Here is a 55302-nt window from a genome sequence, read left to right on the forward strand (position 1 = left end):
TCACCGCCAAGGGCCGCGACCTGCTGCCCGTGCTCGTCGCCCTCCGCCAGTGGGGCGACGCGTACGCCGCCGACGAGGTCGGCCCGTCCGTCCTGGTCACCCACCACGACTGCGGGGCGGACGTGCACGCCCGGCTGCGCTGCGACGCCGGGCACGACGTGCCGGCCGACGAGCTGGCCGTGCTGCCCGGTCCGGGCCTGCGGACCTCCTGATCCACCCACCCTGAGCATCCTCGGAGCGAGACATGAAGATCGCTGGAAGCACCGCCCTGGTCACCGGCGCGAACCGCGGCTTCGGCCGACGCCTGGCCGCGGAACTCGTGGCGCGGGGCGCCACGGTCTGGGCCGGCGCGCGCAACCCGGACGGCGTCGACCTGCCCGGCGTCACCCCGCTACGCCTGGACGTCACCGACCCCGCCTCGGTGGCCGCCGCCGCGCAGCGCGCCGGCGACGTGACGCTGCTGGTCAACAACGCCGGCGTGAGCACCGGCGCCGACCTGCTCGACGGCGACCTCGACCAGATCCGGCTGGAGCTGGAGACGCACTACCTCGGCACGCTGTCGGTGGTGCGGGCGTTCGCGCCCCGGATCGCGGCGAACGGCGGCGGGACGATCCTGAACGTCCTGTCGGCCCTGTCCTGGTTCACGTTCCCCGGCGTCGGCGCGTACGGGGCGGCGAAGGCCGCCGAGTGGTCTATGACCAACGCGCTGCGCGTCGAGCTGGCCGGCCGGGGCGTCCGGGTCGCCGGCCTGCACGTCGGCTACATGGACACCGAGATGGCCGCCCGGGTCACCGGGCCCAAGGCCGACCCGGTCGAGGTCGCCCGGATGGCTGCCGACGGCATCGAGTCCGACAGCTACGAGATCCTGGCCGACGACGTCGCCCGCCGGGTCCAGGCCGGACTGTCCGGCGGCGTGGCCGCCCTCTACCCCGCCCTCCCCTGAGCGTCCGGTGTTAAGAAGGGCCCCTTCCTCTGCACGAAGCGATAAGAAGGGGCCCTTCCTTACACCTACAGGCCGCGGGCGAGGCGGTCGGCGAGGATCCGGGTGAAGCGGGCCGGGTCGACGAGGTCGCCGCCCTCGGCCAGCAGCGCCATGCCGTACAGCAGCTCGGCGGTCTCGGTCAGCGCGGCGGTGTCGCCACCCTCGCCGTGCGCCTTGCGCAGCCCGGTGACCAGCGGGTGGGTCGGGTTCAGCTCCAGGATCCGCTTGACCCGGGGCACCTCCTGACCCATCGCCCGATACATCTTCTCCAGCGTCGGCGTCATGTCGTGCGCGTCGCCCACCACGCAGGCCGGCGAGGTGGTCAGCCGGGTGGACAGCCGCACCTCCTTGACGCTGTCGGTGAGCGCGCCGCCGAGGAAGGTGAGCAGGTCGGCGTACTCCTGCCGCTCGGCCTCGGCCTTCTCCTTCTCCTCCTCGGTCTCCAGGTCGACCTGGCCCTTGGCCACCGAGCGCAGCGTCCTCCCGTCGTACGCACCGACCCGCTCGACCCACACCTCGTCCACCGGGTCGGTGAGGATCAGCACCTCGTAACCCTTGGCCCGGAACGCCTCCAGGTGCGGCGAGTTCTCGATGGTGGCCCGGTTCTCGCCGGTGGCGTAGTAGATCTCGGTCTGGCCGTCCTTCATCCGCTCCACGTACGCGCGCAGCGTGGTCGGCTCGGCCGGGTCGTGGGTGCTGGCCGCGCGGACCAGGTCCAGCAGCGCCTCGGTGTTGTCCGGGTCCTCCAGCAGACCCTCCTTGACCACCGGCCCGAACTCGGTCCAGAACGTGCGGTACGACTCGGCGGACATGTCCTTGAGCGTGCCGAGCACCTTCTTGACCAGTCGCCGCCGCACCGCGCGGATCTGCCGGTCCTGCTGCAGGATCTCCCGGGAGATGTTCAGCGACAGGTCGTGCGCGTCCACCACGCCCTTGACGAAGCGCAGGTAGTTGGGGATCAGCGCCTCGCAGTCGTCCATGATGAACACGCGCTTGACGTAGAGCTGCACGCCACGACGGCCCTGCGGGGCGAACAGGTCGAGCGGGGCGTGCGAGGGCAGGAAGAGCAGCGCCTCGTACTCGAACGTGCCCTCGCCGCGCATGTGGATGGTCTCGAGGGGGTCGGCCCAGTCGTGCGCGACGTGCCGGTAGAACTCCTTGTACTCGGCCTCGTCCACCTCGTCGCGCGAGCGCGCCCAGAGCGCCTTCATCGAGTTGAGCGTCTGCTCCTCGCGGGTGGCGGCGCCGTCCTCGCCGGGGACGTCCACGCTCATCCGGATCGGCCAGGCGATGAAGTCGGAGTAGCGCTTGACGATCTCGCGGATGGTCCGCTCGGCGGTGTAGTCGTGCAGGTTGTCGTCGGCGTCGACCGGCTTCAGGTGCAGGGTGACCGAGGTGCCCTGCGGCGCCTCGTCGACCGCCTCCACCGAGTAGGTGCCCTCGCCGGTGGACTCCCAACGGGTGCCGCCGGTCTCCCCGGCCCGCCGGGTCAGCAGCGTCACCCGGTCGGCGACCATGAAGGTGGCGTAGAAGCCGACCCCGAACTGGCCGATCAGGTCCTGGTCGGCGGCGGCGTCCTTGGACTCGCGCAGCGTGCGCAGCAGCTCGGCGGTGCCGGACTTGGCGATCGTGCCGATCAGGCCGACCACCTCGTCGCGGGACATGCCGATGCCGTTGTCCCGCACGGTCAGCGTGCGGGCGTCCCGGTCCACCTCGATCTCGATGTGCAGGTCGGACGCGTCGACCGACAGGTCCTTGTCGACCAGCGACGTCAGCCGCAGCTTGTCCAGCGCGTCGGACGCGTTCGAGATCAGTTCGCGCAGGAAGACGTCCTTGTTCGAGTAGATCGAGTGCACCATCAGCTGCAGCAGCTGACGCGCCTCGGCCTGGAACTCCAGCGTCTCGACCCGGTCGCTCACACCGACTCCCTTCCCGGTTGCGGGGCTACGGCGGAAAGGATACGAGGGGTGACCGGGACGGCACCCACCGGCCGGACCGGTACCGAAACCTGACTGGTCCAACCAGTTGACGGGTTGATGTGTGCGGGGCCACACTGCTGGCCATGGCCTTCGCCCCCGCCCCCCGCGCCTCGGTCTCCGACCACGTCTTCGGCCAGCTCCGCGACGCGATCGTGTCCGGTCGCTACCGCCCGGACGAGACCCTGCCGGGCGAGCGCGAGCTGGCCGCCGCCTTCGCGGTGAACCGGCACGCGGTCCGGGAGGCGTTGCGCCGGCTGCAACAGCTCGGCCTGGTCCGGGTCAGCCAGGGCGGCGCGACCCGGGTGCTGGACTGGCGGGTGCACGCCGGGCTCGACCTGGCGCTGTCGCTGGCCCGCTCCGGTGACGTGCTTCCGGTCGCGACGCTGGTGCGCGACATGCTGGAGATGCGGGCCTGCGTGGGCATCGACGCGGCCCGGCTCTGCGCCGAGCGCGGCGACACGGCGGTCGTCGCCGCCCTGGTCCGGGCCGCCGAGGAGTACGGCTCACTCGCCCCCGACCTGGACCGGATGGCCGAGGCGAACATCGCGATCTGGCGCCTGGTCGTGCGCGGCAGCGGCAACACCGCCTACCAACTGGCCTTCAACAGCCTGGTCGCCGGCACGTTCGCGGTCGGCGACGTCCCCCCGGACACCCGTACCGCCGAACTGCTCGACGTCGCCGGCCACCGCCGCCTCGCCGCCGCGATCGCGTCCGGTCAGGGCGCGGCGGCCGCCCGGCACGCCCGGGCGCTCCTGACCGCCCCGGTCACCACCCCCACCACCCCCACCACCGGAAGGGAAGCGCGCGCATGATCCCCGCCGTGCTGTACGCCGTACCGGCGTTCCTGCTCCTGATCATCATCGAGGCGGTCTCCTACCGCTTCCTGCCCGACGACGAGGAACGCGGCTACGAGCTGCGCGACACCACCACCAGCCTGTCGATGGGGCTGGGCAGTCAGATCATCGGCTTTCCGTGGAAGCTGCTCACGGTCGGTGTCTTCGCGGCCCTGTGGACGGTCGCGCCGGTCCACCTCTCCCCCGGCGACTGGTGGACCTGGGTGATCCTCTTCTTCGCCGACGACCTGGCCTACTACTGGTTCCACCGCTCCCACCACGAGGTGCGCGTGCTCTGGGCGAGCCACGTCGTGCACCACTCCAGCGTCTACTACAACCTCTCCACCGCGCTGCGGCAGAGCTGGACGCCGATGACCTCGCTGCCGTTCTGGCTGGCGCTGGCGCTGCTCGGCATCCCGCCGTGGATGATCTTCCTCCAGCAGTCGGTCAGCCTGCTCTACCAGTTCTTCCTGCACACCGAGCGGATCAACGTACTGCCCCGGCCGATCGAGTGGATCTTCAACACGCCGTCGCACCACCGGGTGCACCACGGCTCGAACACCGAATACCTGGACCGCAACTACGGCGGCATTCTGATCATCTGGGACCGGCTGTTCGGCACCTTCGAGCCGGAGCGGGCCACCGCGCGCTACGGGCTGACCAAGAACATCGGCACCTACAACCCGCTGCGGGTGGCCACCCACGAGTTCGCCGCGATCTGGTCCGACGTGCGCCGGGCCACGTGCTGGCGGCACCGCCTCGGTTACCTGTTCGGCCGACCCGGCTGGCAGCCGGCCCGGTGAGGCGCTCCTGGCTGACCCTGTTCGGGCTGGTGGCCGCGGTCGAGCTGGTCGGCGTCGCGCTCGACTCGACGGCGCTCCAGTGGCTGGCCAAGCCACTGCTGGCGCCGGTGCTGCTGGCATACCTGTGGCAGCGGCGACGGCGGGCGGACGCGGTGGCCCTCGGTCTGGTCGCCGCCACCGCCGGGGACGTGGCCCTGCTCGTGCCGGGCCGGGCCGCGTTCCTGCTCGGCATGGGGTTCTTCCTGGTGGCGCAGCTGGCGTTCCTCACCGGATTCCTGCGGCGCGGACGCCCGCCGGCCCTGGCGTGGGTGGGCTACCTGCTCGCCTGGGCGACCGGCAACGCCCTGCTGTGGAGCGCGTTGGGGCCGCTGCGGCTGCCGGTGCTCGGCTACAGCCTGGCGCTGTGCCTGATGGCCGCCGCCGCGACCGGGGTGTCCGCGCGGACCGGAGCCGGCGGCGCGTTCTTCCTCGCCTCCGACCTGCTGATCGGCGTCGGCGCGGCCGGCGGGGACCTGCCCGGCGCCGGCCTGCTGGTGATGGGCACCTACAGCGCCGCGCTGCTGCTGATCACCACCGGCTGGGCGGCCGACCGCGCCGCCGCCGGCCCGGCCCGCGACCCGGCGCCGGTCCCGGCCTGACCCCGACGCGGGCGGCGGCGCGAGGTCGCGCCGCCGCCCACGGGATCCGTCAGCGCACCCGGACCGGGGTCGAGAGCAGCTGGTTGTCCGCCGGGAGCGCGTCGCGGTGGTCCCGCACCGCGGCCACCGCGCGGAAGGTCACCTTGCCCATCGCCGCGTCCTCCGGCGTCACCGTGTACGTGAACGAGAACGAGGTGCGTCCACCGCCGCCCGTCACCGGGACCGGCTTCGTGGCGGCGTCCACCTGCTCGAATCCCCACGGGTTGCTGCGTTCGAGGCGGACCTCCACGTGCTCGTCGTAGCGGTTGTTGCGCACCTCGACGGTGACGCCGACACGCTGTCCGGCACGGGCGGTCGAGGGGGTGTTCACCTTGACCACCGCCACGTCGTGGGTGCGGACCACGGAGGTGTGGGTGGCCGTGGCGGTGCGCCCGTCGACAGTGCGCGCGGTCAGGCGCACCCGGTGGTCGCCGTCGGACGTGAAGCGGTGCCGGGGATACTGCTCGGTCGACGTGGTGCCGTCGCCGAAGTCCCAGACGAGCGAACCCAGGTCGATGCCGAGGCCGGCCGGGTCGTACAGCCGGGGCCAGAACGCGACCTCGTCGAAGACGCTCCACTCCACGTCGGCCACGTCGAAGTCGACCTCCGGGCCGGGTGCCACGTCCAGCCGGAACGTCGTCTGCTCGGCGTGGTCCGCGCCGATCCGGAGAAGGTACGTCGTGCCGGCCCGTGCCCGGAACGTCACGGGCGTGCCGCCGTAGGTGGGGCGACAGGTGACCTCGGCGAGGGTCCCGAGGGAGTCGCCGGTGTAGACCGCGACCCCGAGGTAGTCCGGTCCGGTGCCGGCGGTGACCAGCTGATCCGCGGCGGGCGTGTACGAGTACCAGACCGTCCGGCCGGCTTCGAAGCAGGACGACGGCTCGCCCTCCTGCACGGTGGCGGCGCTGAGATCCTGGCCGTCGACGAACGGCAGCGCGCCGACCGGCAGCGCGCCGGTCAGGTTGTCGTTGGCCGGCGCGTCGGCCGCGGCGGACGCGCCCGCCGCGTTGACGGCCAGCAGGGCGACCACGCCCGGAACCGCGACGGCGATCCGGGCGAGCTGTCGGTTGACCACTTCTCCTCCTGGGGGCCCCGTATCCCTTGTGGATGCGACCGGGCCACGGTAGGAGCCCGCGTCCCAGGGCCGGGCTAAGAGAAGCTCTCGCCGAGGTTAAGGTCGGCGGGTCGCGCCGGATCCGAGCACCCGGGTCACCACGGTCAGGTCGTCGTCACCGAGGCCCTGGTCCACCGCGTGCCGCCACTCGGCCGCCAGCGCCTCGCCGGCCGGGAAGCTGCCCGGCGGCGCCTCCCGCAGCGCCAGCTCCACGTCCTTGAGCGCCAGCGCGAGCGCGTACTGCGCGCCGTGCTCGTCGCGGACGATCCGGCCCAGCTTCTCGGCCGCCCACGGCGACACCAGCGGGCTGCCGCCCAGCGCCTCCCGCACGGTGTCGCGGTCGAGGCCGAGCGTGTCGCCGAGGGCGACCGCCGCGGCGACGCCCTCGTTGACGAACGCGAGCAGCAGGTTGTTGACGAGTTTGAGCCGCGAGCCGGCGCCGGTCGGCCCGAGCCACAGCGTCCGCTGGCCGACCGCGTCGAAGACCGGCGCGACCCGCTCACGGGCCTGGTCCGGCCCGGAGGCGAGCACCACGAGCCTGCCCTGCTCGGCCGGGCCCCGGCTGCCGGCCACCGGCGCGTCGACCAGCGTGACGTCGGGGCGCTCGGCGGCGACCAGTTCGGCCAGCCGCGCGGTCTCGGCGACCCCGATGGTGCTCATCTGCGCCCAGACCGCCCCGGCCGGCAGCGCGGCGAGCATGCCCTGGTCGACGGCGACGGCGCGCACCGCGGCGGCGTCGGTCACCATGGTCACCGCCACGTCCGCCCGCCGGGCCGCGTCGGCCGGGTCGGCGGCCACCTCGGCGCCCCGGTCCGCGAGCGCGCGGGCCGGCTCCGGGTGCCGGTTCCACACCACCGTGTCCAGGCCGGCGCCGACCAGGTTGGCCGCCATCGGCGTCCCCATGCCGCCGAGGCCGAGCACCGCCACCCGTGTCATCCACCGCTCCCGTCGTCACCCGTCCCGGCCAGCCTAGGCGCGGGACCGGGCGGCGGCGTCCCACACTCCGGATCGGACCGACGGGTCGGTCCGCAGCTCACCGGACCATCGTTCACTTTCGCAAGTTTCCGGAAATCCTTTCTTATCAAGACTGTCCACTTGCAAGCCTTGAAAGATTTTCCAAGCGCTCCTAGCGTGATGGCGTGCTTCGTCGCCTCGCCCTCCCGCTCGCGGTGGTCGTCCTCGCCACCGTCCCCGCGCCGGCCCCGGCGGTCGCCGGGCCCCCGCCGGCCGCTGCGCCCGCGTTCCTGGTGCGACCGGCCGCCGGCCCGGCCGCGCTCACCGACGACCTCGCCGCGGTGGGGCGGGCCGACGGCGTCCGGCTGGCCGTCCGGCGCACGCTCGCCACCGGTGACCTGCTGGTGCGCGCCGACCACGCCCTGCCCGCCCGCGGCGTGGCGGCGCTGCTCGACCGGCTGCGCGCCCGCGCCGACGTGGCCTGGGCCGGCCAGGAGACCCGACTGCGCGCCGACACCGACCCGGTCCCGCCCGTCGCGTGGGACCTGCACGACCCGGTCGGCGGCGTGTACGCGGACGCCGCCTGGGCCACCGGCGCGGACGGCGCCGGCGTGACCGTCGCGGTGCTCGACACCGGTGTCACCCGGCACCACGGCCTGGCCGGGCGGCTGCTCCCCGGCTACGACTTCGTCAGCGCGCCGGACGACGCCCGCGACGGCGACGGACGCGACCCGGACGCCACCGACCAGGGCGACTGGGCCGAGCCGGGCGACTGCGGCGCGGAGTTCCGCCCGAGCAGTTGGCACGGCACCCACGTCGCGGGCACCGTCGCGGCGCGCGACGAGAGTGGGGTGGCCGGGCTCGCCCCCGGTGCGCGGATCCAGCCGGTGCGCGTCCTGGGCCGGTGCGGTGGCACCACCGCCGACCTGGTCGACGCGATCGTCTGGGCCGCCGGCGGACGCGTGCCGGGGGTGCCGGACAACCCCACCCCCGCCCGGGTGCTCAACCTCAGCCTCGGTGCGCCCGGCTCGTGCGACCCGGCCACGCAGGCCGCGATCGACGACGCCGTGGCGCGGGGCGCGACAGTGGTGGTGTCCGCCGGCAACGCCGGCGCCGACGCCGCCCAGCAGACGCCGGCGAGCTGCGCCGGGGTGCTCACGGTCGCGGCCAGCACCGTCGACGGCGAACGGGCCGGCTACTCCAACCGGGGTACGGCGGTCGAGCTGGCCGCCCCCGGCGGCGATCGGGAGCACGGCGTACGGTCCACCGTCGACACCGGACGCACCGTGCCCGAGGGCGACGGCTGGGCGGCGTACGCCGGCACGAGCATGGCCGCGCCGCACGTCAGCGCCGCCGTGGCGCTGCTGCTCGACCGCCGCCCCGACCTGCGTCCCGCCGAGGCGGCGGCGCTGCTCACCGCGACCGCCCGGCCCAGCGCCCGACCCGACGAGTGCCGCTGCGGCGCCGGCGTGCTCGACGTCGACCTGGCGTTGCGCGCCGCCACCGGCCGACCCGGCGCGACCACCCGCCTGCTGGTGCGGGCCGGGGTGCGCCCCGGCGAGCCGACGGTCGAGAACGCCGGGGTACGCCTGGCCGGCACGCTGAGCCGGCTCGGCACCGGCCTGCCGGACTGGGATCCGTCCGGCGTGCCGCTGCGCCCGGTCGACCGGACCGGCCCGTACCGCACGGTGCTCACCGTGCCGGCCGGGACCGAGCTGGCCTACAAGTACACGCTCGGCGACTGGGCGCACGTGGAGCAGACCTGGACCGACAGCGACGCCGGCTGCGGCGACGTCGCCGACCGGACGGTCACCGCCGGCGCGCCCGGCACCGTCCAGGTCGTCGCCGATCTCACCACCGGATTCCGGGGCGTCCCGCCCTGCGACCGCTGACCACCGCACCGCCACCACCACCGCCTCACCCCGTGACCGGAAGGACGACCATGCGACGCACAGTGCGCGCACTGCTCACCACGCTGGCCCTGCTCGCCACCGCGCTCGGCGGACCCGCCGCGGCGCACGCCTCCCCGCCGCCCCCGCAGGAGCTGGGCGGCCTCGACCTCGGCGCGTACTGCCGGTCGCTCGGCGCGGCCGACGCGGTGCTGACCGGTCAGACCGCGTACGACTGGCACTGCCGGGGCGGCGACGGCCGCCTCGGCGACCTGACCTTCGAGGCGGCGTGCCGATGGACGTACCGGACCGACGCGGCGACGGACCGGATCGGCGACTTCTACGATCCGACCTCGGTGCGCTGCTGGCGGGTCCGCGCCGACGTGGTGACGCCGGACCTGACCCGCTGGTGCCAGGTCACCGGCAACTCCACCGCGGAGCTGCGCGGCGGCACGGTCTACGACTGGCGCTGCGTGCGCTACAGCCGGGCCGGCGTGACCTACTCCGACATCGACGTGCTGGCCGCCTGCCGGGAGACCACCCTCGGGTACGCGACCGTCGAGCGCTTCGTCCGCTTCGGCGACCCGTACTCCTGGCAGTGCCGGGTCTGATCCTCCCCACCACGCCCGCCGGCGTCGGCTCCGTGCCGGCGCCGGCGGGTATCCTGCCGGCGTGGCCAGGGAGAACGGGCGCAAGCTGATCGCCTCGAACAAGAAGGCGCGGCACGACTACGACGTGCTCAAGACCTACGAGGCGGGCATCGTGCTGGCCGGCACCGAGGTGAAGTCGTTGCGCGAGGGTCGGGTGTCGCTGGTCGACGCGTTCGCCCAGGAGCACGACGGCGAGATCATGCTGCACGGCCTGCACATCGCCGAGTACGGCTTCGGCACCTGGACCAACCACGCGCCCCGGCGCACCCGCAAGCTGCTGCTGCACCGGGTGGAGATCGCCCGGATCCTGGAACGGCTGCGCGACGGCGGGATCACGCTGGTGCCGCTGTCGATGTACTTCGCGGACGGCTGGGCCAAGGTCGAGCTGGGGCTGGCCCGGGGCCGCCGCTCGTACGACAAGCGCCAGGTGCTCGCCGAGCGCGACGCCAACCGGGAGATCGCCCGGGAGATGGGACGCCGCCTCAAGGGCCGTACGGTCGGCCGCCGCGCCTGATCGATCCGCCACGTGTTGCGGACAGTTCCTGTCCGCTGGCTCCGGCAAGCTGGACGGCGACCGATCACACGCGCCGCCGCCTCGCCGGCGGACCGGACGGAAGGCGAGCTGAGATGGCCCGCGACGTGCAAATCACCTTCGACTGCGCCGACCCGGCGAAGCTGGCGGCGTTCTGGGCCGAGGCGCTCGGCTACCGGGTCCAGGGCCCGCCCGAGGGCTTCGACTCGTGGGAGCAGGCCCTGACCGCGATGGGTGTGCCGCCGGAGCGGCACAACGACGCGTCGGCGGTGGTCGACCCCGAGGGCGCCGGTCCGCGGCTGTTCTTCCAGCGGGTGCCGGAGCCGAAGCGGGCCAAGAACCGGGTGCACCTGGACGTGCGGGCCGCGCCGGGGCTCACCGGCGAGGCCCGGATGGCGGCGCTGGAGGCGGCGGCCGACCGGCTGGTCGCGCTCGGCGCGACCCGGGGGGACCGGCACGAGCCCGCGCCCCCGCTGGCCGCCGGCCACATCGTGATGACCGACCCGGAGGGCAACGAGTTCTGCCTCGACTGATCGAGGCGGCGACATACAACACTCCTTGTACATCACTTCTTGTTGGTCTAGCGTGGCGGCATGGCGGACGATCCGAGCACCGTGCACCTGACCGACGCGCGGGCCATGCGGGCGCTGGCCCATCCCACCCGGCTGCGTCTGCTCGGCGAGCTGCGCCGGCGCGGTGCGCAGACCGTCGGCCTGCTGAGCGAACACACCGGCGAGGCGGTCGGCTCGGTCAGCTACCACCTGGGCAAGCTGGCCGAGCACGGCTTCGTGACGGAGGCGCCCGACCTGGCCCGCGACCGTCGCGAGCGGTGGTGGCAGGCGGCGCACGCCCGCACCCAGTGGGAACCGGTCGAGCTGCTCGACGACCCGGAGCGCCGGCTCGCCTCCGACCTGTTGCGCCGGGCCGCCATGCAGCGCTACGTGGACCGCTACCTGGCATACCTGGAGTCCGAGGCCGACCTCGACCGGGCCTGGGTGCGCGGCACCACCAGCAGCGACACGGTGCTGCACCTGACCCCGGACGAGCTGGTGGAGCTGCGCCGGGAGCTGTCCGAGCTGGGCGCCCGGTGGCAGGCACGCGGCGCGCCCGGGCGGCCGGGCGCGGAGATGGTGACGCTGATCTGGCAGGCCTACCGGGGCCCGCGGTGACGCGCGACCGCCGGCCGCTGGCCGGGCTGCTGATCGGGCACGCCGTCTCGCTGACCGGCAACGTGCTGACGTTGATCGCGCTGCCGCTCTACGTGCTGGCCGAGACCGGCTCGCCGGCGGCCACCGGGCTCGCTGGCGCGTTCGCCACCGCGCCGGTGATCCTCGGCGGCGCGTTCGGCGGCGTGCTGGTCGACCGGATCGGCTACCGCCGGTCCAGCGTCCTGGCCGACGTGGTCTCCGGCGTGACGATCGCCGCCGTACCCCTGTTGCACGCCACCGTCGGCCTGCCGTTCCCGGCATTGCTGGCGCTGGTCTTCGTCAGCGGGCTGCTGGACACCCCGGGCCAGACCGCCCGGACCGCGCTGATGCCGGAGGCCGCGGCCGCCGCCGGGGTGCCGATCGAGCGGGCGATCGGTTGGGAGGAGGCGACCTCGCGCGGTGCCCGCATGATCGGCGCGCCGGTCGCCGGCCTGCTGGTCGGCGTGCTGGGCGCGGTGCCGGTGCTGGCCATCGACGCGGTGACGTTCGCCGTGTCGGCGCTGGTCGTGGCGCTGCTGGTGCCGCGCGGCATGCGCCCGGCCGCCGAGGAGCCGGAGCCCGACCGGCGCGGCTACTGGCCGGAGTTCGCGGCCGGGCTGCGGTTCCTGGTCCGCGAGCCGCTGCTGCGGGCGATGGTCCTGCTGGTGCTGGTGACCAACCTGTTCGACGCGGCCAAGAGCCAGGTGCTGCTGCCGGTGGTCGCCGACCGGGAACTCGGCGGGCCGGCCGCGTTCGGCCTGCTGGTGGGCACCATGGGCGGGGGCGCGCTGGTCGGCTCGCTGGTGTTCAGCGCCATCGGCCACCGGCTGCCCCGCCGGGCCACGTTCGTCACCGCCTTCGCGGTGTGCGGCGCGCCGCCGCTGTGGGCGCTCGCCGCCGCGCCGCCGCTGCCGGTGGTGGTCGCGGTGGTGGCGGTGGCCGGGCTGGCCGCCGGCGCGCTCAACCCGCTGATGGGCGCGGTGGAGGTGGAGCGGGTGCCGCCGGGCATGCGGGCCCGGGTGTTCGGGGTGATCGGCGCCGGCGCGTGGGCGGCCATGCCGGTCGGCGCGGTCGGCGCGGGCCTGGCGGCCGACCGGTTCGGTCCCACGTCCACGCTGGTCACCATCGGCGCCTGCTACCTGCTGGTGGTGCTGACGCCGCTGCTCGGCGGGCCGTGGCGGGAGATGCGCCGACCGCCGTCGGCGCGGGATCGACAGCCGGTGCCGGCCGACGCCGCCTGACGACCGGCACGCATCGACGGGGAGCGCTCTCTTGACAGGGGACGGCTTCGTTCATACCTTCATCGAAGCCTATCTTTATGGTTTGTTTACCGTTCGGCGGGCCCGGCCGCCGGCACGGGAACGACCCACCCCCACCACCGCAGGAGGCACCCCGTGCGCAGCATCCGTAGCGTCGCCGCACTGGCGATGGCGGCGGTCGGCCTCACCGCCGCCCTCACCATCGTTCCGAGCACCCCCGCGGTGGCCGCCCCCGGCGCGGTCACCTGGTCCGACGACTTCAACGGCCCGGCCGGCGCCGCACCCGACGCGAGCAGGTGGCGCTACGACGTCGGCGGCAGCGGTTGGGGCAACAACGAGTTGCAGTACTACACCACCAGCACCCGCAACGCCGCGCTCGACGGCAACGGCAACCTGGTCATCACCGCCCGCAAGGAGAACCCGGCCGGCTACAACTGCTGGTACGGCAGCTGCCAGTACACCTCGGCCCGCCTGCTCACCAACGGCACGTTCGCCCAGGCGTACGGGCGGTTCGAGGCCCGCATCAAGGTCCCGCGCGGGCAGGGCCTGTGGCCGGCGTTCTGGATGCTCGGCAACGACATCGGCACCAACCCGTGGCCCAACAGCGGCGAGATCGACATCATGGAGAACGTCGGCTACGCGCCGTCCACCGTGTGGGGCACCCTGCACGGCCCGGGCTACTCCGGCGGCAACGGCATCGGCGCGTCCACCTCGCTGCCCGGCGGGCAGGCCCTCGCCGACGCGTTCCACACGTTCACCGTGGACTGGGCGCCCGACTCGATCACCTGGTATCTCGACGGCGTCGCGTACTCCCGCAAGACCCCGGCCGACGCGGGCGGCAACCGCTGGGTCTTCGACCACCCGTTCTTCATGATCATGAACGTGGCGGTCGGCGGCAACTGGCCCGGCTCGCCGGACGGCTCCACCACGTTCCCGCAGACCATGACGATCGACTACGTCCGGGTGCAGGCCTGGGACAACGGCGGCGGAGGCACCGGCGGCCAGATCGTCGGCTACGGCGACAAGTGCGTCGACGTGGCCGGCGCCAACACCGCCAACGGCACCGCCGTGCAACTGTGGACCTGCAACGGCACCGCCGCCCAGCGCTGGACCTGGAACGCCGACGGCTCGGTGCGCGCGCTCGGCAAGTGCCTCGACGTCACCTCCGGCTCGACTGCCAACGGCGCCAAGGTGCAACTGTGGGACTGCAACGGCACCGGAGCGCAGAAGTGGGTGTTCAGCTCCGCCGGCGACATCGTCAACCCGCAGGCCAACAAGTGCCTGGACGCCACCGGCCCCAGCTCGGCCGACGGCACCCGGCTGCAGATCTGGGAGTGCGGCGGCACCGCCAACCAGAAGTGGCGGCGCTGACCCGATCCCGGGCCGGGGCGGGCGGCGCTCACCGCCCGCCCCGGCGTCTCACCCAACCGACGAAACGCCGGTAACGGTCGACCGCCTGCCCGCCCCGCGCCGGGGCGGGCAGGTCCGCCTCGGCCTGCGCGTACAGCGTGGCCAGATGGACCAGCAGCGCGGGGCGGGCCTCCCGGTAGGCCGCGAGCAGCCGCAGCTTCGCCGGCGAGCACGGCCAGGCGATCCCGCACGCCCGGCACCGCCAGGTCGGCCGCGACGGGACGTGCTCCCGGCGACCCCGGCTCACCGCAGCCTCAGCGCGACCGCGCGCGCCTCCTCGTCGGTCAACGGCAGGAACCACAGGAACCGCCGCACGATCTGCGGCGATTGCGGCCCACCGGGACGGCCGCGCAGGTCACGGATCGCCCGCCGGGCCAGCCGGACGAACTCCGGCAGCAGCTCCGCCCGCCGCGCCGCGTCCGTGGGCGTCGCCGTCCACGCCGGACACGGCCAGTCCGCGCCGCACGCGTCGCACACCCAGGCCGGGCCGGTCGCCCGGTGCCGGCCCGGCGATCCGTCCCGCTCCCCCTCGGGTACGTCCGGCCCCACCACGCGGGCCCGCTCCTCCGGCATCGACCGTCCCCTCTCGTCGCGGCGACATGCCGTCGACCGGAACCCTGCCGAGCGTTGCGGGACAATCACACTGCGTTGCAGGATGGCTGCGGGATGCCCGGGATGTTCGAGGAGGACGTCAGGATGAACCGCGCCGTGGCGGCCGCGATGGCCGAGGCGGGCCACACCGCCGAAAGCCTCGCCGAGCGGGTCGGCGTCGACCCGAAGACCGCGGCCCGCTGGGCCAGCCAGGGCCGTATCCCGCAGACCAGGCACCGCGCCCAGGTCGCCGAACTGCTCGGCCGGGACGCTGCGGAACTGTGGCCGGACGCGCTCAAGCGCAAGGAACCGGCCTGGTTCCGCCCCTGGGCCGACATCGAACGAGAAGCGACCGCCCTACGCTGGTACGAGTCCAGCGTCCTGCCCGGGCTGCTACAGACGCCGGCCTACGCTCTCGCCGTCCTCCGCAGTGGACCCCTCTTCGCGGACGCGGACGCGCTCCTGGAAGCACGCCTCGGTCGGCAGGCAGCCCTGCTCGATCGGCCGCGTCCGCCACTGATGGTCTTCGTGATCGACGAGTCCGCGCTCCGGCGGGGCGATCCCGAGGTCATGCACCCGCAACTGGACCACCTCGTCGACCTCGCCGGCCGCCGGCACGTGATGGTGCACGTCCTTCCCCTGCGTGCCGGCCTCCATCCCGGTCAGGCCGGGCCGTTCATCATCGCCAGCACACCGGACGGGGAGGACGTCGGTCACCTCGACGACCAGGCCGCCGGGCGGATCACGAATGACGTTGCGGCGCTCTGGGCGGTCTGGGATACCGTGAGGTCCGTTTCGCTCCCGCGAGACCAGACCATCGATTTCCTGAGAGCCCGATCATGGATGAACTGACCGGCGCGCGCTGGCGCACCAGCACTCGGAGCAGTTCCAACGGTGGTGCCTGCGTCGAGGTGGCCGACGGCGTGGCCGGGGTGGTCGGCGTGCGCGACTCGAAGGATCGGAGCGGACCGGTCCTCGTCTTCACGCCGCCGGCCTGGCGGGCGTTCGTCGCCCACCTCGCGCCCCGACGCTGACGCCGATGAGCGGGTTCACCCCCGGGACGATCCACACCGCGCGCCTGCTCCTGCTGCCGTTGTGCGCCGACCACGCCGAGGAGATGGCCGGCGTGCTCGCCGACCCGGCGCTGCACACCTTCATCGGCGGCGCGCCCGCCGCGGCGACGGCGCTGCGGGCCCGCTACGAACGGCTGGTCGCCGGCTCGCCCGACCCGGCCGAGTCGTGGTGCAACTGGGTGATCCGGGTACGCGACTCGGGCCACCTCGCCGGCACCGTGCAGGCCACCGTCACCGAGCCCCACGGGTCGGCACCGGACGGCGCGACGGGCGGCGCGCGGGCGGTCGGCCACCGGCACCTCACCGACGCGGACCCGGCCGCCGCCGGGCCGGTCGCGGAGATCGCCTGGGTGGTGGGCACCCCCTGGCAGGGGCGCGGGATCGCCACCGAGGCCGCCCGCGCGATGGCCGGCTGGCTGGGGCGGGGCGGGGTGCGTACCCTCGTGGCCCACATCCACCCCGACCACCGCGCGTCGGCGGCGGTGGCCACGGCCTGCGGCCTGGCCCCCACCGACGTGTGGCACGACGGCGAGGTCCGCTGGGTCGGCCCGGCATGATCGACACCAGGTCGCCGACGTGGCGGGGTCGAACGCGCCAGGACCCCGCCACCTCGCCGACCCGGAGTGGATCAAGCCCGGACCGTCGCGACCGGGGCCAGCGGGGTCAGAAGGGGGCGTCGATGGCCAGGCGGCGGACCTGGGTGAGGTAGGGGTCGAGTTCGCCGACCTCGAACCGGCAGGTGCCGATGACGTGCCAGAACTGGCCGCCCGGGTCACCGTCCAGCTTGTACCGGCCGTCCGGGCTGACCGCCGCCCAACCGTCCGGCAGGCCGATCAGCGTGGTCCGCAACTGGGCGTGCTCCGGGTCGGCCACGTCCCACAGTCGGATGGTGCCGTCGTCGCCGGCGCTGGCCAGGAGGCTGCTGTCCGGGCTGAAGTGCACCGACCAGACCCGCCGGGTGTGCGCCGCGAGGGTGCCGTGCAGCCGCCCGGTGCCCGGGTCCCAGAGGCGGATCACCAGGTCGTCGCCGGCGGTGGCGAGCAGGTTGCCGTCCGGGCTGAACGCGCAGGACCAGAGCCGACCGGTGTGCTCGGTGAGCACGGTGCGCGCCTCCCCGGTGGCCACGTCCCACACCACCGCGGTGCCGTCGTTGCCGGCGCTGGCCAGCAACGTGCCCTCGCTGTTGAAGCCGACCGAGTAGACCCGGTCGGTGTGGTGCTCCAACGTCATCCGGCAGGTGGCGGTGGCCGCGTCCCACAGCCGTACCGTCTGGTCGTCGCAGCCGGTGGCGATGGTCTCGCCGTCGGGGCTGAACGCCACGGTGCGCACGCGGCCCCGGTGCGGGGTGAGCGTGGCGAAGTGCCGGCCGGTGCGGCGGTACCAGAGGCGGACGGTGTCGTCGTCGTTCGCGGTGGCCAGGGCGTCGCCGTCGGGACTGAACGCGACCGCCCAGACGTGGTCGGTGTCGACGTTGAGTTCCCGTTCGTCCGCGCCGGTGTCGGTGTTCCACAGGTGCACGCCGCCGTCGCCGCTGGGCGTGGCGACCAGCGGCTCCTCCGGGCAGAACACCACCGACAGCAGGCGGTCCGCCGGGCTGGCGAGCTGCCGCAGCAACCGGCCGGTCCGCGGCTCCCAGAGCCGGATCACCCCGTCGTTGCCGCAGGCCGCCAGAACCTCGCCGTCGTCCCGGAACGACAGCGCGGTGACCCGCCGCCCGTGCCCGCGCAAGGTGTGCTGGAGCTGCCCGCTGCGGACGTCCCACAGCCGGGTGGTGCCGTCGTTGCTGCTGGTCGCCACCTGCGCCTGGTCGGGCCGCCAGACCACCGGCCAGACCGAGCCGCGGTGCCGGGTCAGCTCGTGCCGCACCTGACCGTCGTCGGTGTCCCAGATCTGGATCGCGCCATCGCTGGCGGCGGTGGCGAGCAGGCTGCCGTCACCGTTGAAGCGGACACTGTAGATCGCGCCGCGCTGCCGGCCGAGCACCCGGACCGGCCGGCCGGTCTCGGTCTCCCACAGGCGCAGCGCGCCGTGCGTGTCGCCGGTGGCCATCAGCGTGCCGTCAGGGTGGACGTCCAAGGCGTACACGTCGGCCTCGTGGCCGCGCGGCTGGCGCACCGTCGCGCCGTCGGTGGCCCGCCGGACCCACACCCGGCCGTGCTGCCCCACGGCGACCAGCAGCCGGCCGTCCGGTGAGTGCACCACCCGGTAGACCACCTCCGGCTCGCGCACCTCGAACGCCAGCTTGCCGGTGTGGATGTCCCAGCCGCGCACCGCGCCGGCGCTGTCGGCGACCACCACCCGCCGGCCGTCCGGGCTGAACGAGGTGCCCCAGATCGGCGCGGCGTGCCCGGGCCACTCGTGGCGCATCCGTGCGGTACGGGTGTCGAAGAGCCGGACCACGCCGGCCGCGTCGCCGACCACCAGCCGGCCCCGGCGGCCGTCGGTGAGCAGCGGCCACACCCAGCCGGCGAAGACGTCCTCGATGACGTGCCGCACGTCGCCGTGGTCGGCGTCCCACAGCCGGACGGTGAGGTCGGCCGCGCCGGTGACGAGCTGGTGCGAGGCGGCGTCGTAGCGCACCGCGTAGACCCGGGACCGGTGCCCCGGCAACGTGCGCACCGGCAGCCCGGTGGCCGTGTCGCACAGCAGCACACCACCGTCGTCGCTGCCCACGGCGAGCACCGCGCCGTCCGGGCTGTACGCCACCGGCACCGGCAGCCGGCCCACCTCGAAGCCGTACCCGACGCCCACCGCGGGCGGGGCCAGGCCCGGCGCCACCGCACGGCCCGGCGCGACGACGGCGCCCCGCAGTTCCGGGGCCCGCAGCAGCGCCGCGTCCGCGCTGACGTCGATCAGCGCCGTCCGGTGCCACCTGCTGCCGGCGATCCGGGCCCCCCTCAGGTCGGCGCGGAACAGGCGGGCGCCGGCCAGCTCCGCGTCGCGCAGGTCCGCCCCGGCGAGGCGGGTCTGGTCCAGGCGGGCGCCGCGCAGCCGGGCGTGCTCCAGCCGCGCCTCGGTCAGGTTGGTGGCGACCAGCCGGGTGTCGGTCAGGTCGGCGCCGGTCAGGTCCGCCCCGGCCAGCTCCCGGTGGGACAGGTCCTCGCCGCGCAGCACCGCGCCGCGCAGGTCGGCCCGGTCGGGCAGGCGCAGCCGCGCGCTGAGCCGCAGCGCGTTGGCGCGCAGCGTCTCCCCGGCCGTCTCGTCGCCGAGCACCCGCGCCGTCCACGCGGTGCACCGGGCCGGGTCGGCGAGGTCGCCGAGGAACTCCACGGCCAGCGCGGACAACGACCGGACCGCCAGCGCGGCCGGCTCCTCGCCCCGGTTGAGCTGCTCGGCGACGCCCTCGGCGACCAGCCACTCCATCACCGAGGTGTGGATGAACCCGAACAGGCCGTCGTCGGTGCGCACCAGCAGGCTGCCGGCGCCGACCGCGTGCGCGGCCTGCGGCCCGGACAGCCGGGACTCGGCCCGCCCGGCGAGCTGGCCGGTGGCCTCGGTCAGCTCGGACAGCCGCAGGTAGGACTCGCCGCTCTCCCACAGCTGGAACGCCAGCCGGCTCACCGCCTGCCACAGCTCGGGCCGGCGCAGGTTCACCGGCGCCCCCGGGATGCCCTGGGTGCGCCGTTCCTCGAAGTCCAGCCAGGACTCCAGGATCTCCCGGTAGAGGGCGGCGGCGCTGAACGTGCCACCGGCCCCCGCGACGGCGGCCAGCCGGCCCTCGTCGAGGTTGGCGATGAAGCCGAGCATGCGCGGGTTACGGGAGAGGCCGAGCAGGTCCTTCACGCCGGCGAGCAGGTTCAGCCGCTCCCGGGCGGCCTGCTCGTCGCCGCCGTAGCGGTTGCGCAGGAACGCCTCGATCTGGCCGGGCGTGAAGTCCTCCACGGCCAGCACCCGGCGGTGCGGCAGCAGACCGACCCGCTCGCCCAACGCGGTCAGCACCTGCGAGTTGGTCTTGAAATGCTGGGTACGGCTGCTCACCACGATCTTCGCGTTGCCCTCGGCCGCCTGGAGCAGCGTCTCCAGGTGGTCGGCCGCCCGGTCGTAGGTCACCCGGGCCACCAGCTCGTCGAACCCGTCGAAGAGCAGCACGATCCGGCCCTGCCGCAGCATGTAGCGGAACGCCTTGAGGTCGATCACCTGCTCGCCGTGGTTGGCCAGGTGCGCGGCGACCAGGCCGTCGACGGAGTGCGCCTTGTCCAGCGCGCGCAGCTCGACCAGGATCGGGATCAGGTCCGGCGCGGCGGTGGGCAGCCGGCGGGCCACCTCACGCAGCGCGAACGTCTTCCCGCGCCCGAAGTCGCCGAGCACCAGCACGAACCGGCCGTCCGGGGCGGACACGGTCTCCAGCAGCTCGTCCACCACGTCGTCGCGGACCCGCTGGTCGGCGCCGACCAGGTGGCGGTAACGCTGCGGCACGTACTGCCCGGGCGGGTAGAGCCGGTCGGCCTGCAGCCGGGCGGTCTGCGCGGCGACGTAGTCGCGCAGGTCGAGCAGACCCTGGAACTCGGTCAGGTGCAGCAGCCGTACGCCGCGCCGCTGCGCCTCCTCGGCCAGCCCGCGCGGCGCCCGGTCGCCGTCGTAGACCAGCTCGGAGCCGAGGTCCGGGTCGGTGGCGTGGACCCGGCGGGCGAACCGGTCCACGTCGGCCGGCCCGGGGGTGCCCACGTGCGCGCCGACCCGCTGCTGCCGGACGACGCCGTCGGAGCGGTAGCTGACGTACAGGTGCGGCGGGTCGGCGTCGATCCGGCGCACCACCACCCGGTCGTAGCGGGCCTCGCAGACCTCACCGAGGCGGTCGAGCAGCAGGTCCACCGGCGACCGCGGCGTCGCCACCGGGACGGCGGGCTCGCTCTGGGTGGGCCCCTCCACGGCGGCCGGACGGCGCGGGTCGGGCACCTGGGCCGGCCCGGCCGCGCCGAAGGTGGCCTCGGCCCGCGGCCAGCTCACCGCCGTCGACTCGCCGACCTCCAGCCGGTCGTCGCGGCCGAGCACCCACCGGGTCATCCCGTCCGCGCCGAGCCGCAGCACCTGCGCCCGGGCGTCACGGGGCGCGGTGGCCAGGGGCACCACCGGGTCGACCCGGGCGGCCGGCGCGGCGTCGGAGAGCAGCAGGTTGAGCATCGGGCCGACGAGCCGGTTGACCGAGCCCCGGTCGCGCAGCGACACCCCGTCCGGCGGGGCCTCGTCGGCGTACGGGCTGCGCGGGCCCGGGGCGTGCGCCATCGCGCCCAGCCGCAGCCACCCGGACTGCTGGTAGTGGCGCAGCCGCTGGGCGAACCAGCTGGACTGTGCCTCGCCGAGGAAGCCGTACCGGTCCTCCTCGCGGTGGGTGATGGCGATGGTGGAGTTCAGCCCGGCCACCACCACCCGCAGGTCGGGCACGCCGAACAGCGTCCACGGCTGTTCGCTGTCGAAGATCCGGTCGTCGAGACCCTGGTAGAGCTCGTCGAAGAGGCGCGCGTAGTGCCGCCACTTGGGCCAGTACGGCGGCTGCGGGTCGACGTCGTCGGCCTCGCAGGTGGCGAAGTAGGCCCGGCAGGCGGCCATCGTCACGTCCCGCGGGCCGGGCACCACGACGAGGCGGTGCGGCTCCAGCCCGAGCAGCACGCGCAACCCGGTGAGGAAGCTCAACGCGTCGGAGAACTCGCGCGGGCTGCCGGACTCGGTCAGGTTGCCGGCCACCACGAGCAGGTCGGGCCGGGGCACCCCGTCGTTCATCAGCAGCGTCAGGTCACCCATCAGGTGCTCCTGGCGTTCGCCCGGGGTGACCGGGTCACCCGGGGAGATCACCCCCCGGCCGAACCGGGGGCCGGCGACCTGGAGCACGGTGACGGTGTCGCGGGCCGTCGGTGGCGCGACCGCGGCCGGCGGGAACGGCGGCGGGTTGATCGGCGTACGGCGGGCGCGGCGCTGGGCGGGCGCGCCGCCGGCGGGGGCGGCGAGCACGCCGTGCGGGTCGTCGGGGTGGTGCGGGAAGGCCGGCTGCCGCATCGGCTTGGCCCGACCGTCGAGCGCCTCCCGGATCCGGTCCAGCACCCGGGCGCGCGCCTGCGCCGGGTCGTCCACCCCGACCAGGTCGACGTAGGTGATGGTGGCGAGCAGGCCGTCGATGGGGCAGTCCTCCACCCGCACGGTGACCAGCTTGTTGCCGGTGCCGTCCGGGTCGGCGCGCAGCGCCGCCTGCCACTCCAGCTTGCCGTACGTCGAGTGCAGGTAGCGTTCGGACAGCACCGCCACCACCACCTCGGCCTCACGGACCCCCCGGTCCATGAAGTCGATGAAGTTGGTGCCGGCGACGAAGTCCCACGCCTGGAGCAGGGTGCGGTAACCGGCGGCCTCGAACTCCCAGGCCAGCCACGTCGCCCAGCGTTCGTCGGCGGGCGAGTAGCTGATGAAGAAGTCGATGGGGCGGTCGGACCGGGTGGGGTGCGCGCCTACAGCCACGTGGTCATTATGGCCACCGACGGTCAACAGATCGACACCCTCGGCTGCCCGGGCCGTGATCGCGTCGGGTCGGACCGGGCGCGGCCGGGTGTGCGAGGATCATCCCTCGTGGAGACCGTCGGCGATCCGCCGTCCGCCGCGCCGGACCGGCCCCGTCGGCGGCGCCTGCACACGCTGGACTGGATCGCGATCGGGCTGGCCGTGGTCGGTGTGGGCTGCGTGCTCACCGGGCTGCTCCCCCGCGCCGACGCCGAGGCCACCGTGCGGCGGATCGTCCCCATCCTGATCTTCCTCGGCACGGTGGTGGTGCTGGCCGAGCTGACCGCGGTGGCCGGGGTCTTCGACGCGCTCGCCGCCCGGGTGGCGATCACCGCCCGGGGCAGCTTCCGGGCGTTGTTCTGGCTCTGCGTCGCCGTCGCCTCGCTGACCACGATCGCGCTCAACCTGGACACCACGGCGGTGCTGCTGACGCCGGTGATGATCGCCCTGGCCCGCACCCTGAACGTGCCGCCGACCCCGCTGGCGATGACCACGGTGTGGCTGGCCAACACGGCGAGTCTGCTGCTGCCGGTGTCCAACCTGACCAACATCCTGGCCAGCGACCGGATCGGTCTCGACCCGCTGCCCTGGGCGGCCCGGATGTGGTGGCCGCAGCTGGTCGCCATCGCGATCACCATGCTGCTGCTCTGGTGGTGGTACTGGCGACCGGCCCGCGCCGGCGCTGATCCGTTCGTCCCGCCGCCGCCGTACGTGCCGCCGGACCGGACGCTCTACCGGACCGCGCTCGCCGCCTGCCTGCTGTTCGTCGCCGCCGTCCTGGCCGGGATCGAGATCGGGATCGCCTCCGGGGTGGCCGCCGTGATCCTGGTCGCCGGCTTCGCGGTGCGGGCCCGGCACCGGCTACGGCCGGCGCTGGTGCCGTGGCGGCTGCTGGTCTTCGTGACCGGGCTGTTCCTGGTGGTGCAGACCATCGGCCGGCACGGCCTGGACACGGTGATGGGCGCGTTGATCGGCGCCGACCCGGGGGCCGAGGGGGCGCTGCGGGCCGGCGCGGTCGGGGCGCTGTTCAGCAACGTGGTCAACAACCTGCCGGCCTACCTGGCCGGCGAGGCGGTCATCGCCGTCGACCGACACACCCAGTTGCTGGCGTTGCTGGTCGGCACGAACGTCGGCCCGTTGGCCACGCCGTGGGCCTCGCTGGCGACCCTGATCTGGTACGAACGCTGCCGCGCCGCCGGCGTGGCGGTGCCGCTCGGCCGGTTCGTGGCGACCAGCGCCGCGTTGGCCGCGCTCGCCACGGCGGCCACGGTCGCGGCCCTGCTGGTCGGCCCCGGCGCCTGACCCTTCCCGTCCTGCCCGACCCGCCCCGTTTCCATCGTGACGTTCTCCCCTGCCCCGCCCGGCCCGCCAGCCGTCGCCGCAGCTCCCGGACCACCGGCAGCCCGTGCCCGGCGCCCGGTGCCCGCGGCCGGCGCCCGGTGCCCGCGGCCGGCGCCCGGTGCCCGCGGCCGGCGCCCGGTGCCCGCGGCCGGCGCCCGCGGCCGGGGCCGATGACCGGTGACCGTGGCCGGTGGCCGTGGCCGGTGGCCGTGGCCGGTGGCCAGCTGCGGACTCCGACGCCGGCCCTCCATCGAGGAGGTCACGGAGCGTGACTCGGGGCGGGAAGGCCCTCGCTTTCACCGATATACCGGAGAGTCATAATTATGCCTATTCGGTATATCGGTCTCGGGAGGTCAACTGTCCTGGCTACGGGCGGGACAACGAGAGGCCGTCGGAACCGCCGAATACCGCCACGCCCCGGGGCGGCGGACGACGACGCATCTGCCCGCTGGTCGCGCCGTGAGCCGCGCGCCGTGAGCCGCGCCGCGCGCCGTGGGCCGCACGCCGCCCGCCGTGGGCCGCGCGTCGCCCGCCGTGGGCCGCCCGCCGTAGGCCGGAACGTCGCACGGCAGGCCGTCGGAGGCTCGACCGCCACCCGCCGAGACGTCGCACGCCAGACCACCGCACGCCGGGCCATCGCACGCACGCCGGAGGGCGGGGTCACGGCGGTGGTGCGGGCGGACGGTGTCGGGTCCGGCGGAGCGCGTAGAGCAGTGCGCTGGCGGCGAAGAGCACGGCGGTGACCGCCAGCCAGCGGCCGAGCAGGGGCCGGGGCGCCAGGCCGGTGGCCGCCGTGTAGGTGCCGTCGCCCAGTCCGAGGATGCCGGGCAGGTAGACCAGGAACAGCAGCCCCGACCCGAGCGCCGGGACACGGACGTGGTTGCGCGGCGTCGGGCCGACCCGTCCCAGCAACCGGTCGACCGCCGCGTACGCCGGGAAGAGCACCAGGTCGTGCGCGACCACCGCGCCGAGGAACCACAGCAGCATCCGGCCGGCCGTCGGCTCGCCGGCCAGCCGCAACGCGATCCACCCGGTCACCGCGAAGCAGCCGACCAGGAGCAGCAGATGCCAGGGCGCCGCGCCGTACGCCCGCCGGAAGTCAGCCATCGAACACGATCTCCTCGACCCACTTGGTGCAGTGCACGCCGGGCAGCGCGGGCACCACGACCCGCGCCGGGAAGCCGTGGTCGGGGCTGAGGTCGACGCCGTTGACCCGCAGCGCGAGCAGCGCATCCGGGTCGGTGACCTGACCGCCGTGCAGGGTGGCCCGGTTGAACTGCCCGCTCCGCTCCAGCGACCGGACCCGGGCCACGGCGGGCGCGTCGGCCCCGACCAGCGCGGCCAGGTCCCGCAGGCGTACGCCGGTCCAGGTCTGCGACGTGGACCAGCCTTCCACGCAGGCGATCGGCAGGGTGGCGGTGTGCTGGGGCAGCGCGAGCAGCCGGGCCCGGTCCAGCGTCCGCGTCCGGTCTCCGGCGCGCAGCGTCAGCCGCCAGCCGGCGCCGGTCTGCTCAGGGGTGACGCCGGCCGCGGCGGCGGTGCGGTTGACCGGGAAACCGGTCGGCCCGTCGCCCATCCGCCGGCTGCGGGGCAGCAGCAACGCGGTCCGTCGCAGCGCGTCCGCGCTCTGCCCGACGGTCAGCGCGGCCAGCAGCAGCGCGCCCCCACCGGCCAGCGCCAGCACGCCTCGGCGGCTCATCGTCGCCGGGCCCGGGCGGCGGGCCACCAGGCCGTCCGGATCGCGCGGCTCCGCCCGGGTCCGCGCCACCGGGGTACGCGCGAAGCCCGGCCCGCGCAGCGCGGTCACCAGCCGGGGCAGCTTGATCGTCACGTGGACCACCAGCGCGACGGTGAACACCCAGGCGCCGTACCAGTGTGCGGTGTAGAAGTCGAAGCCGAACAGGTACGCGTACTGGACGTTGAGCAGGCCGGTGGCGCTCTGGAACAGGATCCCGCCGACCAGCAGCAGCAACGACAGGCGTTCCAGCACCTGTGCGAGCGAGCGGGCCGGCGGCCAGGCGAACAGCTTCGGCACCACCGACCAGAGCTTGGTCAGCACCACCGGCACCAGCACGATCCCGAGCGTGACGTGCAGCCCCTGGGTGAGGCGGAACAGCCACACCGGGCGGGTCGGCCAGTCGAACACCGGTGGGTGCAGCCAGCCCACGTCCCGGGGAAACGCCTGCCCGAGGCGGGGGCCGTAGGCGATCCAGTCGAGCAGCCCGGTGACGATCACCAGCGGCAGCGTGACCAGCAGCGCGGCGCCCAGCACCGAGGTCAGCCACGGTCCGCGTACCGGACTGCGCCAGGACCGGTCCACCGCGTCGACGCCGGGCGGACGGCGCCGGTCCAGCGCGCGCCAGAGCCGGGCCGGAGCGGCGTACCCGGGTCCGGGCGGCGGCGGGGCGTCGGACCCGCCGCCTCCCGCGGTCGCAGCATCGGTGGGCACGGCACCTCCCTGGGCGTCGGCGCCGGCCGGACGGCCGGCGCTCCCGGATTCGGACGCTAGACGTCGACGCCACCTCACGGCGGCTTTTGCCGCATTACCGAAGCCTTACCACCGCCGTCCCTTACGGACCGCTGACGTCCCCGGCGAACCGGCCCCCGGCCGCTCCCGGGTGCCCTAGCGTGGGCCGGTATGCGGGTACTGGTCACCGGCGCGGCCGGGTTCATCGGATCGCAGATCGCCGACCTGCTGGCCGCCGAGGGCCACCAGCCGGTCTGCCTGGACGCCCTGCTGCCGCAGGCGCACGGCGGGACGCTGCCGGAGTGGTCCCGCCGGCACGACCCGGTGGTCGGCGACGTGCGCGACGCCGCGCTGCTGGACCGCCTGCTGCCCGGCGTCGACGCGGTCTGCCACCAGGCGGCGATGGTCGGCCACGGGCTGGACCCGTCCGACGCTCCCGACTACGCGGGGCACAACGACCTCGGCACGGCGGTGCTGCTGGCCGCGATGCACCGGGCCGGGATACGGCGGCTGGTGCTGGCCAGCTCCATGGTGGTCTACGGCGAAGGGCGCTACACCTGCGCCCGGCACGGCGTGGTCCGTCCGGCCCCGCGCCGCACCGCCGACCTGGCCGCCGGCCGCTACGACCCGACCTGCCCCGCCTGCGGCGGCACGCTCGCCCCGGCCCTCGTGCCCGAGGACGCGCCGCTGGAGCCGCGCAGCACGTACGCCGCCAGCAAGCTGGCCCAGGAGCACTACGCCGCGGCGTGGGCCCGGCAGACCGGCGGCGGCGTGTGGGCGCTGCGCTACCACAACGTGTACGGGCCGCGGATGCCCCGCGACACCCCGTACGCCGGGGTGGCCTCGCTGTTCCGCTCGGCGCTGGCCGCCGGGCGGGCGCCGGTCGTGCTGGAGGACGGACGCCAGCGGCGGGACTTCGTGCACGTGACCGACGTGGCCCGGGCGAACCTGCTGGCGCTGACCGCGCCGCCGCCGGACGGTCTGGTCGCGGTGAACGTCTGCTCCGGCGAGCCGCACACGGTCGGCGACCTGGCGGTGGCGTTGGCCCGGGCGATGGACGGCCCGGCGCCGGAGGTGGTCGGCGGCGCGCGGGCGGCCGACGTGCGGCACGTGGTGGCCGATCCGGCCCGCGCCCGGGAGCTGCTCGGCTACACCGCGCGGGTCGGTTTCGTCGAGGGCGTCACCGCCTTCGCCACCGATCCCCTCCGCGCCCCCGCCGCCCTCTCCCCCGCCTGACTCCCCCCGCTCCCCCGGCGCGGGGGTCAGGAGACGGTGAGGAGGAGGTGGTTGACCAGGAGGGCGGTCAGGGCCTGGGCGGCGAGCCAGCGGCGGCGGGCCGGTGCCGGCAGGTGCGCGACGGCGACCAGCAGCCAGACCACGAACGGCAGCCAGATCCGCTCCACCTCGGCCTTGCTCATCCCGGACAGGTCGGCGGCGGCCACCACCAGCGCGGCGGCGGCCGGCAGCAGGACGGTCGGCCCCAGCGCCACGACCCGCCGGACGAGCCGACCCGCCGACCGACCGGGTGACGAGGACGTGCCGACCGGGTCGGTCCCGCCGGCGTCCGCCACGGCGGTGACCCGCGTGCTTCCGACCCGGTCGACGCCGGTCCGCCAGCCGGCCCGGGCGGCCACGGCGGCGCGACGCAGCGCCGGCCCGAGCACCGGCCCGGCGGAGATCAGCAACGCCGCCAGGTTCGCCCAGACCCAGTACGCGTACGGGCGGTCGGCCGCCCAGCCCTGGTAGTAGCGTTCGACCACCCGGTCGTACCCCTCCCACCAGCGGAAGCCGGCCAGCACGAAGAGCGTGGTGACGGCGGCGACACCGGCGGTCGCGGCGAGCAGCGCCGACCGGCGCCGGTCGGGTCGCAGCGCCAGCACGGTCACCGCCAGCGCGCCCACCAGCACGAACCCGTACGACAGGTGCAGCGCGAAGCCGAGCAGCAGCCCGCCGGCCAGCGCGGCCGTCGGTCCGCGTACCGCCAGCAGGGCCAGCCCGGCGGCGACCACGCCGGTGAACACCGCGTCGCCGGAGGCGCCCAGCCACACCGCCCCGGGCAGCAGCACCAGGAACGGCAGCACCGTCCGGGCGGCGTCGGCGGCGCCGAGCGCCCGCAGCGTGACCGGCACGGACACCGCGACGGTCGCGCCGACCAGCACGCAGCAGAGCGCGGCGGCGGCGCCGCCGCCGAGACCGACCCGGTCCAGCCAGACGAAGACCAGCAGCGCGCCCGGCGGGTGTCCGGCGGTGTGCGTGGACCAGGAGTCGGGTTGGAAGTCCAGGATCCGGTCGGTGAAGCCGGCCAGCATCCGGGGGATGTCGGTCACCCCGGGCACCTCGTGCAGATACTCGGCCTGGGGGGTGAGCCGCCGGGCCAGCCCGGTCGACCAGCCGTCCACGAGGGCCAGCGCCAGCGTCCAGGCCACCGCCGCCAGCCAGCCGGCGGCCAGCAACGGTCCCCAGCGTGCCGTGCGTGCCCAGCGCAGCCCGGGCCCGAGCACGACCAGCGCGACCAGGACCGCCAGCGGCGTACCCCAGCCGACGTGCGGACGCCAGGTGGCGTAGAGCGGCGCGGCGTCGGCGTGCAGCCCCACGCCGCGCCGGTTGAGCGCCAGGCCGACCACGACGGCGGCGGCGAGCAGCGCCGCCTCGACCGCGACCACGACCAGGTCGCCCCGGTGCGGGGCTCCGGTCCGGTCCGCGGCGGGGGCGCGGCGCAGCGTGGGTGCGGATCTCATGACGACCGCACGGTACGGCCCGCCGCCGCCCCGCGGGACACACGCCGCAGGCGTGTCACCGGATGGTAAGAAATCCCTGCTCGGTAAGGGTTCCGTAAGCCCGATCGGGGTACGGCGCGGCGGGTCCCGGCCTAGCGTCGGCGGCATGCGGACACAGATCGACGTGGTGCTGCCGTGCCTGGACGAGGCCGCCGCCCTGCCCGGGGTGCTGGGCGCGCTGCCGCCCGGCTACCGGGCGATCGTGGTGGACAACGGCTCCCGGGACGGCTCGCCCGAGGTGGCCGCCCGGCACGGCGCCCGGGTGGTACGCGAGCCCCGGCGCGGCTACGGCGCGGCCGTGCACACCGGGCTGGAACACGCCGAGACCGAGCTGGTCTGCGTGCTGGACGCGGACGGCTCGTTCGATCCCGGTGAGCTGCCGGCGCTGGTCGCCCCGGTGGCGGCCGGCACGGCCGACCTGTCGGTGGGCCGCCGGCGGCCGGTGTCCACCTCGGCCTGGCCGTGGCACGCCCGGGCCGGCACCGCGGTGGTCGCCGCGCTGCTGCGGCAGCGGGGGGTGCCGCTGCGCGACCTCAGCCCCATCCGGGTCGCGCGGCGGGAGGCGCTGCTCGCGCTCGGGGTCACCGACCGCGCGTTCGGCTACCCCCTGGAGCTGATGATCCGGGCGGCGGCGGCCGGTTGGCGGATCCACGAACACGACGTGCGCTACGCCCCGCGCGCCGCCGGCACCCGGTCCAAGGTGTCCGGCTCGGTACGCGGCACCGTCCGGGCCACCCGCGACTTCCTGACGGTCCTGCGCACCGTGGACGGCCGGCGGTGACCGTCCTTCTGGTGATGGCGAAGGCGCCGGTGCCCGGCGCGGTGAAGACCCGCCTCTGCCCACCGGCGTCCCCGGTGCGGGCGGCCCGGATCGCCGCCGCGGCGCTGCGCGACACGGTGGACGCGGTCGCCGCCACCCCGGGTGTCGTGCCGGTCCTGGCGCTGGCCGGGCGTCTCGCCGACGCCGAGGACGGGGCGGACCTGGCCGCCGCCGTGGCCGGGTGGGCGGTGCTGCCGCAGCGCGGTGACGGCCTGGCCGACCGGCTCGCGCACGCGCACGCCGACGCGGCCGACGCGTACCCGGATCGGCCGGTGCTCCAGATCGGCATGGACACCCCGCAGCTGACCCCGGCACGGTTGGCCGCCGCCGTGCGCCGGTTGGCCCTGCCCGGGACCGACGCGGTGCTCGGGCCGGCGGCGGACGGCGGCTGGTGGGCGCTGGGGCTGCGGGATCCGAGGCGCGCGGCGGCGCTGCGCGGCGTGCCGATGTCCACCGCCGACACCGGCCGGCTCACCCACGCGGCGCTGGTCGGCGCCGGCCTGCGGGTCGCGGCGCTGCCGACGCTGCGCGACGTGGACGACTGGGCCGACGCGCGGGCGGTGGCCCGCGCCGCGCCGGGCGGACGGTTCGCCCGCGAGGTGGCCGCGCTGCGGCCGGTCCTGGTGCCCGGCGGCGACCGGTGAGCCGGCTCAGCACCGCGGTGGAGCCGCGGGACGGCTTCGGGGCCGCGCTGCGGCGGCGGGCCGGCGCGCACTGGCTGGTGCAGGCCGACGGCGTGCGGCGCCGGCTGCCGGTGGAGCGGTGGCACGGCCGGGCGGAGCCGGCGATCGCCGCGGTCGTGGACCGCTGCCACGGGCCGACGCTGGACCTCGGCTGCGGCCCGGGCCGGCTCACCGCGGCGCTGACGCGCTCCGGCGTGACCACGCTCGGGGTCGACGTGTGCGCCCGGGCGGTGGCGCTGGCCCGGTCCCGGGGCGCGGTCGCGCTGCGGGCCGACCTGTTCGATCCGCTGCCCGCCGAGGGCCGGTGGCGGCACGTGGTGCTGCTGGACGGCAACATCGGCATCGGCGGCGATCCGGGGCGCCTGCTGCGCCGGTGCCGGGAGCTGCTGCACCCGGACGGCACGGTCCTGGTCGAGCTGGAGCCGCCGGGCAGCGGCGCCTGGCAGGGTCAGGCGTACGTGGTCTCCGGGCGGCGCCGGGGGCCCAGCTTCGGCTGGGCGCGGCTGGACACCCGGGCGGTGCACGGTCCCGCCGCGACGGCCGGCCTGGCCGTGCGCGACGTGCGACCGGCCGGCGGACGCTGGTTCGCGGAGCTGGCCGCCGGACGAGCCCTCGGGCCGGACGCCGCGGAAAAGGGCTTCGGCGGGGCACCGACCGGCCGCTAGCGTGCGTCCATGACCGCCGCCCCCACCCTCCACTTCCATGCCGATCCGGGCGAGTTCCTCGCCGTCGCCGGCGACCACCTGGCCGCGGACCCGGTGGTCGGCACCGTGGTCGCCAGCGTCACGAACCGGGCCGCCGTCCGCCGGGCCGAAGGGGTCGCGACACCCGACGGCGACTGGTGGTTGGTGGTCCGGGACGCCCGCGGCGCGGTGGTCGGGGTGGGGATGCGGGCCGCCCCCTTCCCGCCGCGCCCGCCGTTCCTGCTGCCGATGCCGACGGAGGCGGCCGTCGCGCTGGCCCGGACGTGGCACGAGCGCGGCGAGGAGGTGACCGCGGTCAACGGGGCCCTGCCGGCGGCCCGCGAGTGTGCCGCCGAGGTGGCCCGTCTCGGTGGCGGCCGGGTCGAGGTCGCCCAGCACACCCGGCTGCACGAACTCGACGAGCTGGTGCCGCCCGCGTCGACCCCGGGCGCGCTGCGGGTCGCCGCGGAGGACGACGTCGACCTGGTCGCCGCGTGGTTCGACGCGTTCATGGCCGACGCCGACGAGCAGGCGGGCCGCGCGCGCGGCGCCAGCGCCCACGAGACGCCCGACCGCGAGGAGCTGCTCCGCCGCATCCGGGGCGGGCGGGTCTGGTTGTGGACCGACCCGGCGGGGCGGCCGGTGCACCTCACCGCCGCCAACCCGACGTCGTTCGGCGTGGCCCGGGTCGGCCCGGTCTACACGCCGCCGCAGCAGCGCGGCCGGGGCTGGGCCGCCGCCGCGGTCGCCGAGGTCAGCCGCCTGTTGCGGGCCGAGGGCGCCCGGGTGTGCCTCTACACCGACCAGGCGAACCCGACGTCGAACCGGCTCTACGCACGGCTCGGCTTCCGGCCGGTGGTCGACATGGCCAACCTGGTCGTCGTGCGCTGACACCGCTTCCGAGTCAGCCGGCGAGGCCGAGCGCGGCCAGCCGGCGTGGGTCGGCGATCACGTCCACGGCGGCGACGCGTCCGGCCACGATCGTGAACGCCATCACCGACAGCGTCCGCCCGCCGGTGCTCACCAGCACCCCGGCGGCGCCGTTGACCAGCACGGGTCGCGCGTACGGGGACAGCCGGCCGAACGTCGTCGCCTGCACGGCCACCGTCGGCGCGCCGGTGAGCACGGTGGTGTGCCGGGCCCGCGCGGTCCCGCCGTCGGAGCGGAGCACGACGTCCGGGTGGAGCACCGCGATCAACGCGTCGAAGTCGCCGTCGCGGGCGGCGGTCAGGAACGCGTCCACCACCGCGCGCTGACGGGCCAGGTCCGGGTCCGGGGCGGGCGCCTGCCCGCGTACCCGACGGCGGGCCCGGCTGGCGAGCTGCCGGGCCGCCGCCGGCGAGCGGTCGACCAGGGGGCCGATCTCGTCGAACGGCACCCCGAACATGTCGTGCAGCACGAACGCGAGCCGCTCGGTCGGGGTGAGCGTGTCCAGCACCACCAGCAGCGCCAGGCCCACCGTGTCGGCGAGCACCGCCGCGCGCGCGGGGTCGGCGTCCGGCTCCACCACCGGGTCGGGCAGGTGGCCGTCGAGCGGGTCCTCCCGGCGGGCGGCACGGGACCGCAACGTGTTCAGGCTGACCCGGGCGACCACAGTGGTCAGCCAGGCGTCCAGGTTGTCGATCGCGCCGGCGTCGGCGCGGGCCAGCCGCAGCCAGGTCTCCTGCACGGCGTCCTCGGCCTCGGACAGCGAACCGAGCAGCCGGTAGGCCACCGCCCGCAGCCGGGGCCGCTGCCGTTCGAACCGCTCCGCCAAGGTGTCACCCACCGTCACAGCCTCCCCTTCCGCCTACCGTCCCGACCCGCGCCGGCACCCGGACGTGACGACAGGTGACCGCGATCACATCGGTCACACCGGCCCACCGCCCCGGGTCGGGGAGGTGACACCACGACCCCGACGGGGAGGGCACCATGGCGACACCCATTCTGGTCACCGGCGGCACCGGCACGCTCGGCCGGCACGTCGTACCGCTGCTGCGGGCGGCGGGGCACCCGGTCCGGGTGCTCAGCCGGCGCGGCGGCCGGGCCGGTGACGGCGTCACCCACGTCACCGCCGACCTGCTCACCGACGCGAACCTCGTCCCCGCGGTACGCGGCGTCGACACCGTGCTGCACCTGGCCGGCGGCGCCAGGGGCGACGACCGGGCCGCCGGCAACCTGGTCCGGGCGGCACGCCGGGCCGGTGTGACGCACCTGGTGCACGTCTCCGTCGTCGGCGCCGACCGGGTGCCGCTGGCCTGGATGCGGTCCAAGCTCGACGCCGAGCGCGCGGTGGTCGACTCGGGGCTGCCGTGGACGGTGCTGCGGGCCGCCCAGTTCCACGATCTGGTGCTGACCATGCTGGCGACGATGGCGAGGTTGCCGGTGGTCCCGGTCCCCGGCGGGCTGCGGCTGCAACCCGTCGACGCTGGCGAGGTGGCGGCGCGGCTGGTGGAGCTGGCGCTCGGCGCACCCGCCGGCCTGACGCCCGACCTGGCCGGCCCTGGTACGCACGGCGTCGACGAGCTGCTGACGGGCTACCTGACCGCCACCGGCCGGCGTCGGCTACGGGTGCCGGTGCGGATTCCCGGGCGGGCCGGCCGGGCGTACCGGGAGGGGGCCAACCTGGCCCGGCCGGCCGCGACGGTCGGCGTACGGACCTGGGACGACTTCCTGGCGCGGCGGGCTCAGCGCGCCGGTGCGCGCCGTGGCGACGGGGCTAGGCGAAGCTGAGCCCTCCGCGCGGGCGCGTTTGAGTTCGGAGAAGGCTCCGCAGGTGGCGAGCAGTCGGGCGCCGGTGGCGCCGAGGGCGCGCCGGATGGGATGCTGCCGGGCGTGCGGGACGACGAGCCGGTGGTGGTGCACGTCTACTGCCGTGTCGAGGTCGTGGTCGACGACCCGGGCGCGGTGACGGCGCTCGCCGAGCGGCAGCTGCGGCAGGCCGACATCGACTGGGCGGACGAGGCGGACACCCTCGACGAGGCCGCCACCGCGCTACGGGCGGACCTGCCGCTGGCACTGGCCGATCTGGTCGACCCGGAGCGCCTGCTCGCGGACGTGCCGGGGGTGCGGTTCCGGGGCGCCCACTGCTGGGCCGCCCCCGGCGCGGGTCAGCTCACCAACCGACCGAGCCGAGACCGACCGGGGTGAGCCGGCGCACCTGCGGCTCGATCCACTGAGCCGCGGTGACCAGCTTGACCAGCCGGTCGATCGTCTCCGGCGGGCCGGCCACGAAGCTGCGCCGCTCGGCCGGGCAGCCGTAGCGGTCGTCGAACGTGCCGCCGTCCAGAGCCCGCACCGCCATGCCGGCCTCGGCGGCCAGCAGCATCCCGGCCGGCAGGTCGATCGACTCGGGGCGGTAGCCGACGATGCCGTCGATGTCGCCCCGGGCCAGCATCACCCAGGACAGCAGCGGCGCCCAGAGCTGGAGCACCCGGCGGGCGGTGGTGTCGAGGACCACCTTCAGCGCCCGGGCGGTGCTGTCGTCCCGGCGTACCTCGTGCCCCTGGGTCCAGGCCAGCACCGGCGCGGCCGGCACCGGCCGGTGGGCGGCGCGCAGCGGACGGCCCACCGGGCCGGAGGCGTGCACGAACGCGCCCCGGCCCCGGATCGCGGACCAGGTGTGGCCGGCGACCGGGTCGTGCACCACGCCGAGCACCGGCGAGCCGCGCTCGCACAGGGCGATGCCCACCACGTACGCGGGTAGCCCGATCGCCACGTTGTTGGTGCCGTCGAGCGGATCCACCAGCCACGCCCAGGTGGTGTCCGGGGCGTACTCGCCACCCTCCTCGGCGATCACCCCGTGCTCCGGCCAGCGGGCCCGGATCCGGTCCACGATCAGCCGTTCGGCGGCCAGGTCGAGGTCGGTGACCAGGTCACCGGAGTCGTTCTTGGCCCGGGCGTGCATCTTGCCCCGGGTGCCCCGGCGCAGCAGCCGGCCCGCCGCCCGGGCCACCTCCACCGCGAACCGGTGCGCGTCGCGCAGGTCGGGCCCGCCTCTGTTCGGCTCCACGTTTACGGCTCCTCCAGCCAGTCAGCCCCGTGCCACCAGTCGGGCGATCTCCCGCGCCATCCGCGCGGTCTCCGCCGCGTCGCAGCGGTCCCGGCGTACCCGGTGGCTGCGCCCGTCCACCGCGCCGAGGCTCAGGTCGCACGCGCCGGGAGTGGTCCGGCCGAGCGCCACGGTCACCGCCGGCGCGCCGGCGTCGACCTCCGAGGTGTGGAATCCGCCGGCGCGCAGCGCGTACGAGTCGCCGGCCGAGTGCGTCTCCACGGTGGCGGTCGTCGCGGTGACCAACCGGTCGGTGGCGGCCATCTCGTCCACCTCGCCGAAACTGTGCACCTCGTAGATCCGCCAGGCCGGGTCGGCGGCGGCGTCGTCGATGTCGATCAGCTCGTTGCGGACCGTGCCGTGCAGCACGTGACTGAGCAGGTCCCAGCTGTGCGAGTGCATGGTCGAGGTGGTCGGTCGCACCGGCGGCGGGTCGGCCGGCCAGGCGTGCACGCAGATCCCGTCCGGCCCGTCGCGCTCGACCGGCAGGCAGGTGAACCCGAGCGGGTGCCGGACGGCCCGCAGGGCCCGCCGCCCGTCGGCGACATCGGCGAGCACGTCCAGCACCCAGTCGCGCAGCAGGTCCGGCCGGGTGCCCCGGTCGATCTCCCGTTCGAGGTCGGCGTAGCTCGTCATGCGTACGGATTCCTCGCCTGGATGGCCTTGCCGACGATGTCGGCGACCTCGCGGTCGCCGAAGGACCGGGGCAGCGTCAGCCCGAGCGCGGCGAACAGCCGGCGTACCTGCTCGACCGACGGCTCGTCGTCGAGCTTGACCTGACCGGCCGCCTCGATCGGCACCCGCCGGCTCTGCTTGCGGCTGTAGTCGAGCTCGATGTTGAACCGGTTGTAGTAGAGCTCACCCCGGTCGATGCGCAGCGCCGGGGTCTGCGGGTTCTCCTGGGTGATCACCACGCAGGAGGAGGAGAGGTCGTAGCGGAACGTGGTCATCTGGGCGGAGAGCCGCACCTCGACCGTGAGCAGGCCGGAGCGCTGCAGGTGCCAGCAGGCGGCGAGCACCGTCGCGTAGGACTCCTTGCGGGTCCGGTCGACCGTCCACCGCTCCCCCGGCGCGTCCGGGTCGAGGCTGCGGCGGAACCGCGCGTACCGCTCGCAGACGTCCTCGTCGGTCGGGTCGATGATCTCGACGGCGACGGTGAGGGTGGCGTTGCGGCGGCGCGCGTGCTCCAGGCACTCCGGCAACGTGACCGCGCGCAGGTAGGTGCCGGTGCCGCCCTTGAAGGTCCAGCGGTCGGTGTGCCGGCGGGCCTCGGCGAGCGTCTGGCCGACCTCGCTGCCGTGCAGCACCCGCACCATGGAGACGCTGTCGATGGCCTCCCGGGCCCGGTTCAGCGCGCCCTCGGGGCCGGTGATCTCGCGCATCTGCGGCACCAGGTCGGTGAGCCGGTCCCGGGTGTCCACCATGACCTGACGCACCTGCTGCTCGGCGGTCCGCCGGCGCAGCCGGTCCCGCAGCACCGCCTGCGCGAGCAGGCCGAGGACCAGCAGGATGGCGCTGTTGACCACGTCCTGGCTGACCGTGTTGGTCAGGCCCAGCACGGCCACCGTGACGGCCAGCAGCAGGCCGATGAACGCGTCGAGATTGGTGACGACCCAGGCGAACAGGCGCGTCATGACATCCCCCGGTCGACGACGGAACCTCCATGATAGCCCTTTGTCAATGTCGCGATCACGGCGCGTTTCGGGGCGGTGGCGGTGCGCCGCCGCGACGGGCCGCGCAGATGAGCGATCCGCCGAGGCCGGGCGCGGCCCGGGCCAGCCACCGCGAGGCGAGCCACCGCCCGCCGGGCAGCCGCCAGCCGACCTCGTTGGAACGCATCGCCAGTGGCGTGAACCCGGCCCGGCGCAGCGTCCGCCGCAGCAGCGACGCGGTGAAGGGACGGATGTGCAGCCACAGGTAGGGGTGCAGGGGGTCGACCTGGCGTGGCGCGCGCCCGGCGAGGAACGCCAGCCGATCCTGCACCGGCGCCAGGTTCGGGGTGGTCAGCACCAGCAGGCCGTGCGGCGCCAGGACGCGGTGGCACTCGCGCAGCAGCGCCAGGGGGTCGTAGACGTGCTCGATCAGCTCGCCGGCGAGCAGCCCGGCGAAGCTGCCGGCCCGGAACGGCAGCCCCCGGGTGGCGTCCAGGCAGACCGGCAGCGCCCGGCCGCCGGCCGCCCGCCGGGCGGTGCCCAACGCGGCCTCGGCCGCGTCCGCGAGCACGAGCGGGCCGGCCAGCGCGGTGGGGTCGAGCATGCCGCGCGGTCCGCAGCCGAGTTCCAGCACCGGCCCGTCGCCGGTCACCCCGTCGGTCACCAGCCGGGCCGCGACCGCGCGACGCACCCGGTGGTACGGGTCGTCGACGTACCCGTCGACCTCCGCGCCGTCGTGGTAGCGGCGATGGTTGGCGTGCCGGCCGTGCGCCTGGGCGCGGTGCGACGACGTCCCGGTCGGCGGCTCGGCCATCATCCCTCCACGGCGGACCCGGCCCCGTCGGCGGCGTCCGCCCCCAAGCCTCGCACCGCCGCCGGCCGTCGGGCTGGAACTCCACCCCGGACACGGGGACGCGGCGGCCGGCACGCCGGCCGCCGCGTCCCGGCGGGTGTCAGATCGCCCGCGCCCAGTCCACTCGCATGCTGTCGTCGTACTCGTCGCCCGGGATCCACCACGGCTCGCCGAAGCCACTGGTGAAGACGATGATGTTGCCGCCGTCCGGGTACTCGTTCGTGGGCGGCACCGACAGCGCGGCGCAGTAGCGCCCGTCCGGGGAGAACACCGGCGACAGGAACACCCGGGGCTCGTCGGTCAGCCGCTTGAGGCCGGTGCCGCCGACGCGCACCGAGCCGAGGGACCCACCGACGATCTCCACGTCCCGGGTCCACCGGTTGGTGCTGAACACCACGCGGTTCGACCCGGGCGTGAACACCGGCCAGCCGAAGGTCTCGCCCGGCTCGGGCTGGTAGACCCGGCGCACCTTCCCGGTGGCCAGTTCCAGCGCGCGGAGCTGGTGCCCTTCCGAGCGGCTGATCCACTCCATCACGATCATCGAGCCGTCGCGGGACCAGTTGGGCCGCAACATGCGGTGGCCTTCGACGAGGATCCGCCGGGCGCCGGTGGCGACGTTCACCGCGACCAGCGTGGTGTCGCGGATGACCATGGCGATCTCGGTGCCGTCGGGTGACCAGGTCGGCCACCCGTAGTGGGCGCCGAAGGGATCGGTGATCAGGGTGCGGCTCTGCCCGGTCACCCGATCGTGCAGGTTGAGGACCGGGTCGAAGATGGGAGCGGGCTTCTGGTCGACCACGGCCAGGTAACGCCCGTCCGGCGAGACGGTCGCGTCGGTGCCGTCGGGCAGCAGAACCTGCGGGGTGGTGCGGCCCCGGTTGATCTGGAGCACACCCGGGCCGGTGACGATCCACGGCCCGTTCACGATCTCGGCGGCGGCGGCGGGCGAGCCGGCGATGCCGGTCGCGGCGGCCGCCCCGGTCAGGGCGGCGGCACGCAGCAGGGCGCGCCTGTTCATTGCGGTCATGAGGAACCCCCGTGGTAGAAGTCTCGTCCACCCTCCGGACAGGACAGTCGTTCCGGCATCAGACGAGTGGACCATTCACCTTCGGCTTCTCGGTCACCACGCACGGTGACCGGCCGGGCGGCGGGTACCCTCGCCCCGGTGACCTCCGACGCGTTGCACCGCGCCCTGACCGACCCGGGCGATCCGCCGCTGCTCCCGCTGCCCGGCGTGGCCACCGAACTGCTGGCCGCCCTGGCGGCGCCGCCGCGCCTCGGCGCGCACCTGCGGCTGGTGCACGACGTCGCGTGGCACCTCACCGCCGCGTTCGCCGATCGGTTCCCCGCGGTGCCGTTCGACCGGCAGGCGGTGCTGTTCGGCGCGGCCGTGCACGACCTCGGCAAGGTCGAACACCCGGCCGAGCTGACCGGCCCCGGCGCGGAGCACGAGGAGGCCGGCTACCAGTTGCTGCTGCGCTTCGGCGTACCCGAGGAGCGGGCCCGCTTCGCGGTCACCCACGCCGCCTGGCACTCCCCCGGGGTGCAGCTGGAGGACCTGCTGGTCAGCCTCGCCGACAAGGTGTGGAAGGGCCGCCGCGTCACCGACCTGGAGCAGCTCGTGGTGGACCGGCTCGCCGGCATCACCGGCCAGGAGCGCTGGCAGACGTTCCTGGAGCTGGACGACGTGCTCGCCGAACTGGCCGCCGACGCGGACCGCCGGCTCGCCTTCCAGGCCGAACACCCGGTGTACGGCTGAGCGCATCCCTATGGACCGATTGACTTTCGATAGCTTCCGCGCGATAGTCGATGCATGTTGACAGCGCAACGCGCGGTGACACCTCTCCGCGCCTTCCTCGTCCTGCTGTTCGGGATCCTGGTCCTGTTCCAGACCATGTCGCTGCCCGGGCAGTTCGCGCACATGGCCCGGGAGGACCCGGACATGGCGTACCTCAGGTGGCCGGCCACCGCCGTGACCATCTTCTGGGTGCTCTGCGTGCAGGTGGTGATCGTCTGCACCTGGCAGCTGCTCACCCTGGTCAAGAACGACCGGATCTTCACCCCGGCGTCCCTGGCCTGGGTCGACGGGATCGTCTGGGCGATCGCCGCCGCCTGGCTGGTGCTGGTGGGCGTCTTCCTCTACGTCGGCTTCCACGCCGACGACCCGGGGCTGCCGCTGCTGCTGTTCCTGCTGACCACCGGCGTCAGCGTGCTGGGGCTGCTGATGGTCGTGATGCGCGCGCTGCTGCGGCAGGCCACGACGTTGCGCACCGACATGGAAGCGGTGATCTGATGCCGATCGTGGTCCGCATCGACGTCGAGCTGGCCAAGCGCAAGATGAGCGTCGGCGAGTTCGCCGAGCGGGTCGGGTTGACCCCGGCCAACGTCGCGGTGCTGAAGAACGGCCGCGCCAAGGCGGTCCGGTTCAGCACGTTGGAGGCCATGTGCCGGGTGCTCGGCTGCCAGCCCGGCGACCTGCTCGAATACGTCGAGGACGGGGAGGAGCCGTGAGACCGCTGCTCGCCACCGCCGCGCTGCTCGCCGCCGCGCCCGGTAGGGCCGGCGCCCCCTCGACGCCGGCCCCGCCGCTCAGCCCTTCACGCAGACGACCTGCTTGAGGTGGGCGACCACCTCGACCAGGTCGTCCTGCTGGGCCATCACCTGGCTGATGTCCTTGTACGCGCCGGGGATCTCGTCGACCACCCCGGCGTCCTTGCGGCACTCCACCCCGGCCGTCTGCGCGGCCAGGTCCTCCGTGCTGTACGTCCGCTTCGCCTGCCCCCGCGACATCCGCCGGCCGGCGCCGTGCGACGCCGAGCAGTACGCGTCGGGGTTGCCCTTGCCGCGCACCACGTAGGAGCCGGTGCCCATGGAGCCGGGGATGATGCCCAGGTCCCCCCGGCCGGCCCGGATCGCCCCCTTCCGCGTCACCAGCACGTCCACCCCGTCGTAGCTCTCCTCCGCCACGTAGTTGTGGTGGCAGGAGATCGCCTCGTCGTAACCCACCCGCGGGAACGCCTCCCGGACCACCTGGCAGAGCAGGGCGAGCATCACGGCCCGGTTGCGCCGGGCGTACTCCTGCGCCCACCACAGGTCCCGGCGGTAGGCCTCCATCTCCGGCGTGCCGGCGAGGAACACCGCGAGGTCCCGGTCGGGCAGGTCGGTGTTGTGCGGCAGCCCGCGCGCCACCGCCATGTGCCGCTCGGCCAGCTCCTTGCCGATGTTGCGGGAACCGGAGTGCAGCATCAACCAGACCCGACCGTCGTCCGGGCCGCCCTGCTCCAGGCAGACCTCGATGAAGTGGTTGCCGCCGCCGAGCGTGCCCAGCTGACGCTGCGCCCGGGTCTGGAGCTGGGCCACCTTCCGGTCGAGCGTGCCGAACCGGCGCCAGAAGTCGTCCCAGCCGGCCTGCTCCAGCCCGCGGATCCGGCGCGGGTCCACCGCGTCCTCGCGCATCGCGAAGCCGACCGGGATCGCCGCCTCGATCGCCGACCGCAGCGACGCGAGGTCGTCGGGCAGGTCGACAGCGGTCAGCGAGGTACGCACCGCGGACATGCCGCAGCCGATGTCGACGCCGACCGCGGCCGGCGACACCGCCTGCCGCATGGCGATCACCGACCCGACCGTCGCGCCCTTACCGAAGTGCACGTCCGGCATCACCGCGACGCCGTGCACCCAGGGCAGCGCGCCGATGTTACGCAGCTGCCGGGCCGCCTGCGCCTCGATCGTGTACGGGTCGGTCCAGACCCGGACCGGCGCCCGGGTACCGGCCAGCGGGGTGAAACCCATCGTCGTCTCCTTGCTCGTGTCCGTCTGACGTAGGCCGTACGGGACTCGAACCCGTAGCCTCCCGGCTGAGAACCGGGTGAGCTGCCAGTTGCTCCAACGGCCCCGGGACGGCCGACGCCGTCTCGAAGGTGCCCCGGACACGGAGAACCGCCCGGCTCCGGTCTGGGGGCGGGCGGTTCGCGCGGATCGTCGCGCCGGCGCTAGACGCGCCACCACCCTGGTTGCCGCTGCCGACGGCGGCGGCACGTGCCCGGTTCGGACAGCAGGGCACCACCGCGCGGCGCGGGCCGCTCGGCTCGGGTGCGATTCTGCTGCGACACGGTGGGCTCCCCCGGGTGGATCAGGTCGACGGTGCCCGCTCACGGTACGGGCGCGGCGGACGTGGCGGCAACCCGATATCCGCGCGGTCAGTCCCGCCGGAGACGGTCGCCCAGCGACTCGGCGAGCGCGGGGCCCAGCACCTCGTACGCGGGATCGACCCGGAGCCAGAGCAGTTTGTGGCGGCCACCGTCGCGCATCGTCAGCGCCAGCCGGTCACTGAGGACCCCCCGGTGCAGGCGGGCCCCGATCACGTCGTCCAGCGCCAGGACCTTGTTGGAGGGGTGGGCGGCGGCGACGGCGGCCAGGTCCAGGGTCGACGCCGGCACCTCGGGCAGCGGGTGCGGAACCGTCCGCCCGTTGGCGTGCGCGCGGGTCTCCCGAAGCCTCAGCCGACGGCGCACCAGCAGGTGCGGCGACAACCAGAGTTCACCGTGGATCCAGTCCGCCCAACCGGTGGTGCAGCTCCGGGTGATCAGTCGGGCCGTGTGCTCCACGGCGACACGTTAGCCGACGCGGGCGGCGGGACCGGTCGCCCCTAGCCGGCGTGCGCCACCGGGTGGCGCCTCATCTCCTCCATGAACGGGTAGCGGGCGGTCAGCTCGGCGAGCGTGGTGCCGGCCCGCCAGGCGGCGGCCACCTGCGCGACCTGGAGCAGGTCGGTGGCGTCGCCCCGGGCCTGGACCTCGCCGTCCACCCGCAGGTCGATCATGAAGTAGCGGGCCTGGGCGCCGAGGCTGACGCAGACGACGCCCCGGTCGGAGGTCGTCTCGGCGCAGGTGAACCGGCTGCGCCCCTGCTCGGGGGCGGTGACCCGGCCGACGTCGAGCTGGTGGGCGGTCGCGGTCTGCGCGAGCGCGGGAGCCAGACCGCCGGGCTCGACCAGGTCCGGGTAGAGGCGCACACCCAGTGCCGCCGAGACGTCGCTCATGACTGACTCCCACTTCCTCGTGACAGAGACCAGCAGCGCGTGCAGGTTACGGTCATGTTTCCGGCACGCATGGCCATCCTGTCCCGACCGACCGCCCAGGGCAATAGGAACGGTCGATCCGAACTCCGTCGGGCCCTTCCGGTCCCTCGCCGGGGGTACGCTGCCGGCTCATGGCCCGGATCAGGTGTGACTTCTTCTCCTCCGCCCTCGGCATGGGCACCTCGATGACCGTGCTGCTGCCCGAGGCGGGCGCGGCCGGCATCGGCATGCCGGGCGCCGTGGCCGACGGCGACCCGCCGGTGCTCTACCTGCTGCACGGCCTGACCGACGACGACACGGTCTGGACCCGGCGCACCGCGATCGAGCGCTACGTCGCCCCGCTCGGCCTGGCCGTGGTGATGCCGCAGGTGCAGCGGAGCTTCTACTGCGACGAGACGCACGGCAACCGGTACTGGACGTTCCTCACCGAGGAGCTGCCCGAGGTGTGCCGGTCGTTCTTCCGCCTCTCCGCCCGGCGCGAGGACACGTTCGTCGCGGGCCTGTCCATGGGCGGCTACGGCGCGGTGAAGTGGGCGCTGCGCCACCCGGACCGGTTCGCCGCGGCGGCCAGTCTCTCCGGGGCGCTCGACGTGGTGCGCCGGCGGGACCACCCGACCCGGCCGGTCGACCCGGCGGTGTGGCACACAGTGTGGGGCGAACGGCCGGCGCCGGAGCACGACGACACGGTGGGCCTGCTGGAACGGGCCGGCGCCGACCTGCCGGCGCTCTACGTCGCCTGCGGCACCGAGGACTTCCTGCACGAGGACAACGTCCGGTTCGTCGACGCCGCCCGGCGACGCGGGGTGCCGCTCACCGTCGACTTCGGTCCCGGCGACCACGAGTGGGGTTACTGGGACGCCCGGATCCAGGACGTGCTGGCCTGGCTGCCGCTGCGCCGGCCCTGACCGGCGCGCCGCGCCCCCGGCGCGCGGCCGGGGACGCGGCACGGTGGGCTCACCGCCGGGCTCGTCGCGGTCGGCGCACCCGCACCGGGTACGCGACCACCGCCGCCACCGCCATGGCGGCCAGCCCGGCCAGGGTCCACCTGGTTCGTGGGGTCATCGGGCACCTCCCTCAGCGACGGGTCAGCACGACCTTGAGCGCGCCGGTCTCGGCCGGGCGGGAGAACACGTCGTACGCCTCGACGATCTGGTCGAGCGCGTACCGGTGGGTCACCATGTGCGCGGTGTCGAGCTGGCCGGCGACCAGCATGTCCAGCAGCTTCGGCGTGGTGCGGGTGTCGACCAGGCCGGTGGTGATGGTGACGTCGCGGATCCACAGCCGCTCCAGGTGCAGCGTGGCCGGCGCGCCGTGCACGCCGATGTTGGCCACCCGTCCGCCGGCGCGGACCAGCGTGGTGCACAGCTCGAACGTGGCCGGCACCCCGACCGCCTCGATGGCCACGTCCGCGCCGAGTCCGGCGGTGACCGAACGGACCACGTCGAGCGGGTCGTCGTCGACGAGGACGGTCAGGTCGGCGCCGAACCGCTTGGCCGCGTCGAGCCGACTCTGCGCCTTGTCCACGGCGATGACGTGGGTGGGCGAGAAGAGCCGGGCGGTCTGGATCGCGGCCAGGCCGATCGGGCCGGCGCCGACGACCACCACGGTGTCGCCGGGGCGCACACCGCCGTTGAGCACGCCGACCTCGTAGGAGGTGGGCAGGATGTCGGCGAGCAGCACGGCGGCCTCGTCGGAGACCGTCTCGGGCAGCCGGTAGGTGGACAGGTCGGCGAACGGGATACGCGCGTACTCGGCCTGCACGCCGTCGACGGTGTGCCCGAGGATCCATCCGCCGCCGCCGAGGCACTGCCCGTAGACGCCCTCGCGGCAGTAGCGGCACACGCCGCACGCGGAGATGCAGGAGGCGAGGACCCGGTCGCCCTCGGCGAGGTTGGCGACGCCGTCACCGACCGCCACGACCGTGCCGACCGCCTCGTGGCCGAGCACCCGGCCCGGCTGGACCTCGGGCACGTCACCGCCGAGGATGTGCAGGTCGGTCCCGCAGATGGTGACCGCGTCGACCCGGACGATCGCGTCGCGGGGGCCGGCGACGGTGGGGTCCGGGATCTCGGACCAGGACTTCTCGCCCGGCCCGCCGTACACGAGTGCCTTCATGGCTCCTCCTCACGCCGTTGTCACCTCCCACGCTTCTCCGCGGCGGTGGGCGGGGGCAGGGCCGGAGGGCCCGGTGCGCGGGACCTCGGTCCCGCGCACGGTGATCGACGTGTCAAGAGGGGGCCCCTCCTCTACCGGAGGCGTTAACCGGGGGCCCGGCCTTACGCGCCGACGGTGCCGTCGACGGCCTCGCGGATCAGGTCGGCGTGGCCGTTGTGCCGCGCGTACTCGTGCATCATGTGCAGCATCACCAGGCGCAGTGACACGTCCTCGCCCCACCGGGCCTGGTGGCCGGTCACGTCCAGCGACTCGGCCTCCCGCTCGATGCGGCGGGCGTGCGCGACCTCCCGCCGCCACGCCTCCCACGCCTGCGCGCCGTCGGCCTCCCGCGCGTCGTACGCCGCCTGGAAGTCGCCGGTCTCCGACCAGATCAGCGGCACGTCCTCGGCGGCGATGACGCGGCGGAACCAGGTGCGCTCCACCTCGGCCATGTGCCGCAGCAGCCCGAGCAGGGAGAGGGTGGACGGCGGCGACGCCGGCCGGCGCAGCTGCTCGTCGGTCAGCCCCTCGCACTTGAGGGCCAGGGTGGCGCGGTGGAAGTCGAGGAACGCGCGCAGCGTCTCCCGCTCACCGGCCCGCAGCGGCGGGCCGATCCGTTCGGTCGGCACGGTGGATCCTCTCCGGGCGGGCCGGCGGCCCGCCGATGGTGGACGGCGGCGGTCGCCGGCAGCCTAGCCGGTGTGGATCATGAGGTGCCGGCAATCACCGCAGCGAGGACCGGGCCACCGGGAAGTCGAACCAGGTGTCCGGGTACGGCTCGTCGACGTAGCGGTAGTGCCACCACTCCCGCGGGTAGTTCTCGAAGCCCTGCGCGCTCATCAGCTCCCGCAGCAGTTCCCGGTTGTCCCGGGCGGCGGCGGTGACCCGGGCGTCGTCCGTGTGGGCGCGCGGGTCGAAACAGTCGAACCCGGTGCCCATGTCGACCGAGTCGTCGGCGAAGCGACGGCCGGCAGGCGCGGTGCACGGCACCAGGGGCTGGCCGGGCACGTACCGGGCCGGCTCGGGGCCGGGCACCGGGACCAGGGTCAGGTCGAGCGTGCTGGCCCGGCTGTGCGCGGTCGGCGCGCCGATGTACCCGTCGGCGAAGAGCCGGTCCTTGGGCACGTCGGGATAGAACTCGCCCTTCATCCGCTGCTCGTCGGGGCGCTTGGCCCAGGCCACGAACTCGTCCACCGCCCGCTGTGGCCGGTAGCAGTCGTAGACCTTCAGGCTGTGGCCGCCGGCCAGCGCCGCGGTCTGCACCCGGTGCAACGCCTCGGCGGCCCGGCGGGTGAGCAGGCAGAGCGGCTCGGGGTAGCCGTCGATCGGCCGGCCGACGAAGTTGTGCGCGCCGGCGTACCGGATGTCGGTGCGGACCGTCGGGTCGACGGCGGCCAGGTCGACCACGTCGGCCGGGGCGCGCGGGCCGGTCGGGGTGGGCGACGGCGGGGCCGGACGCGGCGCCGGCCGTTGGCAGGCCGCGGCGAGCGCCACGGCGGCCACGGCCAGGACCGTCGCCGCGCGTCTGCCGGTGCCCACCCTGCCGTGTCTACCAGCCCGGCCCGGCGCCCGGGCCGGCATCGACCGCCGGTCAGCCGTCCAGGGCGGCGCGGAGGAAGTCCAGCGCGGCCGCGTCGTCGTCGACGCCGCCCGCCTCGTGGCCGTTCCACCGCCACACCGCCAGTTCCTTGTCGCCGCGGTAGTCGTGGTAGGCGGCGTAGACCGTCGACGGCGGCACGATGTCGTCCATCAACGCGACGGAGAAGCGGGCCGGCACGGTCGCGCGGCGGGCGAACGCCACCCCGTCGACGTAGCCGAGCGTGCGCAGCACCTGCTCCTCCCGGTCGCGGTGCACGGCCAGGTAGTCCCGGATCTCCCGGTAGGGCGCCGAGTCGGTGAGCGTCACGGCGCGCGGCACGTCGCAGAGGAACGGCACGTGGACCACCGCGGCACGGACCCGGGGCGCGAGCGCGGCGGCGGCCAGCGCGGCCGCGCCGCCCTGGCTGTGACCGAGCACGGCGACCCGGTCCGGGTCGACGGCCGGCAGGCCGCGGGCGGCGTCCACCGCGCGGACGGCGTCGGTGAGGAAACGCCGGTAGTAGTACCGGCGCGGGTCCTCCACCCCGCGGGTGGCCATCCCGGGGGCCTGCGGTCCGGCCGCGGCCACGTCCGGGGTGTCGCCCCGGCTCCACCCGGAACCCTGGCCCCGGGTGTCCATCTGCAGGTGCACGAACCCGGCCGCGGACCAGAGCAGGTTCTCCAGCGGGTGGCCGCGCCCGCCGCCGTAGCCGACGTACTGCACGACCGCCGGCGCCGGGCCGGACGCGCCGCGGGGCACCCGCAGCCAGGCCCGCACCGGCTGACCGGCGAACCCGGGGAAGGTCACGTCGAACACGTCCACCCCGGCCAGCGGGGTGGGCACGGGTGTCACCTCGACGGGCTCGCCGCAGGAGCGGGCCTGCGCGAGCGTGTCGGCCCAGAAGGCGTCGAAGTCGGATGGTTCGCGCAGGTCGCTGCGGTGGCGGCGGAGTTCCGCCTCGGGCAGGTCGGTCAACACGCCTGACGTTTCCTCGTCGTCCGGTGGTGGGGAGGACGACGACGGGTCGCCGAAAGGCGTCCCGCCGCGTTCCGGAAGCTTTCCGCAACCCGTGCGAACGCTAGGACCGGCCCGACCTGTCGTCAAGACCACGCCGTACGGCAAGATGTCGGTGGGGCGGCGCGGCTTGCCGGTCGGTTCCGGGCAGCCGGCGAAGGGGACTCGGGGTGAACGCGGACGACGAGCGCAGGGTGACCATCACCGCGATCGCACGGGAGGCCGGTGTCTCCGTGCCCACCGTGTCGCGGGTGCTCAACGGGCGGTCCGACGTCGCGCCGGACACCCGGGAACGCGTCGAGGAGCTGCTGCGCCACCACGGCTACCGGCGCCGCGGCAGCCGCACCGTACGCCGGGCGAACCTGGTCGACCTGGTCTTCAACGACCTGGACAGCCCGTGGGCCGTGGAGATCATCCGTGGGGTGGAGGACGTCAACCACGCCGCCGGAATCGGCACGGTGGTCTCGGCCGTGCACCGCGAGTCCAGCTCGACCCGGCAGTGGCTGCACAACCTGCGCGGGCGGGCCTCGGACGGCGTGATCATGGTGACCTCGCACCTGGGCCCGGCGGTCCAGGCGCAACTGCGCCGGCTCAACGTGCCGGTGGTGGTGGTCGACCCGGACGCCGGGGTGGCCGGGACGGACGTGCCGGCGATCGGCGCCACCAACTGGACCGGCGGCCTGGCCGCCACCGAACACCTGCTCACCCGGGGCCACCGCCGGATCGGCTTCGTCGCCGGCCCGCCGCACCTGCTGTGCAGCCGCGCCCGGCTCGACGGCTACCGCGCCGCGCTGGCGGCCGCCGGCGTGCCGGCCGACGACCGTCTGGTCCAGCCGGGCGACTTCTACCACGCCTCCGGCTTCGCCGCCGGTGGCGCCCTGCTCGACCTCGACGACCCGCCGACGGCGATCTTCGCGGCCAGCGACCAGATGGCCTTCGGCGTCTACGAGGCGGTACGCCGGCGCGGCCTGCGCGTCGCCGACGACGTGAGCGTGGTGGGCTTCGACGACCTGCCCGAGGCCCGGTGGGCCTCGCCGCCCCTGACCACCGTGCGCCAGCCGCTGGTGGAGATGGGCCGGCTCGCCGCCCGCACGGTGCTGCGCCTGGCCCAGGGCGAGGAGATCGAGTCGCCCCGGGTGGAACTGGCCACCGAGCTGGTGGTGCGGGACAGCACCGCCGGGCCGGCCGGCCGCTGACCGGCCCGGGTCGTTTCAGTCGACTTCCGGAAGTTCGCCCTCCCGCGGCACCACGGCGGTCGACGCGGCGACCGTGGCGGCGTGCCGACGACGCCGGGCCAGCAGCACCGCTCCCCCGGCCACCAGCACCGCGCCCACCGCGACCGACAGTCCCGCGCCGGGCCGGTAGCCGGGGGGCGGGGCGCCGCCGCGCAGGTCGGCGTGGCCGGCCAGGGCCGACGCCGCCACCGTGGCGGGGGGCGTGGAGCGGTCCAACTCTCCCGGCTCCACCAGGCGGCCGACCGCGGCGTCCCGGGGCAGCCCGAAACCCCAGTCCAGCAGCGCGGCCCCCTGCTGCCAGCCGCGCTGCGTGGTGACCTCCGCGCCGAGCAGGGTGACCTCCAGGCGCCGCCCACCACGCTCGGCCGCACCGACGTACGTGTGCCGGGCCAGGTCGGTGAAGCCGGTCTTGCCGCCGATCGCCCCCGGATAGTGGTCCAGCAGCATGTTGTCGTTCTGGATCTGGAAGGCCTTCTCCCGCAACGCCGGCTGGGCGGGCACCTGCGCGGTGCGGGTGGCGGTGTAGCGGCGGAAGGCCGGCTCGGCGAAGCAGGCCCGGGCGATCAGCGCCAGGTCGTACGCGCTGGTGAACTGGCCCGGACCGTCCAGGCCGGACGGGGTGACGGCGTGGGTCTGCCGGGCGCCGAGACGGTGGGCCTCGGCGTTCATCGCCCGGACCCCGCCGGCCAGCCCGTCCGGGCCGCCACCGAGCCGGGCCAGCGCGTTGGCCGCCTCGTTGCCGGACTTCAACAGCAGGCCCAGCCAGATCGTCTCGATCCGGTAGTGCCCGCCCTCGGCCAGCCCCACCGCCGAGCTGCCCGGCTCGATCGCCACGTCGCCGGCGGTCACGGTGACCTCGCGGTTCGGGTCCAGCCGGGGCAGCATGGTGGCGGCCAGCAGCAACTTCTGCACGCTGGCCGGCACGCCGTACTCGTGCGGGCCGCAGGCGCCGAGCACCGCGCCGGTGTCCAGGTCCGCGACCACCCACGACGTCGCCGCCACCGCGGGCGGCACCGTCGCGACCGGCGGGACGACCAGGCCCGAGGTGTCCAGCGCGGCGCCACCCACGGCCCGGTCCGCCGGTCCGGACCGGGGCGGCGGCTGCGGCGGCCGGGTCGACGGGGCGGGCACGTTCGGGCAGGGCGGCGCCGCGGCCGGCAGCCGGCGCGCCGGCGCGGCGCCCGGGCGGACCGCGGCCACGGCGGGCGTCGGCGGCGTGGACAGCGGCAGGAGCAGGGCGGCGGCGAGCGCCACGGACGGTCCCCAGGTCCTCATGACCCGCAGGCTAGCCACGCCGACCCGAACGGGTCGCCGGCTCCGGGATTCGCGTCCCCGGCCCGGGGTCGCGGGATAGGGTGCGCCGGTCAACGCGCGGGCAGCCGGTGCGCGCCCAGCGGGCCGACCCGCCACCCGCGGCGGTGGCACTCGGCCAGGATGTCGGGCAGCGCGGCCAGCCCGGCGCGCCACGCGCCCGGCACGGCGGCGCGGGACGAGTCGTGCAGCAGGATCGTGCCCCCACCGGCCAGCCCGGCCCGGACGGTCCGGGCGACCGTGTCGGCGGTCGCCGTGGCGGTCCAGTCCCGCCCCCAGCAACTCCACAGCACCGGCCGCAGGCGCAGCCGCCGGGCCGCCAGCAGGGTCGCGCCGGTGAGCACCCCGTACGGCGGGCGGAGGAACCGCGGTCGCCGTCCGGTCACCTCCGCCACCAGGTCGTACGCCCGGGTCAGGTCGCGGACGGTGCCGGCCGGTCCGCGCAGCAGCAGGTTGTCGTGCGTCCAACCGTGGACGGCGACCTCGTGGCCGGCGTCGACCAGCCGGCGGCCCAGGTCCGGGCGGCGCCGCAGCATCGCGCCGAGGACGAAGAACGTGGCCCGGACCCGGTGCGCCGCGAGCAGGTCCAGGAAGCACGGCGTGGACTCCGGGTCCGGGCCGTCGTCGAAGGTCAGCGCGACGCGGTCCGGCGGGCCGAGGCCGTGCAGACCGGGCAGCAGACGGCGGCGGAGGCCGGGCAGCACGGTCAGCGCCGGCGCCACCTGGACCGCCGGGAACGCCGCCGTCGCGAGCCCGGCGAGGGCGGCGGTCCTCATCGCAGTCCGCCGCCGGCCTGGAGCAGCGCGGCGACGACGGCGATCGCGTCGCCGACCGGTTCCAGCAGCGACCGGCGGCCCGCGGCGGCCGGTCCGGCGGGCGCGGCGGCGCGGGCGGCCTCGGCGACCAGCCCGGCCGGGTCCTCCAGGGACCGCGCGTCGCGGGCCGGGGACGCCGGGTCGGCCCCGGTGACCGCCGCGAGCACGGGTCCGAGCTGGTCGGGCGAGCCGGCCCACCGGGTCAGGCCGGACCGGGCCAGGATGGCGGCGTTGGCCCGTCCGTGGCCGGGAATGGGGCGGTAGGTGACCACCGGCACCCCGGCCGCGAGCGCCTCCTGGCAGGTGAGGCCGCCCGCGTTCTCCACCACCACGTCGACGGCCCGCATCAGCCCGGGCATGTCGTCCACCCAGCCCAGGACGTCCCGGCCGGCCCCGCTCAGCCGCCGGCGCAACGCCCGGTTCCGCCCGCACACCACCACCGGCCGCGCCCCGGTCGCGCCGACCTCCGCGACCGTGGCCGCCACCTCCCCCGCACCCCAGGAACCCGCGACGACCAGCGCGAGGACACCGTCGGGGGGCAGGCCGAACCGGTGCCGGGCCCGCCGGCGGTCGGTCCCGTCGCACGCGCCGAACGCCCGCGACACCAGCGGCTCGACCACCGTCACGTCGACGCCGTCCGAGGGCCGCAGCTCCGCGTGCCGGACCGTGCAGTACACGTCGACGCCCGGGGCGAGCCAGGACGGATGGACCACGAGGTCGGTCACGTACGTGATCACCGGCACCCGCAGCCGCCCGTGGCGGCGCAACGGCCCGAGGATCTGGTTCGCGAACGGATAGGTGGTCACCACCGCCCGGGTGTCCGGCGGGATGCGCCGCCGCATCGCCCGGCGGAACGGGCGCAGCAGCGCGCGTACGGCGCGCACCGGGACCGACGACCGGCTGGTGAGCCGGAACAGCAGGTGGTAGCCCCCGGGCAGCCGGTGCAGCAGTCCCCGGTACGCCTCGCGCACGGCCCGGTGCAGCGGACCGGGCAGCAGGTGCAGAACGTTGAGCCGGTCCACAGCGAAGCCCCGGGCGCGCAGCCGCCCCGCCAGCTCGTCGGCGGCCCGGTCGTGCCCGGCGCCGATGTCCGCGGAGACCACCACGACGCGTCCCGGGTGCTCCATGCGCCGCGCATACCCACGACGGCGACGTCCACGCGACCGGAACCGGCGGACAGCCGGCGGGCCAGGCGCGGCGACGGCCGCGCCCGGGCGGTCAGGCGCGGCGGCGACCCGGTCGGCGGGAGCGGCCCCGGCGGGCGGCGAGCACGGCCGCCGTCCCGCCGACGACGAGCGCGAGCAGCCCGGCCAACGGCACGATCACCTGCCAGTCCCCGTCGGCCACCCGACGCAGCGCGGTCCCCGCCGGCCCGCGCCACGGTGACGGCTCCGGACGGGCCGCGGCGGCGGCCGGGGCCTGCCGCGGCTCGGCCTTCGCGGCGTCCAGCTCGCCGGGCTCGACCAGCCGGCCGACGGAGGCGTCGCGGGGCAGCGAGAAGCCCCAGTCGAGCAGTTGGGCGCCCTGCTGCCAGCCCCGCACCGGCCGGGCCTCGGCCCCGAGCAGGGTGACCACCAGCCGACGACCGCCGCGCTGGGCGGCGCCGACGTAGCTGTGCCGGGCCAGCTCGGTGAAGCCGGTCTTGCCGCCCAGCGCCCCCGGATAGCGATAGATCAACTGGTTCTCGTTCTGGATCTGGAATCCGCCCTTCTTCAGCGCCGGCTGGGCCGGGATCTGCGCCCGCTCGGTCAGCGCGTACCGGCGGAACCGCTCGTCGGCGAAGCAGGCCCGGGCGATCAGCGCCAGGTCGTACACGCTGGTGAACTGGCCCGGACCGTCCAGGCCGGACGGGGTGACGGCGCGGGTCTGCAGCGCGCCGAGCCGGCGGGCCTCGGCGTTCATCTCGGTGACCCCGGCCCGGGCGCTGCCGGCGCCCAGCCGGGCCAGCATGTTCGCCGCGTCGTTGCCGGACTGCAGCAGCAGGCCCAACCAGAGCGTCTCCACCGCGTACCGCCCGCCGACGAGCAGGCCGACGGCCGAGCTGCCCGGCTCGATGTCCAGGTCGGCGCGGGTGGCCACGGCCACCTGCTTCGGGTCGAGCCGGCTCAGCATGGTGGCGGCGAGCAGCAGCTTCTGGGTGCTGGCGGGGGTGCCGTACACGTGCGGCCCGCACGCGCCGAGCACGGCGCCGCTGTCCAGGTCGGCGACCAGCCAGGTGGTGGCGGTCACCGCCGGTGGCGCGGCGCTGCCGGGCGGGGCGACCAGCCCCGGAGCGGCCAGCGCGTCACCGCCGACGACCTGCTGGTCGGGCACCGGCTCCGGCGGGACGGGGCGCGGTGGCCGGGAGACCTTCGGCGCGGGCAGCCGGGGACAGGGCGCGGTGGCCACCGGCGCGGCGGTGACCACGGGAGCGCCCCGCGCCGGGACGGGCGCCCCGGTGACGAGCAGGGTGACGGCGGTGGCGACGGCCAGGACCCGGGCTCTCATGAGGAGGCACCCTACCCAGCCCGGGACCCGGACCGGCGCGGCTCACCCGGCCGGTGACGCTGCGCCCAACCCGCGGCTGCGTGGCGTGGTCAGTCGACGCGGCGCAGCCACCACCGCTGCCAGGGGGTCTCCACCGCGCGCGGGTGGTAGCGGGCACGCACCCACGCCACCGCCGGGCCCGGCGCGAGCCCGTCCAGCACCGCGAGGGCGGCCAGGGCGGTGCCGGTCCGACCGATCCCGCCGCGACAGGCGACCTCGACGCGCTCGCCCGCGTACGCGCGCCGCCGGCCCTCGCGCAGCGCGTCGAGGGCGTCCGCCCGGTCGCGCGGGACCCAGAAGTCGGGCCAGTCGATCCGTCGGGTCGGCCAGGCCGGGTCGGGGCCGGGCGCGAGCAGCAGGGCGAAGTCGGCGGGTGTGCCGGGCGCCGCGACGCGCCGCCCGCGCACGACGGCGCCGCCGGGGAGCGTGAGCAGGCCGGTCGGGTCGGCCCACGGTCGCGTCGGTGCCACGACGTCATTCTGCCTCGTGTTCCGGACGCGTGAGTGCCCGCCGGACCGGGTCCGGCGGGCACTCACGATCGGCCGGGTCCTCCCCCGGCGCGCCTCGGCTCAGCCGAGGCGACGGCGGCGCCAGGCCAGGGAGGCCAGCAGCAGGACCGCGCCGGCGGCGGCCAGGCCACCACCGAGCTTCAGCGGCGTGCCGATGCTGTCACCGGTGACCGGCAGACCGCCGTGGTGCGGCGGCCGGGTCGTCGGCCGTCCGTGCACGGGCAGGACGGTGCCGGTGGCGCTGGCGATCCGACCCGACGTCAGCCCGGTGGCGGTGAAGGTGTGCCGGCCGGTGCGGGTCGGCCGGTACTGCACGGTGAAGGCGCCGTCGCCGTCGGCCGTCACCGTGAAGGTGGTCGGCGCGGGCTGCGGCTGCGCGCGGTTGGGCGTGTAGGCGACCGGGGCCATGGCCACCGTGCTGCCGTCGCTGCGCCGTGCGGTCCCCTCGGCGGGGGCCGCGGCCGGGAGATTCGAGATGGCGACGTCGATCCGCACCGTCTCGCCGGCCTGGAAGCCGGTGCCCCGGAGCGTGAAGGTCTCGCCGAGACGGATCGTCGTGGGCGACACCGTCAGCGCCGCGCCCGGCGGCACGTACGGTGGCTGCGGCTGCGCCGCGCCGGCCGCGGTCGGCACGGCCGCCACGGCCAGGCCGACCGTGAGCGCCATGATGATGCGGGATAGCCGCATGATGGATTCCCTCCTACTGTTCACAGCTTGGTGCGTTGACTGTTCGGGTGGTCCATGGGGTGACGGTGGGTGTGTGCACCAGTTCGGCCGTGCCGGCGCCGGTCTGGCCGGTGAGCAGCGTGACGTCGAGGGTCCGGGTCTGCCCCGGCTTGGCCTCCACGGTCGCCACCGCCACCTGGCGGCGGCCGTGGGTTCCGCTACCCATCGCGGTGTCGCGTCCGTCCAGCCGTCCGGTGAGGACGGCGCCGCCGGTCGGCGTGAACACCGAGACGAAGGTGCGTGGTGTGTACTTGTCGCCGGACATGGCCAGGCCGGTGACCGACCGGCTCAGTCCCGACCGCGGGGCGGTGGAGCCCACCGTCACCCGGAGCCGCAGCTCGCGGCGCCCGTCCGGCTGACAGTCGCCGACCGTGAGGGCGGCCGAGAACCTCAGGTAGTAGCCGAGCTTCGCGCCGCTGCCGTCGTTGAGGAACACGCCGACCGTCGGCACCGTGTCCTTCTCCGGGAGCTGCCCGGCCAGTCGGCTGCCGGCGAGCGCGCGCTGCTCCTCAGGTCGGGCACTCCAGAACAATATCCGACTTTCACTGATTGAACGGTTGAAAACGGTCAAAAGTGACCGCGGATCCACCGTCTTGGTGAACATCGCATCGAAGACGCGGGCGGCCGCCGTGGC

The 55302-nt window shown here is 75.2% G+C and carries 57 protein-coding genes and 1 tRNA gene (2 of these 58 running past the window's edge); 28 read left to right on the plus strand and 30 right to left on the minus strand.

The window, feature by feature from the left end; all coding sequences use genetic code 11:
* Together ACN27B_RS26080 and ACN27B_RS26085 are read left to right on the plus strand one after the other, a co-directional pair.
* A protein-coding gene (locus ACN27B_RS26080) for a winged helix-turn-helix transcriptional regulator (RefSeq protein WP_422741772.1) crosses the window boundary here: on the plus strand, window positions 1–212 show its 3' end. Its footprint begins 265 nt before the window's first position; the window shows 212 of its 477 coding nt (coding positions 266–477); the start codon falls outside the window, past its left edge; it ends in the stop codon at window positions 210–212.
* A gap of 32 nt (window positions 213–244) precedes the next feature.
* A complete protein-coding gene (locus ACN27B_RS26085) occupies window positions 245–943 on the plus strand; it encodes an SDR family oxidoreductase (protein WP_099160824.1) in 699 nt (232 codons plus the stop codon).
* A 65-nt stretch (window positions 944–1008) separates the two neighbouring features.
* Here the strand turns inward: ACN27B_RS26085 and htpG are convergent, their stop codons facing one another.
* The gene (gene htpG, locus ACN27B_RS26090) at window positions 1009–2901 is read right to left on the minus strand and encodes a molecular chaperone HtpG (RefSeq protein ID WP_422741773.1); all 1893 of its coding nucleotides are present in this window, start codon (window positions 2899–2901) and stop codon (window positions 1009–1011) included.
* 143 nt (window positions 2902–3044) lie between these two features.
* Between htpG and ACN27B_RS26095 the strand changes: the two genes are divergently transcribed.
* From ACN27B_RS26095 to ACN27B_RS26105, 3 genes are read left to right on the plus strand one after another with little or no spacing between them, the layout of a single operon-like run.
* On the plus strand, window positions 3045–3773 hold the full coding sequence (locus ACN27B_RS26095; protein WP_091577582.1) for a FadR/GntR family transcriptional regulator: 729 nt from the start codon (window positions 3045–3047) through the stop codon (window positions 3771–3773).
* Complete coding sequence (locus ACN27B_RS26100; protein ID WP_098744685.1) at window positions 3770–4597, plus strand: sterol desaturase family protein; 828 nt, start codon at window positions 3770–3772, stop codon at window positions 4595–4597. The genes ACN27B_RS26095 and ACN27B_RS26100 overlap by 4 nt, the downstream gene beginning before the upstream one ends.
* Window positions 4594–5235: a lysoplasmalogenase gene (locus ACN27B_RS26105; protein ID WP_422741774.1), complete on the plus strand. Its 642-nt coding sequence runs from the start codon at window positions 4594–4596 to the stop codon at window positions 5233–5235. Before ACN27B_RS26100 ends, ACN27B_RS26105 begins: the two co-directional genes overlap by 4 nt.
* Before the next feature lie 49 nt (window positions 5236–5284).
* On the opposite strand, the gene ACN27B_RS26110 is transcribed toward ACN27B_RS26105, so the two are convergent.
* Entirely contained in the window at window positions 5285–6349 is a 1065-nt protein-coding gene (locus ACN27B_RS26110; RefSeq protein ID WP_422741775.1) for a PKD domain-containing protein, read from the minus strand.
* Between the two features lie 96 nt (window positions 6350–6445).
* On the minus strand, window positions 6446–7324 hold the full coding sequence (locus ACN27B_RS26115) for an NAD(P)-dependent oxidoreductase (protein ID WP_422741776.1): 879 nt from the start codon (window positions 7322–7324) through the stop codon (window positions 6446–6448).
* A gap of 203 nt (window positions 7325–7527) precedes the next feature.
* Between ACN27B_RS26115 and ACN27B_RS26120 the strand changes: the two genes are divergently transcribed.
* From ACN27B_RS26120 to ACN27B_RS26150, 7 genes are all read left to right on the plus strand, one after another.
* The gene (locus ACN27B_RS26120) at window positions 7528–9234 is read left to right on the plus strand and encodes a S8 family serine peptidase (RefSeq protein WP_422741777.1); all 1707 of its coding nucleotides are present in this window, start codon (window positions 7528–7530) and stop codon (window positions 9232–9234) included.
* 50 nt (window positions 9235–9284) lie between these two features.
* The gene (locus tag ACN27B_RS26125) at window positions 9285–9842 is read left to right on the plus strand and encodes a hypothetical protein (protein WP_422741778.1); all 558 of its coding nucleotides are present in this window, start codon (window positions 9285–9287) and stop codon (window positions 9840–9842) included.
* 61 nt (window positions 9843–9903) lie between these two features.
* Entirely contained in the window at window positions 9904–10395 is a 492-nt protein-coding gene (gene smpB, locus ACN27B_RS26130; protein WP_099160817.1) for an SsrA-binding protein SmpB, read from the plus strand.
* Between the two features lie 113 nt (window positions 10396–10508).
* Window positions 10509–10946, plus strand: a complete 438-nt coding sequence (locus tag ACN27B_RS26135) for a VOC family protein (RefSeq protein WP_422741779.1) — start codon at window positions 10509–10511, stop codon at window positions 10944–10946.
* 60 nt (window positions 10947–11006) lie between these two features.
* On the plus strand, window positions 11007–11582 hold the full coding sequence (locus ACN27B_RS26140) for a winged helix-turn-helix domain-containing protein (RefSeq protein WP_099160815.1): 576 nt from the start codon (window positions 11007–11009) through the stop codon (window positions 11580–11582).
* Window positions 11579–12841, plus strand: coding sequence for an MFS transporter (locus tag ACN27B_RS26145; RefSeq protein WP_422741780.1), 1263 nt, complete (start codon window positions 11579–11581; stop codon window positions 12839–12841). The genes ACN27B_RS26140 and ACN27B_RS26145 overlap by 4 nt, the downstream gene beginning before the upstream one ends.
* A gap of 153 nt (window positions 12842–12994) precedes the next feature.
* Window positions 12995–14230, plus strand: coding sequence for a ricin-type beta-trefoil lectin domain protein (locus ACN27B_RS26150; RefSeq protein ID WP_422741781.1), 1236 nt, complete (start codon window positions 12995–12997; stop codon window positions 14228–14230).
* 28 nt (window positions 14231–14258) lie between these two features.
* Here the strand turns inward: ACN27B_RS26150 and ACN27B_RS26155 are convergent, their stop codons facing one another.
* On the minus strand, window positions 14259–14516 hold the full coding sequence (locus ACN27B_RS26155; protein WP_422741782.1) for a flavin reductase: 258 nt from the start codon (window positions 14514–14516) through the stop codon (window positions 14259–14261).
* Entirely contained in the window at window positions 14513–14842 is a 330-nt protein-coding gene (locus ACN27B_RS26160) for a hypothetical protein (RefSeq protein WP_422741783.1), read from the minus strand. Before ACN27B_RS26160 ends, ACN27B_RS26155 begins: the two co-directional genes overlap by 4 nt.
* Before the next feature lie 123 nt (window positions 14843–14965).
* On the opposite strand from ACN27B_RS26160, the gene ACN27B_RS26165 reads away from it, so the two are divergent.
* Genes ACN27B_RS26165 through ACN27B_RS26175 form a run of 3 tightly spaced genes read left to right on the plus strand, consistent with a single transcriptional unit; the run spans window position 14966 to window position 16490 of the window.
* The gene (locus ACN27B_RS26165) at window positions 14966–15712 is read left to right on the plus strand and encodes a Scr1 family TA system antitoxin-like transcriptional regulator (RefSeq protein WP_422746075.1); all 747 of its coding nucleotides are present in this window, start codon (window positions 14966–14968) and stop codon (window positions 15710–15712) included.
* Complete coding sequence (locus tag ACN27B_RS26170) at window positions 15700–15894, plus strand: DUF397 domain-containing protein (protein ID WP_422741784.1); 195 nt, start codon at window positions 15700–15702, stop codon at window positions 15892–15894. The genes ACN27B_RS26165 and ACN27B_RS26170 overlap by 13 nt, the downstream gene beginning before the upstream one ends.
* 5 nt (window positions 15895–15899) lie before the next feature.
* The gene (locus ACN27B_RS26175) at window positions 15900–16490 is read left to right on the plus strand and encodes a GNAT family N-acetyltransferase (RefSeq protein ID WP_422741785.1); all 591 of its coding nucleotides are present in this window, start codon (window positions 15900–15902) and stop codon (window positions 16488–16490) included.
* 106 nt (window positions 16491–16596) lie between these two features.
* Here ACN27B_RS26175 and ACN27B_RS26180 read toward each other — a convergent pair whose 3' ends face one another.
* Window positions 16597–22377 carry a TIR domain-containing protein gene (locus ACN27B_RS26180; RefSeq protein WP_422741786.1) on the minus strand — a complete coding sequence of 1927 codons (5781 nt, stop codon included), beginning with the start codon at window positions 22375–22377 and terminating at the stop codon, window positions 16597–16599.
* A gap of 108 nt (window positions 22378–22485) precedes the next feature.
* On the opposite strand from ACN27B_RS26180, the gene ACN27B_RS26185 reads away from it, so the two are divergent.
* Window positions 22486–23718, plus strand: a complete 1233-nt coding sequence (locus ACN27B_RS26185) for an SLC13 family permease (RefSeq protein WP_422741787.1) — start codon at window positions 22486–22488, stop codon at window positions 23716–23718.
* Window positions 23719–24417: 699 nt separating this feature from the next.
* On the opposite strand, the gene ACN27B_RS26190 is transcribed toward ACN27B_RS26185, so the two are convergent.
* Together ACN27B_RS26190 and ACN27B_RS26195 are read right to left on the minus strand one after the other, a co-directional pair.
* On the minus strand, window positions 24418–24864 hold the full coding sequence (locus ACN27B_RS26190) for a hypothetical protein (RefSeq protein ID WP_099160808.1): 447 nt from the start codon (window positions 24862–24864) through the stop codon (window positions 24418–24420).
* Window positions 24857–26206: a molybdopterin-dependent oxidoreductase gene (locus tag ACN27B_RS26195; RefSeq protein WP_422741788.1), complete on the minus strand. Its 1350-nt coding sequence runs from the start codon at window positions 26204–26206 to the stop codon at window positions 24857–24859. The genes ACN27B_RS26190 and ACN27B_RS26195 overlap by 8 nt, the downstream gene beginning before the upstream one ends.
* Before the next feature lie 189 nt (window positions 26207–26395).
* Here ACN27B_RS26195 and ACN27B_RS26200 point away from each other — a divergent pair, with 189 nt between their 5' ends.
* Entirely contained in the window at window positions 26396–27460 is a 1065-nt protein-coding gene (locus ACN27B_RS26200; RefSeq protein ID WP_099160806.1) for an NAD-dependent epimerase/dehydratase family protein, read from the plus strand.
* A 26-nt stretch (window positions 27461–27486) separates the two neighbouring features.
* Here ACN27B_RS26200 and ACN27B_RS26205 read toward each other — a convergent pair whose 3' ends face one another.
* On the minus strand, window positions 27487–28962 hold the full coding sequence (locus ACN27B_RS26205; RefSeq protein ID WP_422741789.1) for a hypothetical protein: 1476 nt from the start codon (window positions 28960–28962) through the stop codon (window positions 27487–27489).
* 145 nt (window positions 28963–29107) lie between these two features.
* Between ACN27B_RS26205 and ACN27B_RS26210 the strand changes: the two genes are divergently transcribed.
* Genes ACN27B_RS26210 through ACN27B_RS26225 form a run of 4 tightly spaced genes read left to right on the plus strand, consistent with a single transcriptional unit; the run spans window position 29108 to window position 32078 of the window.
* The gene (locus ACN27B_RS26210; RefSeq protein ID WP_091574238.1) at window positions 29108–29782 is read left to right on the plus strand and encodes a glycosyltransferase family 2 protein; all 675 of its coding nucleotides are present in this window, start codon (window positions 29108–29110) and stop codon (window positions 29780–29782) included.
* Entirely contained in the window at window positions 29779–30465 is a 687-nt protein-coding gene (locus ACN27B_RS26215) for a TIGR04282 family arsenosugar biosynthesis glycosyltransferase (RefSeq protein ID WP_099160804.1), read from the plus strand. Before ACN27B_RS26210 ends, ACN27B_RS26215 begins: the two co-directional genes overlap by 4 nt.
* On the plus strand, window positions 30462–31169 hold the full coding sequence (locus tag ACN27B_RS26220; protein WP_422741790.1) for a methyltransferase domain-containing protein: 708 nt from the start codon (window positions 30462–30464) through the stop codon (window positions 31167–31169). The genes ACN27B_RS26215 and ACN27B_RS26220 overlap by 4 nt, the downstream gene beginning before the upstream one ends.
* Before the next feature lie 9 nt (window positions 31170–31178).
* A complete protein-coding gene (locus ACN27B_RS26225; RefSeq protein WP_355523115.1) occupies window positions 31179–32078 on the plus strand; it encodes a GNAT family N-acetyltransferase in 900 nt (299 codons plus the stop codon).
* A gap of 13 nt (window positions 32079–32091) precedes the next feature.
* On the opposite strand, the gene sigJ is transcribed toward ACN27B_RS26225, so the two are convergent.
* Window positions 32092–32961, minus strand: coding sequence for an RNA polymerase sigma factor SigJ (sigJ, locus tag ACN27B_RS26230; protein ID WP_422741791.1), 870 nt, complete (start codon window positions 32959–32961; stop codon window positions 32092–32094).
* A gap of 137 nt (window positions 32962–33098) precedes the next feature.
* Between sigJ and ACN27B_RS26235 the strand changes: the two genes are divergently transcribed.
* Together ACN27B_RS26235 and ACN27B_RS26240 are read left to right on the plus strand one after the other, a co-directional pair.
* On the plus strand, window positions 33099–33899 hold the full coding sequence (locus ACN27B_RS26235) for an SDR family oxidoreductase (protein WP_422741792.1): 801 nt from the start codon (window positions 33099–33101) through the stop codon (window positions 33897–33899).
* Between the two features lie 102 nt (window positions 33900–34001).
* Window positions 34002–34316, plus strand: a complete 315-nt coding sequence (locus ACN27B_RS26240) for a hypothetical protein (RefSeq protein WP_099160799.1) — start codon at window positions 34002–34004, stop codon at window positions 34314–34316.
* Here ACN27B_RS26240 and ACN27B_RS26245 read toward each other — a convergent pair.
* The 5 genes from ACN27B_RS26245 to ACN27B_RS26265 form a co-directional block, all read right to left on the minus strand.
* Window positions 34282–35178, minus strand: a complete 897-nt coding sequence (locus ACN27B_RS26245; RefSeq protein WP_422741793.1) for an inositol monophosphatase family protein — start codon at window positions 35176–35178, stop codon at window positions 34282–34284. The genes ACN27B_RS26240 and ACN27B_RS26245 overlap by 35 nt on opposite strands.
* Before the next feature lie 21 nt (window positions 35179–35199).
* The gene (locus tag ACN27B_RS26250) at window positions 35200–35853 is read right to left on the minus strand and encodes a hypothetical protein (protein ID WP_099160797.1); all 654 of its coding nucleotides are present in this window, start codon (window positions 35851–35853) and stop codon (window positions 35200–35202) included.
* A complete protein-coding gene (locus ACN27B_RS26255) occupies window positions 35850–36851 on the minus strand; it encodes a hypothetical protein (protein ID WP_091574230.1) in 1002 nt (333 codons plus the stop codon). The genes ACN27B_RS26250 and ACN27B_RS26255 overlap by 4 nt, the downstream gene beginning before the upstream one ends.
* 55 nt (window positions 36852–36906) lie before the next feature.
* Window positions 36907–37683, minus strand: coding sequence for a class I SAM-dependent methyltransferase (locus ACN27B_RS26260; RefSeq protein ID WP_099164560.1), 777 nt, complete (start codon window positions 37681–37683; stop codon window positions 36907–36909).
* Window positions 37684–37822: 139 nt separating this feature from the next.
* The gene (locus tag ACN27B_RS26265) at window positions 37823–38740 is read right to left on the minus strand and encodes a TolB family protein (RefSeq protein ID WP_422741794.1); all 918 of its coding nucleotides are present in this window, start codon (window positions 38738–38740) and stop codon (window positions 37823–37825) included.
* Between the two features lie 147 nt (window positions 38741–38887).
* Between ACN27B_RS26265 and ACN27B_RS26270 the strand changes: the two genes are divergently transcribed.
* The 3 genes from ACN27B_RS26270 to ACN27B_RS26280 are packed head-to-tail and all read left to right on the plus strand — an operon-like array spanning window position 38888 to window position 40233.
* Entirely contained in the window at window positions 38888–39481 is a 594-nt protein-coding gene (locus ACN27B_RS26270; protein WP_091577565.1) for an HD domain-containing protein, read from the plus strand.
* Window positions 39482–39535: 54 nt separating this feature from the next.
* Complete coding sequence (locus tag ACN27B_RS26275) at window positions 39536–40015, plus strand: DUF2975 domain-containing protein (protein WP_355526927.1); 480 nt, start codon at window positions 39536–39538, stop codon at window positions 40013–40015.
* Window positions 40015–40233 (plus strand): helix-turn-helix domain-containing protein, encoded by a 219-nt coding sequence (locus ACN27B_RS26280; protein WP_091574225.1) that lies wholly within the window; start codon window positions 40015–40017, stop codon window positions 40231–40233. Before ACN27B_RS26275 ends, ACN27B_RS26280 begins: the two co-directional genes overlap by 1 nt.
* A 78-nt stretch (window positions 40234–40311) precedes the next feature.
* Here ACN27B_RS26280 and ACN27B_RS26285 read toward each other — a convergent pair whose 3' ends face one another.
* From ACN27B_RS26285 to ACN27B_RS26300, 4 genes are all read right to left on the minus strand, one after another.
* Complete coding sequence (locus ACN27B_RS26285; protein WP_422741795.1) at window positions 40312–41511, minus strand: RtcB family protein; 1200 nt, start codon at window positions 41509–41511, stop codon at window positions 40312–40314.
* Window positions 41512–41541: 30 nt separating this feature from the next.
* Window positions 41542–41614, minus strand: a tRNA-Glu gene (locus tag ACN27B_RS26290).
* Between the two features lie 304 nt (window positions 41615–41918).
* Entirely contained in the window at window positions 41919–42326 is a 408-nt protein-coding gene (locus ACN27B_RS26295; RefSeq protein ID WP_422741796.1) for a hypothetical protein, read from the minus strand.
* Between the two features lie 41 nt (window positions 42327–42367).
* Window positions 42368–42760 carry a hypothetical protein gene (locus tag ACN27B_RS26300; RefSeq protein WP_396822561.1) on the minus strand — a complete coding sequence of 131 codons (393 nt, stop codon included), beginning with the start codon at window positions 42758–42760 and terminating at the stop codon, window positions 42368–42370.
* A 170-nt stretch (window positions 42761–42930) separates the two neighbouring features.
* Here ACN27B_RS26300 and ACN27B_RS26305 point away from each other — a divergent pair, with 170 nt between their 5' ends.
* On the plus strand, window positions 42931–43704 hold the full coding sequence (locus tag ACN27B_RS26305) for an alpha/beta hydrolase (protein ID WP_422741797.1): 774 nt from the start codon (window positions 42931–42933) through the stop codon (window positions 43702–43704).
* A gap of 169 nt (window positions 43705–43873) precedes the next feature.
* Here ACN27B_RS26305 and ACN27B_RS26310 read toward each other — a convergent pair whose 3' ends face one another.
* From ACN27B_RS26310 to ACN27B_RS26325, 4 genes are all read right to left on the minus strand, one after another.
* On the minus strand, window positions 43874–44914 hold the full coding sequence (locus ACN27B_RS26310) for a zinc-dependent alcohol dehydrogenase family protein (RefSeq protein WP_099160793.1): 1041 nt from the start codon (window positions 44912–44914) through the stop codon (window positions 43874–43876).
* A 161-nt stretch (window positions 44915–45075) separates the two neighbouring features.
* Window positions 45076–45582: a DinB family protein gene (locus ACN27B_RS26315; RefSeq protein WP_099160792.1), complete on the minus strand. Its 507-nt coding sequence runs from the start codon at window positions 45580–45582 to the stop codon at window positions 45076–45078.
* Between the two features lie 94 nt (window positions 45583–45676).
* The gene (locus ACN27B_RS26320) at window positions 45677–46534 is read right to left on the minus strand and encodes a M15 family metallopeptidase (RefSeq protein WP_422741798.1); all 858 of its coding nucleotides are present in this window, start codon (window positions 46532–46534) and stop codon (window positions 45677–45679) included.
* 10 nt (window positions 46535–46544) lie between these two features.
* Window positions 46545–47510, minus strand: coding sequence for an acetylxylan esterase (locus ACN27B_RS26325; protein WP_099160790.1), 966 nt, complete (start codon window positions 47508–47510; stop codon window positions 46545–46547).
* A gap of 206 nt (window positions 47511–47716) precedes the next feature.
* On the opposite strand from ACN27B_RS26325, the gene ACN27B_RS26330 reads away from it, so the two are divergent.
* Window positions 47717–48742, plus strand: coding sequence for a LacI family DNA-binding transcriptional regulator (locus tag ACN27B_RS26330; protein WP_281592518.1), 1026 nt, complete (start codon window positions 47717–47719; stop codon window positions 48740–48742).
* 15 nt (window positions 48743–48757) lie between these two features.
* Here the strand turns inward: ACN27B_RS26330 and ACN27B_RS26335 are convergent, their stop codons facing one another.
* The 7 genes from ACN27B_RS26335 to ACN27B_RS26365 all read right to left on the minus strand — a co-directional run.
* Window positions 48758–50056 carry a D-alanyl-D-alanine carboxypeptidase family protein gene (locus ACN27B_RS26335; RefSeq protein WP_422741799.1) on the minus strand — a complete coding sequence of 433 codons (1299 nt, stop codon included), beginning with the start codon at window positions 50054–50056 and terminating at the stop codon, window positions 48758–48760.
* Between the two features lie 89 nt (window positions 50057–50145).
* A complete protein-coding gene (locus tag ACN27B_RS26340) occupies window positions 50146–50868 on the minus strand; it encodes a polysaccharide deacetylase family protein (RefSeq protein ID WP_422741800.1) in 723 nt (240 codons plus the stop codon).
* Window positions 50865–52034 (minus strand): MGDG synthase family glycosyltransferase, encoded by a 1170-nt coding sequence (locus ACN27B_RS26345; RefSeq protein ID WP_422741801.1) that lies wholly within the window; start codon window positions 52032–52034, stop codon window positions 50865–50867. The genes ACN27B_RS26340 and ACN27B_RS26345 overlap by 4 nt, the downstream gene beginning before the upstream one ends.
* Before the next feature lie 91 nt (window positions 52035–52125).
* Window positions 52126–53394 (minus strand): D-alanyl-D-alanine carboxypeptidase family protein, encoded by a 1269-nt coding sequence (locus ACN27B_RS26350; RefSeq protein ID WP_422741802.1) that lies wholly within the window; start codon window positions 53392–53394, stop codon window positions 52126–52128.
* Window positions 53395–53483: 89 nt separating this feature from the next.
* On the minus strand, window positions 53484–53903 hold the full coding sequence (locus ACN27B_RS26355) for a protein-tyrosine phosphatase family protein (RefSeq protein ID WP_396822551.1): 420 nt from the start codon (window positions 53901–53903) through the stop codon (window positions 53484–53486).
* Between the two features lie 99 nt (window positions 53904–54002).
* Window positions 54003–54629, minus strand: coding sequence for a hypothetical protein (locus ACN27B_RS26360; protein WP_099160784.1), 627 nt, complete (start codon window positions 54627–54629; stop codon window positions 54003–54005).
* Between the two features lie 13 nt (window positions 54630–54642).
* On the minus strand, window positions 54643–55302 hold the final stretch of the coding sequence (locus tag ACN27B_RS26365; protein WP_099160783.1) for a DUF4012 domain-containing protein. Its footprint extends 1125 nt past the window's final position; 660 of the gene's 1785 nt are visible here — the last part of the coding sequence; the start codon falls outside the window, past its right edge; the stop codon is at window positions 54643–54645.

It is taken from the genome of Micromonospora sp. WMMD754 (assembly GCF_049315235.1).
Lineage (GTDB): Bacteria > Actinomycetota > Actinomycetes > Mycobacteriales > Micromonosporaceae > Micromonospora > Micromonospora sediminicola.

What these genes read in the sequence shown, in the direction of transcription:
- ACN27B_RS26170 (WP_422741784.1), top strand. Translation starts at nt 15,700, where the DNA reads ATGGATGAACTGACCGGCGCGCGCTGGCGCACCAGCACTCGGAGCAGT.
- ACN27B_RS26225 (WP_355523115.1), top strand. Translation starts at nt 31,179, where the DNA reads ATGACCGCCGCCCCCACCCTCCACTTCCATGCCGATCCGGGCGAGTTC.
- ACN27B_RS26275 (WP_355526927.1), top strand. Translation starts at nt 39,536, where the DNA reads ATGTTGACAGCGCAACGCGCGGTGACACCTCTCCGCGCCTTCCTCGTC.
- ACN27B_RS26265 (WP_422741794.1), bottom strand. Translation starts at nt 38,740, where the DNA reads ATGAACAGGCGCGCCCTGCTGCGTGCCGCCGCCCTGACCGGGGCGGCC.
- ACN27B_RS26310 (WP_099160793.1), bottom strand. Translation starts at nt 44,914, where the DNA reads ATGAAGGCACTCGTGTACGGCGGGCCGGGCGAGAAGTCCTGGTCCGAG.
- ACN27B_RS26260 (WP_099164560.1), bottom strand. Translation starts at nt 37,683, where the DNA reads ATGGCCGAGCCGCCGACCGGGACGTCGTCGCACCGCGCCCAGGCGCAC.
- ACN27B_RS26250 (WP_099160797.1), bottom strand. Translation starts at nt 35,853, where the DNA reads ATGACGAGCTACGCCGACCTCGAACGGGAGATCGACCGGGGCACCCGG.
- ACN27B_RS26115 (WP_422741776.1), bottom strand. Translation starts at nt 7,324, where the DNA reads ATGACACGGGTGGCGGTGCTCGGCCTCGGCGGCATGGGGACGCCGATG.
- ACN27B_RS26095 (WP_091577582.1), top strand. Translation starts at nt 3,045, where the DNA reads ATGGCCTTCGCCCCCGCCCCCCGCGCCTCGGTCTCCGACCACGTCTTC.
- ACN27B_RS26280 (WP_091574225.1), top strand. Translation starts at nt 40,015, where the DNA reads ATGCCGATCGTGGTCCGCATCGACGTCGAGCTGGCCAAGCGCAAGATG.
- ACN27B_RS26210 (WP_091574238.1), top strand. Translation starts at nt 29,108, where the DNA reads ATGCGGACACAGATCGACGTGGTGCTGCCGTGCCTGGACGAGGCCGCC.
- ACN27B_RS26135 (WP_422741779.1), top strand. Translation starts at nt 10,509, where the DNA reads ATGGCCCGCGACGTGCAAATCACCTTCGACTGCGCCGACCCGGCGAAG.
- ACN27B_RS26235 (WP_422741792.1), top strand. Translation starts at nt 33,099, where the DNA reads ATGGCGACACCCATTCTGGTCACCGGCGGCACCGGCACGCTCGGCCGG.
- ACN27B_RS26360 (WP_099160784.1), bottom strand. Translation starts at nt 54,629, where the DNA reads ATGCGGCTATCCCGCATCATCATGGCGCTCACGGTCGGCCTGGCCGTG.
- ACN27B_RS26320 (WP_422741798.1), bottom strand. Translation starts at nt 46,534, where the DNA reads ATGCCGGCCCGGGCGCCGGGCCGGGCTGGTAGACACGGCAGGGTGGGC.
- ACN27B_RS26165 (WP_422746075.1), top strand. Translation starts at nt 14,966, where the DNA reads ATGAACCGCGCCGTGGCGGCCGCGATGGCCGAGGCGGGCCACACCGCC.
- ACN27B_RS26345 (WP_422741801.1), bottom strand. Translation starts at nt 52,034, where the DNA reads ATGGAGCACCCGGGACGCGTCGTGGTGGTCTCCGCGGACATCGGCGCC.
- ACN27B_RS26340 (WP_422741800.1), bottom strand. Translation starts at nt 50,868, where the DNA reads ATGAGGACCGCCGCCCTCGCCGGGCTCGCGACGGCGGCGTTCCCGGCG.
- ACN27B_RS26085 (WP_099160824.1), top strand. Translation starts at nt 245, where the DNA reads ATGAAGATCGCTGGAAGCACCGCCCTGGTCACCGGCGCGAACCGCGGC.
- ACN27B_RS26285 (WP_422741795.1), bottom strand. Translation starts at nt 41,511, where the DNA reads ATGGGTTTCACCCCGCTGGCCGGTACCCGGGCGCCGGTCCGGGTCTGG.
- ACN27B_RS26160 (WP_422741783.1), bottom strand. Translation starts at nt 14,842, where the DNA reads ATGCCGGAGGAGCGGGCCCGCGTGGTGGGGCCGGACGTACCCGAGGGG.
- ACN27B_RS26140 (WP_099160815.1), top strand. Translation starts at nt 11,007, where the DNA reads ATGGCGGACGATCCGAGCACCGTGCACCTGACCGACGCGCGGGCCATG.
- ACN27B_RS26200 (WP_099160806.1), top strand. Translation starts at nt 26,396, where the DNA reads ATGCGGGTACTGGTCACCGGCGCGGCCGGGTTCATCGGATCGCAGATC.
- ACN27B_RS26100 (WP_098744685.1), top strand. Translation starts at nt 3,770, where the DNA reads ATGATCCCCGCCGTGCTGTACGCCGTACCGGCGTTCCTGCTCCTGATC.
- ACN27B_RS26335 (WP_422741799.1), bottom strand. Translation starts at nt 50,056, where the DNA reads ATGAGGACCTGGGGACCGTCCGTGGCGCTCGCCGCCGCCCTGCTCCTG.
- ACN27B_RS26350 (WP_422741802.1), bottom strand. Translation starts at nt 53,394, where the DNA reads ATGAGAGCCCGGGTCCTGGCCGTCGCCACCGCCGTCACCCTGCTCGTC.
- ACN27B_RS26175 (WP_422741785.1), top strand. Translation starts at nt 15,900, where the DNA reads ATGAGCGGGTTCACCCCCGGGACGATCCACACCGCGCGCCTGCTCCTG.
- ACN27B_RS26300 (WP_396822561.1), bottom strand. Translation starts at nt 42,760, where the DNA reads ATGAGCGACGTCTCGGCGGCACTGGGTGTGCGCCTCTACCCGGACCTG.
- ACN27B_RS26190 (WP_099160808.1), bottom strand. Translation starts at nt 24,864, where the DNA reads ATGGCTGACTTCCGGCGGGCGTACGGCGCGGCGCCCTGGCATCTGCTG.
- ACN27B_RS26255 (WP_091574230.1), bottom strand. Translation starts at nt 36,851, where the DNA reads ATGACGCGCCTGTTCGCCTGGGTCGTCACCAATCTCGACGCGTTCATC.
- ACN27B_RS26205 (WP_422741789.1), bottom strand. Translation starts at nt 28,962, where the DNA reads ATGAGATCCGCACCCACGCTGCGCCGCGCCCCCGCCGCGGACCGGACC.
- ACN27B_RS26125 (WP_422741778.1), top strand. Translation starts at nt 9,285, where the DNA reads ATGCGACGCACAGTGCGCGCACTGCTCACCACGCTGGCCCTGCTCGCC.
- ACN27B_RS26305 (WP_422741797.1), top strand. Translation starts at nt 42,931, where the DNA reads ATGGCCCGGATCAGGTGTGACTTCTTCTCCTCCGCCCTCGGCATGGGC.